At 73.8% G+C, this 49,264-nt stretch carries 43 protein-coding genes and 2 pseudogenes; 22 read left to right on the plus strand and 23 right to left on the minus strand.

The features are described 5' to 3' along the window. Positions 1 to 449: 449 nt before the first annotated feature. The 4 genes and pseudogenes from B5D80_RS24790 (at position 450) to B5D80_RS24800 (ending at position 4,403) form a co-directional block, all read left to right on the plus strand. Positions 450 to 1,679 (plus strand): glycosyltransferase family 2 protein, encoded by a 1,230-nt coding sequence (locus tag B5D80_RS24790; protein ID WP_088646349.1) that lies wholly within the window; start codon positions 450 to 452, stop codon positions 1,677 to 1,679. An 11-nt stretch (positions 1,680 to 1,690) separates the two neighbouring features. After that, the gene (locus B5D80_RS33745; protein WP_169733101.1) at positions 1,691 to 1,831 is read left to right on the plus strand and encodes a hypothetical protein; all 141 of its coding nucleotides are present in this window, start codon (positions 1,691 to 1,693) and stop codon (positions 1,829 to 1,831) included. Positions 1,832 to 2,144: 313 nt separating this feature from the next. After that, positions 2,145 to 3,673: pseudogene (locus B5D80_RS24795) on the plus strand (DivIVA domain-containing protein). Beyond that, positions 3,657 to 4,403, plus strand: a complete 747-nt coding sequence (locus B5D80_RS24800) for an SAM-dependent methyltransferase (protein ID WP_088646351.1) — start codon at positions 3,657 to 3,659, stop codon at positions 4,401 to 4,403. The pseudogene B5D80_RS24795 and the gene B5D80_RS24800 overlap by 17 nt, the downstream one beginning before the upstream one ends. A 160-nt stretch (positions 4,404 to 4,563) precedes the next feature. Here the strand turns inward: B5D80_RS24800 and B5D80_RS24805 are convergent, their stop codons facing one another. Then, positions 4,564 to 5,334, minus strand: a complete 771-nt coding sequence (locus tag B5D80_RS24805) for a nucleotidyltransferase (RefSeq protein WP_088646352.1) — start codon at positions 5,332 to 5,334, stop codon at positions 4,564 to 4,566. A 143-nt stretch (positions 5,335 to 5,477) separates the two neighbouring features. Here B5D80_RS24805 and B5D80_RS24810 point away from each other — a divergent pair, with 143 nt between their 5' ends. Continuing rightward, positions 5,478 to 6,449: a helix-turn-helix domain-containing protein gene (locus B5D80_RS24810; protein ID WP_088646353.1), complete on the plus strand. Its 972-nt coding sequence runs from the start codon at positions 5,478 to 5,480 to the stop codon at positions 6,447 to 6,449. Positions 6,450 to 6,658: 209 nt separating this feature from the next. Beyond that, a complete protein-coding gene (locus tag B5D80_RS24815) occupies positions 6,659 to 7,609 on the plus strand; it encodes an alpha/beta fold hydrolase (RefSeq protein ID WP_088646354.1) in 951 nt (316 codons plus the stop codon). On the opposite strand, the gene fxsT is transcribed toward B5D80_RS24815, so the two are convergent. The 7 genes from fxsT to B5D80_RS24845 all read right to left on the minus strand — a co-directional run bounded on the left by fxsT (position 7,603) and on the right by B5D80_RS24845 (position 17,658). Next, a complete protein-coding gene (gene fxsT / locus B5D80_RS24820; protein ID WP_088646355.1) occupies positions 7,603 to 11,502 on the minus strand; it encodes an FxSxx-COOH system tetratricopeptide repeat protein in 3,900 nt (1,299 codons plus the stop codon). The two genes, B5D80_RS24815 and fxsT, sit on opposite strands and share 7 nt — an antisense overlap. Continuing rightward, positions 11,499 to 12,662 (minus strand): TIR-like protein FxsC, encoded by a 1,164-nt coding sequence (locus tag B5D80_RS24825; protein ID WP_088646356.1) that lies wholly within the window; start codon positions 12,660 to 12,662, stop codon positions 11,499 to 11,501. Before B5D80_RS24825 ends, fxsT begins: the two co-directional genes overlap by 4 nt. Beyond that, complete coding sequence (locus tag B5D80_RS24830) at positions 12,649 to 13,329, minus strand: TIR-like protein FxsC (protein ID WP_088646357.1); 681 nt, start codon at positions 13,327 to 13,329, stop codon at positions 12,649 to 12,651. The genes B5D80_RS24825 and B5D80_RS24830 overlap by 14 nt, the downstream gene beginning before the upstream one ends. Before the next feature lie 74 nt (positions 13,330 to 13,403). After that, the gene (locus B5D80_RS24835; protein ID WP_088646385.1) at positions 13,404 to 14,192 is read right to left on the minus strand and encodes an AAC(3) family N-acetyltransferase; all 789 of its coding nucleotides are present in this window, start codon (positions 14,190 to 14,192) and stop codon (positions 13,404 to 13,406) included. After that, positions 14,189 to 16,513, minus strand: coding sequence for an FxsB family cyclophane-forming radical SAM/SPASM peptide maturase (locus tag B5D80_RS24840; RefSeq protein WP_088646358.1), 2,325 nt, complete (start codon positions 16,511 to 16,513; stop codon positions 14,189 to 14,191). The genes B5D80_RS24835 and B5D80_RS24840 overlap by 4 nt, the downstream gene beginning before the upstream one ends. Next, on the minus strand, positions 16,485 to 16,607 hold the full coding sequence (locus B5D80_RS34905) for a hypothetical protein (RefSeq protein WP_281253497.1): 123 nt from the start codon (positions 16,605 to 16,607) through the stop codon (positions 16,485 to 16,487). The genes B5D80_RS24840 and B5D80_RS34905 overlap by 29 nt, the downstream gene beginning before the upstream one ends. Before the next feature lie 148 nt (positions 16,608 to 16,755). After that, a complete protein-coding gene (locus tag B5D80_RS24845) occupies positions 16,756 to 17,658 on the minus strand; it encodes a DUF4231 domain-containing protein (protein ID WP_088646359.1) in 903 nt (300 codons plus the stop codon). A 451-nt stretch (positions 17,659 to 18,109) separates the two neighbouring features. Between B5D80_RS24845 and B5D80_RS24850 the strand changes: the two genes are divergently transcribed. From B5D80_RS24850 to B5D80_RS24870, 5 genes are all read left to right on the plus strand, one after another. Then, a complete protein-coding gene (locus tag B5D80_RS24850; protein ID WP_088646360.1) occupies positions 18,110 to 20,173 on the plus strand; it encodes a M4 family metallopeptidase in 2,064 nt (687 codons plus the stop codon). 281 nt (positions 20,174 to 20,454) lie between these two features. Further along, a complete protein-coding gene (locus B5D80_RS24855) occupies positions 20,455 to 20,880 on the plus strand; it encodes a TOBE domain-containing protein (protein ID WP_088646361.1) in 426 nt (141 codons plus the stop codon). After that, positions 20,877 to 21,659: a molybdate ABC transporter substrate-binding protein gene (gene modA / locus B5D80_RS24860; protein ID WP_088646362.1), complete on the plus strand. Its 783-nt coding sequence runs from the start codon at positions 20,877 to 20,879 to the stop codon at positions 21,657 to 21,659. Before B5D80_RS24855 ends, modA begins: the two co-directional genes overlap by 4 nt. Beyond that, complete coding sequence (gene modB, locus B5D80_RS24865) at positions 21,635 to 22,465, plus strand: molybdate ABC transporter permease subunit (protein WP_088646363.1); 831 nt, start codon at positions 21,635 to 21,637, stop codon at positions 22,463 to 22,465. The genes modA and modB overlap by 25 nt, the downstream gene beginning before the upstream one ends. After that, a complete protein-coding gene (locus B5D80_RS24870) occupies positions 22,462 to 23,529 on the plus strand; it encodes an ABC transporter ATP-binding protein (protein WP_088646364.1) in 1,068 nt (355 codons plus the stop codon). Before modB ends, B5D80_RS24870 begins: the two co-directional genes overlap by 4 nt. A gap of 3 nt (positions 23,530 to 23,532) precedes the next feature. On the opposite strand, the gene nhaA is transcribed toward B5D80_RS24870, so the two are convergent. The 4 genes from nhaA to B5D80_RS24890 all read right to left on the minus strand — a co-directional run bounded on the left by nhaA (position 23,533) and on the right by B5D80_RS24890 (position 28,259). After that, the gene (nhaA, locus tag B5D80_RS24875) at positions 23,533 to 24,885 is read right to left on the minus strand and encodes a Na+/H+ antiporter NhaA (RefSeq protein WP_088646365.1); all 1,353 of its coding nucleotides are present in this window, start codon (positions 24,883 to 24,885) and stop codon (positions 23,533 to 23,535) included. Between the two features lie 160 nt (positions 24,886 to 25,045). Continuing rightward, positions 25,046 to 26,947 (minus strand): molecular chaperone HtpG, encoded by a 1,902-nt coding sequence (htpG, locus tag B5D80_RS24880; protein ID WP_088646366.1) that lies wholly within the window; start codon positions 26,945 to 26,947, stop codon positions 25,046 to 25,048. Positions 26,948 to 27,012: 65 nt separating this feature from the next. After that, entirely contained in the window at positions 27,013 to 27,681 is a 669-nt protein-coding gene (locus B5D80_RS24885) for a class I SAM-dependent DNA methyltransferase (RefSeq protein WP_088646367.1), read from the minus strand. A gap of 38 nt (positions 27,682 to 27,719) precedes the next feature. Next, the gene (locus B5D80_RS24890) at positions 27,720 to 28,259 is read right to left on the minus strand and encodes a DinB family protein (RefSeq protein ID WP_088646368.1); all 540 of its coding nucleotides are present in this window, start codon (positions 28,257 to 28,259) and stop codon (positions 27,720 to 27,722) included. An 84-nt stretch (positions 28,260 to 28,343) separates the two neighbouring features. Between B5D80_RS24890 and smpB the strand changes: the two genes are divergently transcribed. Then, a complete protein-coding gene (gene smpB, locus B5D80_RS24895; RefSeq protein ID WP_088646386.1) occupies positions 28,344 to 28,847 on the plus strand; it encodes an SsrA-binding protein SmpB in 504 nt (167 codons plus the stop codon). 24 nt (positions 28,848 to 28,871) lie between these two features. Here the strand turns inward: smpB and B5D80_RS24900 are convergent, their stop codons facing one another. Beyond that, positions 28,872 to 29,726 carry a DMT family protein gene (locus tag B5D80_RS24900; RefSeq protein ID WP_088646369.1) on the minus strand — a complete coding sequence of 285 codons (855 nt, stop codon included), beginning with the start codon at positions 29,724 to 29,726 and terminating at the stop codon, positions 28,872 to 28,874. A gap of 235 nt (positions 29,727 to 29,961) precedes the next feature. On the opposite strand from B5D80_RS24900, the gene B5D80_RS24905 reads away from it, so the two are divergent. Both B5D80_RS24905 and B5D80_RS24910 read left to right on the plus strand, forming a co-directional pair. Beyond that, complete coding sequence (locus tag B5D80_RS24905) at positions 29,962 to 30,534, plus strand: winged helix-turn-helix domain-containing protein (RefSeq protein WP_088646370.1); 573 nt, start codon at positions 29,962 to 29,964, stop codon at positions 30,532 to 30,534. After that, positions 30,531 to 31,796 carry an MFS transporter gene (locus tag B5D80_RS24910; protein WP_245854968.1) on the plus strand — a complete coding sequence of 422 codons (1,266 nt, stop codon included), beginning with the start codon at positions 30,531 to 30,533 and terminating at the stop codon, positions 31,794 to 31,796. The genes B5D80_RS24905 and B5D80_RS24910 overlap by 4 nt, the downstream gene beginning before the upstream one ends. Positions 31,797 to 32,098: 302 nt before the next feature. Here the strand turns inward: B5D80_RS24910 and B5D80_RS24915 are convergent, their stop codons facing one another. Then, a complete protein-coding gene (locus B5D80_RS24915) occupies positions 32,099 to 32,512 on the minus strand; it encodes a hypothetical protein (protein WP_088646371.1) in 414 nt (137 codons plus the stop codon). 81 nt (positions 32,513 to 32,593) lie between these two features. Beyond that, positions 32,594 to 34,333 carry a M28 family peptidase gene (locus B5D80_RS24920; protein ID WP_088646372.1) on the minus strand — a complete coding sequence of 580 codons (1,740 nt, stop codon included), beginning with the start codon at positions 34,331 to 34,333 and terminating at the stop codon, positions 32,594 to 32,596. A gap of 276 nt (positions 34,334 to 34,609) precedes the next feature. Here B5D80_RS24920 and B5D80_RS24925 point away from each other — a divergent pair, with 276 nt between their 5' ends. From B5D80_RS24925 to B5D80_RS24935, 3 genes are read left to right on the plus strand one after another with little or no spacing between them, the layout of a single operon-like run. Beyond that, positions 34,610 to 35,134 (plus strand): PadR family transcriptional regulator, encoded by a 525-nt coding sequence (locus B5D80_RS24925; RefSeq protein ID WP_088646373.1) that lies wholly within the window; start codon positions 34,610 to 34,612, stop codon positions 35,132 to 35,134. Beyond that, entirely contained in the window at positions 35,131 to 35,811 is a 681-nt protein-coding gene (locus B5D80_RS24930; RefSeq protein ID WP_088646374.1) for an ABC transporter ATP-binding protein, read from the plus strand. The genes B5D80_RS24925 and B5D80_RS24930 overlap by 4 nt, the downstream gene beginning before the upstream one ends. Beyond that, complete coding sequence (locus B5D80_RS24935; RefSeq protein ID WP_211291642.1) at positions 35,808 to 38,087, plus strand: FtsX-like permease family protein; 2,280 nt, start codon at positions 35,808 to 35,810, stop codon at positions 38,085 to 38,087. Before B5D80_RS24930 ends, B5D80_RS24935 begins: the two co-directional genes overlap by 4 nt. Before the next feature lie 45 nt (positions 38,088 to 38,132). On the opposite strand, the gene B5D80_RS24940 is transcribed toward B5D80_RS24935, so the two are convergent. Next, the gene (locus tag B5D80_RS24940; RefSeq protein ID WP_088646375.1) at positions 38,133 to 38,594 is read right to left on the minus strand and encodes a VOC family protein; all 462 of its coding nucleotides are present in this window, start codon (positions 38,592 to 38,594) and stop codon (positions 38,133 to 38,135) included. 109 nt (positions 38,595 to 38,703) lie between these two features. On the opposite strand from B5D80_RS24940, the gene B5D80_RS24945 reads away from it, so the two are divergent. Then, positions 38,704 to 39,771 carry a helix-turn-helix transcriptional regulator gene (locus tag B5D80_RS24945; protein ID WP_088646376.1) on the plus strand — a complete coding sequence of 356 codons (1,068 nt, stop codon included), beginning with the start codon at positions 38,704 to 38,706 and terminating at the stop codon, positions 39,769 to 39,771. Here B5D80_RS24945 and B5D80_RS24950 read toward each other — a convergent pair. From B5D80_RS24950 to B5D80_RS24970, 5 genes and pseudogenes are all read right to left on the minus strand, one after another. Continuing rightward, positions 39,718 to 41,220 carry a carboxylesterase/lipase family protein gene (locus B5D80_RS24950; RefSeq protein ID WP_088646377.1) on the minus strand — a complete coding sequence of 501 codons (1,503 nt, stop codon included), beginning with the start codon at positions 41,218 to 41,220 and terminating at the stop codon, positions 39,718 to 39,720. The genes B5D80_RS24945 and B5D80_RS24950 overlap by 54 nt on opposite strands. A 101-nt stretch (positions 41,221 to 41,321) precedes the next feature. Then, positions 41,322 to 41,735, minus strand: coding sequence for an arsenate reductase ArsC (locus B5D80_RS24955; protein ID WP_088646378.1), 414 nt, complete (start codon positions 41,733 to 41,735; stop codon positions 41,322 to 41,324). A gap of 28 nt (positions 41,736 to 41,763) precedes the next feature. After that, entirely contained in the window at positions 41,764 to 42,243 is a 480-nt protein-coding gene (locus B5D80_RS24960; protein WP_088646389.1) for a GNAT family N-acetyltransferase, read from the minus strand. Positions 42,244 to 42,296: 53 nt separating this feature from the next. Beyond that, positions 42,297 to 43,031 (minus strand): annotated as a pseudogene (locus B5D80_RS24965) (aquaporin); the annotation flags it as partial. Continuing rightward, entirely contained in the window at positions 43,028 to 43,408 is a 381-nt protein-coding gene (locus tag B5D80_RS24970) for an ArsR/SmtB family transcription factor (RefSeq protein ID WP_425437252.1), read from the minus strand. The gene B5D80_RS24970 and the pseudogene B5D80_RS24965, both read right to left, overlap by 4 nt. Before the next feature lie 76 nt (positions 43,409 to 43,484). Here B5D80_RS24970 and B5D80_RS24975 point away from each other — a divergent pair, with 76 nt between their 5' ends. After that, a complete protein-coding gene (locus B5D80_RS24975; RefSeq protein WP_088646380.1) occupies positions 43,485 to 43,931 on the plus strand; it encodes an ArsI/CadI family heavy metal resistance metalloenzyme in 447 nt (148 codons plus the stop codon). A 10-nt stretch (positions 43,932 to 43,941) separates the two neighbouring features. On the opposite strand, the gene B5D80_RS24980 is transcribed toward B5D80_RS24975, so the two are convergent. Next, entirely contained in the window at positions 43,942 to 44,517 is a 576-nt protein-coding gene (locus B5D80_RS24980) for an HD domain-containing protein (protein WP_088646381.1), read from the minus strand. Between the two features lie 310 nt (positions 44,518 to 44,827). On the opposite strand from B5D80_RS24980, the gene B5D80_RS24985 reads away from it, so the two are divergent. Beyond that, on the plus strand, positions 44,828 to 45,997 hold the full coding sequence (locus tag B5D80_RS24985) for a helix-turn-helix domain-containing protein (RefSeq protein WP_088646382.1): 1,170 nt from the start codon (positions 44,828 to 44,830) through the stop codon (positions 45,995 to 45,997). 442 nt (positions 45,998 to 46,439) lie between these two features. Here B5D80_RS24985 and B5D80_RS33475 read toward each other — a convergent pair whose 3' ends face one another. Continuing rightward, positions 46,440 to 47,822: an NsdA family TPR-like regulatory protein gene (locus B5D80_RS33475; RefSeq protein WP_483869382.1), complete on the minus strand. Its 1,383-nt coding sequence runs from the start codon at positions 47,820 to 47,822 to the stop codon at positions 46,440 to 46,442. 174 nt (positions 47,823 to 47,996) lie between these two features. Here B5D80_RS33475 and B5D80_RS33750 point away from each other — a divergent pair, with 174 nt between their 5' ends. Both B5D80_RS33750 and B5D80_RS24995 read left to right on the plus strand, forming a co-directional pair. Continuing rightward, the gene (locus B5D80_RS33750; RefSeq protein WP_169733102.1) at positions 47,997 to 48,143 is read left to right on the plus strand and encodes a hypothetical protein; all 147 of its coding nucleotides are present in this window, start codon (positions 47,997 to 47,999) and stop codon (positions 48,141 to 48,143) included. Beyond that, on the plus strand, positions 48,140 to 49,264 hold a 1,125-nt coding region (locus B5D80_RS24995; RefSeq protein ID WP_088646384.1), incomplete at its 3' end, for a helix-turn-helix domain-containing protein. The genes B5D80_RS33750 and B5D80_RS24995, both read left to right, overlap by 4 nt.

A 49,264-nucleotide genomic window follows, 5' to 3' on the forward strand; every position in this document is an offset into this window, starting at 1 on the left:
CCGGCCGGTGCGGTCACCCGCACGCTTGCCCGGTTCCCTGCCGGCGTCACACACTACCCGGTCGGTTTCGCCCCACCGCATCGACCCCCGGCCGATTCGGAAGCACCACCCGAGATCAGAAACCGCGCTCCGGCCTTCGAGGCATTCGCCCCGGTTCGTCCGTTCCGCGCTGGCAGAGAGAAAGTTACGCGGTCGCCGAGTTGATCGTCAAATCACGGGCAGGCGTCCCCGGTCACATGTCGCGGCAGGAAGCCCCTCACCCGGCCGCAGCAGCTACCCGGCACCCACGCCTGAGCTGCGCAAAGACCACTGAGACGAGGGTCGGGTGGGCCGAACGGCCAGAACCTGCGGCCGGGATTTGGTGAGCGGGATTCATATACGTAGCGTTACCTCGGCACCGCAGCGCAGCGGCCCCTCAACCCCTCTCTGACTGCGTAAAGGGGCTCTTCGTGGGAGAGGCTGTCCTCACCGTTGCCGTCACTCTCGGTGCCTTGGTCCTGTTCCTGCTGGTCGTCGCCTTCGGGTACGGATTCCTGCGGCCGGAACGCGCGGCCCGCCTGCGCCGGCGGCCACCGAGATTCCCCCGCCACGCCCCGGTCCGCCCGGACGAGGTGGCCGTCCTGATCGCCTGCCGCAACGGCTCGACGACGATCGGGAGCACCGTGCGGTCGGCCCGCGCCACCGGTGCCCAGGTCTTCGTGGTGTCGGACGCCTCGACCGACACCACCGCCGCCACGGCGACCGCCGCCGGCGCCCGGGTGCTCGAACTCGCGACCAACGTCGGCAAGCCGGCCGCGCTGCACGCCGCCTACACCGCCTTCGACCTCGGGGGGACGTACCGGGCGGTGGCGATCCTCGACGACGACGTCCTGGTCGAACCGGACTTCGTCACGGCCGCCCTGGCGCTGCTGGCCGACGAGGTGGCGATCGTGGTGGGCCACAACGTCACCTGGTGGCCGGCGGAGCACCGGTGGAACCCGTGGTTGGCCAAGCGGGCCTACAGCTACTGGAACTACCAGGCGGTCGTCCGCCGGATCCAGAGCCACTTCAACGTCATGAACTGCATCTCCGGCTCGAACTCGGTGTACCGCACCGAACTGCTGGACGTCCTGCTGCCGCAGCAGCCGCCGTACATCGTCGACGACACCTACTGGGTGCTGGAGACCCACCGCCGGCAACTCGGGAAGGTCGTCTACGCCCCGCGGGCCGTCGCGCAGCTCCAGGACCCGACCACCGGGCGGGACTGGTACCGGCAGAACCTGCGCTGGCTGTGGGGCACCTTCCAGGGCGTCATCGGGCACCGGGTCGGTCGGCGTCACAGCCGGTTCGACTACGCCTACCTGCTGCTGATGCTGCACTGGGCGCTCTACGTCGCCGGTGCCCCGGCCACCCTGTGGCTGTTGGCCACCGCCGGGCCCGGTTTCGTCGGCGGGCTGCTGCTGATGCTCGCCGGCCAGGCGTTCTGGGTCGCGCTCGCGGCCTGGCGGTTGGGTCGGCCCCGCCTGCTGCTCTTCCTGCCGGCGATCGTCCTGACCGACCTGCTCTACCGGGTCGTCCTGGTGCACGCGCTGGTCAAGGCGATCCGCCAACCCACCGTCGACCGCTGCGTCTGGTCCTCTCCGGGGCGCATCGCCCACCCCGGAGCAGGCGCGGTCGCCCCGATCCGTACCGACGCCTGAGGGAGGTGAACATGTCCGCGAGTCAGGATCTGCCGGTCACCGGCGCTCCGACGGCCGCCGTCGGTCTGATCGGCGCGCTCGTCCTGGGGCTCGGTGCCCTACTGGTGACCGTCGCCCAGTGGGGTGCCAGGGCCCGTCGTCAGGACCGCTGAGCGGGGAACTGCGGGAAGCCTCCCCGGTGCCGGGGTGCGGGCCTTCCGCGCCCCGGCACCGCAGCCCGCCGCGGACCGTACCGCCAATTCCGCCGGAACGGTCGACGCCGGGAGCCGGACCGGCGACCAGACTGACACGCACCGATCCGGGACCGCGTGCGGCGGACCCGCCGGCCGGCCCGGATCGCTGCGTGGACCCCACCGGGGCCCGGTCACCCGGAACATCGGTCGCCGGTAGTGTTTCGCCCCATCGCGGGCCGTGGGGTCGCCCGCGCGGACCTGGATCACCGAGGAGTACGGAGGCTGACGCCATATGTCCACCGGGGAGGAGTCGTACGCGTCGCGTGACGACGGGTCGGCACGGCCGAGCTTCGAGCTCGCGCTGCGGGGCTACGACAAGCGGCAGGTGGACCGGTACGTCGAGCAGATGGACGGCGCGCTGTCGACGTTGACCGCCGAGCGGGCCCAGGCGGCCGGCCAGATCCAGGGCCTGACCGCGCACATCCAGCGGTTGCAGGCGGAGCTGACCGAGTTGCGCCAGCGTCCCGCCCAGGTGGACCGGGCGTCCTTCCGTGACCTCGGTCCGATGGTGGACCAGATCCTCGCCCTGGCCGAGAAGCAGGCTGCGGTGATCACCGACACGGCCACCCAGCGGGCGAACCAGCTCCAGGGTGAGGCGGAGAAGACGCTGGTCGAGGCCCGGGAGCGGACCGCGCAGGCGCTGCGGGACCTGGACGAGGAGCTGGTCGCCCGCCGTGACGAGCAGGAGAAGGCGTACGAGGAGCGCCGGTCGGCCGCCGACGCCGAGCTGGCCGAGATCAGGGATCGGGCCGAGAAGCTGCGGGCCGAGGGGGAGGCCGCCCACGAGCGGGCCCAGCAGGAGGCCAAGCGGATCAGCGAGCAGACCGCGAAGCAGATCACCCAGACCAGGGCCGCCGCGGAGGCGTTGACCAAGGCGGCCCGGACCCAGATCCAGCAGGAGATCCAGGCGGCCCGGACGCAGAGCCAGCAGGAGCTGGCCCAGTGGCAGGCCACGGTGGAGCGGGAGGTCGGCGAGCGGCGGGCCGCGGCCGAGCAGGAGCTGGCCGAGCAGCGGGCGGCGGCGGAACGGGAGCTGACCAACCAGCACAGCGCCGCCGAGCAGCAGATCGCCGCGTTGATCGCCGAGGCGCAGCAGTACGCCACCGAGGTCCGCCAACGGGCCGACGAGCAGACCAGCAGCCACCAGGAGCAGCTCGCCACGGTGCAGCGGGAGATCGCCGACCGGCAGAAGGCCCTCGCCGAGGTGCAGGGTGAGCTGGAGACGGCCCGCGCGCAGTTGGCCGAGATCCAGCAGGAGGGTGACACCACCGAGCGGGAGCTGGCGCGTTCCCGGCAGCGGTTGGAGGAGGTGCGTCGCGACCTGACCGCCGAGAACCGACGGTTGGAGGAGGCCCGGCAGGCCGCCGAGAGTGTGGAACGGCACGCCAAGGACGTCCGGGCCCGGGTGCAGCGGGAGGCGAAGCGGGTCGCCGACCTGGCCGCCGCCGCCGTGATGGCGGCTGCCGCCGGGGGCGGGGAGACCGCCGAGTACCCGACGGTGGCGGCCCGGCCGGCCACCGAGCTGCCGGTCGAGGCGTCGACCGAACCACCCGCCGGCAAGGTGCCGACCAACGTCTGACGGGCGTGGACGGCCCGGGGCGAATTCGCTGTGCCCCGGGCCGCCGGGGACGTAGCCTGGCGGCCCCGTCTCCACGACCAGCGAACGAGGTGTCTCCCGTGCCCGTGCTCCGTGTGCCGACAGTCCGCTTCCCGCGTCCGTCCACGCACCTCCGGAGTCATCGACATGGATCTCGACCGTAGTTTCGTCATCCGCGAAGGCGACCTTCGCATCCTCAACCCGTTCGACGCCGACAAGCTGGCCACCCTGGGCCGGGTGATCCGGCTGCGCCCCGACGACACCCTGCTCGACCTGTGCAGCGGCAAGGGTGAGCTGCTCTGCACCTGGGCCCGCGCGCACGGGGTCCGGGGCACCGGTGTCGACATCAGCACCGCGTTCACCACCGCCGCCCGACGGCGGGCCGCCGCGCTCGGCGTGGCCGACCGGGTCCGTTTCGTCCACGACGACGCCGCCGGGTACGTCCACCCGGCGCCGGTCGACGTGGCGGCCTGTATCGGTGCGACCTGGATCGGCGGGGGTGTCACCGGCACCATCGACCTGCTGGCGCGGGCGCTGCGGCCGGGCGGGATGCTGCTGGTCGGAGAGCCGTACTGGCGGCGGGAGCCGCCCGACCGGGAGACCGTCGCCGCGTGCCACGCCACCGTACGGGACGACTTCGACGATCTTCCCGGGCTGGTCGGCCGGATACAGGGGCACGGCTGGGACGTGGTCGAGATGGTGCTGGCCGACCAGGACAGTTGGGACCGGTACGCCGCGGCGCACTGGCTGACCCTGCGCCGTTGGTTGGACGCCCATCCCGACGACGCGCTCGCCGGGTCGTTCCGGCGGGAGCTCACCGAGGACCCGCTGCGGCACGTCCGGTACCGGCGGGAGTACCTGGGCTGGGGTGTCTTCGCCCTGCTGCGGCGCTGACCCGGCCGGGGGCGGTCCGGCCGGGCCGCCCCCGGCACGGCCGGACCGCCGCGACGCGGACCGGCGGGCCGGCCGGCTCGTGGCGGCTCGCGCCACGGACCGTGCAGACCCGGCGGCTGGTCGCGGTGGACGCGAAGCGGCACCGGCGGCCGTCGCGCGGTCAGCCGGCGGTGATCTCGTCGAGCACCCGCTGTTGGAAGGCACGGGCCGCCGCGGCGGTCGGCGGGGGGCCGCCGGCGCGGGCGTCGACGCAGCGACGCACCAGTTCAGGGTCGCGGCCGAGGGCGATCGCCCGGTGGCCGGCGGCGACCTTGGACAGCCAGTCGCCGTCACGGAGCCGGACCAGCGCACGGCAGGCGTTCAGCACCGCGTCCTCCGCGCCGGGGGCGGGGGCGTCCCCGGGTGGGGCGGGCCGGGCCAGCCACCAGCGCAGCGCCGCCACCGTCAGCGTGCGCAGGTCGTCCGGGGACAGGTCGGCGAAGACCTGACCGGCCGGCGGACCGGTGAGCGGGCGGCCCCGCTGGTGCAGGATGCTGCGGTCCAGGCCGTACCAGAACCGGCCGTCGGCGGCGGGCCGCTCGGCCGGGTCGAGGGTGGCCCGCAACGGCATCGCCGCCCCGGTGTTGAGTTCCACCTCGAAACCCGGTTCGCCGGTGCCGGAGGCGGCCACCCGGCGGGTGTAGACGACCAGTTCGAGGCCGCGTGCCGGGCAGGGCAGCGCCTCGCGCCGCAGCCGGGTGACCAGTTCCTGCCGGGTCCGTCGGGGTAGCGCGTCCCGGCAGACCAGCGCCACGTCCACGTCGCTGCGGCCCGGCTGGTACGCGTCCAGCGCCACCGACCCGGCGGCGTAGGCGCCCACCAGGTCCGGCCCGAGCACGTCCCGGGCGGTGCCGACCAGGTCGGCGAGGTAGCGGCACACGGCGGTGTCCATGCCGGTCATCCTGCCGCCTGCGCCGGCGGACGCCGCGGCGCGGGTCCGGCGGACCGGGGTCCGGGTGGAGTCGGGTGGGTGGCACCCCTGGCGCGGACGCCACGGGTGGGACAGACTTGAGGCCCGACAGCGAGGACGGGGGCATGGGCAGCTCCACACAGGACGATGCGGCGGCGGAATTCGTGCGGGAACTGACCCACTGGCGTCACCAGCGGGGAATGTCCAAGAAGGAGCTGGCCGAACGCACCGGTTTCGACCCGTCGTACGTCAGTCACATCGAGAACGGCCGGCACCAGCCCACCGAGGAGTTCGCCCGGCGGGTCGAGCTGGTGTTGGACAGCGGCAACCGGATCTGGCAGCAGTACGTCGCCTTCGCCGACAGCCGTGGCCCCGGGGGACGCCGCTCCCCGCTCGGCCCGACCGCGGTTCCGCCCCCGGCCGGGTCGCATCTGGTGATCGAGGACGAGCAGGCCAGCCTCTCCCTCGTCGACGGGGTGTACGAGTGCCGGTTCCGGCGGGTGCTGCACAGCGTGGGCACCGAGCCGATCACCAGGCACACGGTGCAGATCGACATCGACCGGTTCCCCGACGATCCGGCCCGCTCGACGGTCTTCCACGGTCGCCATCCGCTCACCATCGACGAGGTCGACTTCCGGGCGACCATCGGCGTCGACCAGCCGGAGCCGATGCGGTGGCGGGTCGGGCGCAGCCGGGACGCCTTCCTCAAGATCGTGCTGTTGCTCGACGGCGGGGGCACCCCGGTGCCGCTCTATCCCGGCCAGCGCACCGTGGTGGACTACTCCTATCGGGTGCCGGCGTGGAAGTTCGGCGACTGGCTGCAACGCGACATCCGGCTGCCCACCCGCAACCTGGTGATCCGGCTCGACTTCCCCGCCGAGTCGGGTCCCACCGTCTGGGGCAACGAGACCTCGTTCACCGCGGAGAGCAGCGCCGAGGTCCGCCCGGACGGTCGGGAGCGGCAGGGGCGGATCGCGTACGAGTGGGTGGTGTCGCGGCCCCGGTTGCGGGCGCAGTACCGGGTGGAGTGGCGCTACGCCGATCCGCGCGCCGCCCTGGTCGACGCGCCGTCGGATATCCGACCCCTGGCCTGCTGAACGCCGCCGTCCATTCGGCCGGACGTTCCCACCCGACGGGCCGACAGGTGTCGTTTCCGACAGATCCGGCCGGTTGTTCGGGCTCGGCATAGCGGTGCGGCGGGCCCGACCGTTAGGCTCAAAGGCTGAACGGGGACGACGAAAACATCGTCTTCGCTCAATGCGGGTTGCGAGTATCGGCTGGTAGTGGCACCGGAAGGCAGGCTGGAGTGACCCGAGAAGGTGAGCCTGGGCCGCGATACGCCCACCGCGCGGACAACAAGCGGGTGGCGTACGAGGAGACCGGTGCTCCCGACGGGTTCCCCGTCTTCCTGATGCACGGCACACCCGGCAGCCGCCGGGGGCCGAAACCCCGGGGCATCGTGCTCTACCGGATGGGCATCCGGTTGATCGCCTACGACCGCCCCGGTTACGGCGACTCCGACCGGTTCGAGGGCCGGGACGTGGCCGACGCCGCGCGCGACGTGGAGGCCATCGCCGACCAGCTCGACCTGGACCGGTTCGCGGTCGCCGGCCGCTCCGGTGGCGGTCCGCACGCGCTGGCCTGCGCCGCCGACGAACGCCTGCGCGGCCGGGTGAGCCGGGTCGCGGTGCTGGTGAGCTTCGCGCCCTCGGAGGCCATCGGCCTGGACTGGTTCGAGGGCATGAACGGTGACAACCAGCGCGGCTTCGGCAACGGCCGCCCGGACACCGAGATCGTGGTCGAGGAGATCCGACAGCGGGCCGCCCGGGCCGCCGAGGACCCCCGGTTCCTGCTGCGGGACCTGATGACGCAGATGGGCCCCCCCGACCGTCGGGCGATCAACGACGCGGCACTGCGCGGGATCATCTTCGACACCTACCAGGAGGCGCTGCGGGCCGGCCCGTACGGCTGGATCGACGACGTCCTGGCGTTGCGCCGCGACTGGAAGTTCGACCTCGACGCGATCGACACGATGGCCACCCCGGTACGGCTGTGGCACGGCGCGGACGACACGTTCGCCCCCGCCAGTCACGGCCGTTGGCTGGCCGCCCGGATCCCCGGCGCGGAGATCGAGGTGCAGCCCGGCGCGGCCCACTTCGACGCCATGGGGCAGCTCCCCCGCATCCTGCGGTGGCTCGGCGACGGGCAGGTGCCGACGGGCGCCGACGTGCTCATCGGCGCCCGGCACGGTCAGTAGGGGTGCGGGTCGAGGACCCGCCGCACGTACCGCCCGTCGCGCAGCACCACGACACTCGGGTGTTCCTGCCCGATCCGGTCGGCGAGCCGGTCCGCCAGCCGCATCCGCCCGATGCTGACCACTCCCCCGCTCGCCGCCTGCCGGGCCGTCTCCATGTTGCCGAGGCTGCGCAGCGTGTCCGGGTGGTCGGCCCCCATCACCGCGGTCAGCCGGGCCACCACGGCCTGCAACCGGGTGAAGCCCTCCTCTGCCTGCCCGGTGAGGAGGGTGAAGACGGCGACGTTGTTGTCCGCGCCCATGCTGAACGGATGCTCGGGCCCCAGCACCTCCCGTAGCCTGTCGGCCGCGGCCACGGTGACCGCGTACGCCTCCTCCTGCACCCCGGCGTCCCACAGGGCCACCCCCCGGTTGAGTTCACACACCAGCGTGTAGGGGTGCTGTGCCCCGAACACCTGGGTGAGGGTCTGCTGCACCTCCTCCAACTCCGAGCGGGCCTGCGCCGCCTCGCCCTGGAGCATCAGGTTGGCCGTCCGGCTCAACCGGCACAGCAGGGTGTCCGGGTTGGTCGGCCCGACGGTGGAGCGCAGCCGGGTGTAGGCGTCGTCGAGCAGTCGGCCCGCCTCGGCGATCCGGCCGGTGCTGCGCAGCGACGTGGCCAGGTTGGCCTGGCTGACCAGCAGCTCGCGGAACTGGTCGCCGAAGATCCGGCGGTACCCCTCGATCACGTCCTCCAGCAACGCCACCGAGCCCTGGTAGTCGCCGGTCTCCCGCAGGTCGCGGGCGTAGTTGCTGGCCGAGAGCAGGGTCCGCGGGTGGTCGGTGCCGAGCACGACCCGCAGCCGGCGGTAGGTGGTCTGGTCGGTGTCGAGCGCCCGGGGGAAGTCCCCGGAGAGCCGGTAGGAGGCGGCGAGGTTGTTGGCCGCGTTCAGGGTCCGCCGGTGGTCCTCCCCGAACACCTCCACGGACGCACCGTGGGTCCGCAGGTCCCGCTCCAGCGCCTCCCGGTAGCGGCCGAGGGCCCGCAGGTCCGCCGCGTACCCGCCGGCGGTCATCAGGGTGTACGGGTGACTCTCGCCGATCAGGTCCTCCTGCTGGCGCAGGGTCTCCTCGTCGAGGGTCCGGGCCTGGTCGAACCGGCCGAGGCTGCGCAACAGGTTGGCCCGGTTGAAGCGCAGGTTGAGCAGTTGCACGCGCAGCGACCGGTGGGCGCCGGTGTCCGGGGACAGCCCCTCCAGCATCGTCGTCCAGGTCTTGTCCGCCTCCTGGGCGTACTGCGCGCCCTGCTCGAAACCGCCGTTGAGGAAGATGTACCGGACCCGGTCGATGACCAACTGCCGGACCGTGTCGTCGTGGCAGGACACCGCCTCGGAACCGTCCAGGTGCGGCCACAGGTGCCGGTAGCCGGACTGGAAGGCCGGGTCGTCCACCTCGCCGGAGGGGCGGGAACCGGCGAGGATGCGGTGCACGTCGTGCTTGACCTCGGCCAGCTCCTGCTCGGACATCCGGGACCGCAACGCCGCCTGGAGCAGCCGGTGGATCTGCACCCGCTGGGCGTGCAGGTCCACCTTGATCAGGGCGAGCCGGTTGATCCGCTGGACCAGGGCGGCGGCGATGTCCCGCTCGGAGACCCGGTCGGCGACCTGAGCGGCGACCAGCGGGTCGTGCGGGGCGATGACCTTCGCCACCTGGTCGCCGTAGAGCAGGTCGAGGGCGATGTCGGGGGCGAGCACCGAACCGAGCTGGAGCAGCCGGTAGGCGCCCGGGGACTGCTGCCGCAGGCCGGCCAGCGAGCGGCCCCACACGTCGCTGTCCGGGCCGGTGCGGGCCAGCCCGGCCAGGTAGGTGGCGACCGAGTCGGGGCTCTCCGCCAGCCACGCGCCGGCCAGCGCCACCAGGATCGGCACGTCCTCCACCGCCTCGGCGACCTGCTGCGCCTCGGCCACGGTCATGCCCCGGCGGCTGGTGCGGCCGATCAGGTGGCTGACGCTCTCACCACGCTGGAAGGCGTCCACGTCGACCGCGCGGGCCAGGTCACCCCAGTCCGGGTTGCGGGTGGTCACCAGCACGTGCCCCTCGCCCTGGGGGAGGTAGTCCCGGACGTGCTCGTACTGGTCGACGTTGTCGAAGACGATCAGCCAGCGCAGGGGCGGCCCGTCGACGCCCCGGCCGCCGCCGTGGCTGAGCCAGTCCCGGACCGCCCGGGTGTTGTCCGGCACGCTCTGCAGGTCGGGCAGGCTGAGCCGGCGACCCAGGTCGGCGAAGCGGACGTCGATGAACTGCACCGGGTCGGCGTCCACCCACCAGACCACGTCGTACGCGCCATGGAAGCGGTAGGCGTACTCGGTGGCGAGCTGGGTCTTGCCGATGCCGGCCCCGCCGCGCAGCGCCACCGGGACCCGTTCCCGCGCCGCCGCCTTCAGCTCCTCGCGCAGGGCCAGCAGCAGCCGGTCCCGGCCGGTGAACCGCACGTTGCGCGCCGGGGCGTAGAAGACCAGCGGCTCGACGCCCGGGTAGCGGGTCGCCGGCACCGGCCGGTCCCGCCCGTCGGTGGACCGGCCGACCAGCTCCCACACCTGCTCGGCGGCGGCCGCGGCGCCCCGCTCGTAGACGGTCGCCCAACTGCCCGGCGGGGTGTCCACCGACGGGGTGGTGTCGTCCAGGTGCAGCGCGAGCAGCGGGGCACCGGCGGCGCCGCCGAGGGCCCGGCGGGCGGCGAGGTAGTCGCGGGAGACCAGGTGCAGCTCGCGGGAGGCCGCGCCGACCGGCACCGTCGCCGGGACACCCAGCGGGACGGCCAGCACCCGCAGGTCGACGGCGTGCAGCGCGGACTGCACCCACTCCGCCCACGCCTGGTCCTCCGGCACGTACCGCAGCACGATCAGCTCGTCGACGATCACCGGCTTGCGTTCGAAGCGTTGGAAGGTCTGCCGGCGCAGCCCCTCGTCCATCCGGGGCAGCCCGGCGACCGTGCCGTTGGTGATGTGCCGGGTCAGCGCCTCGTACGCCGACAGCAGCCCCCGGCTGCCCGGCACGTCGCCGAACGTCGCCAGGGTCTCCTCGTAGGCGTAGTAGGCCCGGTAGGGCACCTCGACGGAGAGCCAGTAGTCCTGCCGTTCCAGCTCGGTCATGCCGCTGGGCAGCCCGGCGAAGCGTTGCATGGCCAACGCCCGGCCGGCGTCGGTCTTGGTCTTCTCCCCCTCGTCGACCCGCATCGGCACCGGCAGCACCCGGCGGGCGCGGCGGCCCTCGTAGCCGCGGACCCGGGTGGCGACCGAGGCGGCGCCGTCGATGCCCTGGTCGCTGAGGGTGAAGCAGTCGACCAGCACGTCGGGCAGGTGGATGGTGCAGATCTCGGCGACGTCGCTGATGCCGGTGCGGCTGTCGATCAGGGTGTAGTCGTAGTGCCGCTTCATGTCCGCCCGCAACGCGTCGAAGAACTGCGCGCCGCCGAGCCGGTTGTAGAAGTTGTCCCAGTTCAGCCCGGTGACACTGGTGGCGTAGTCGGGGTTGTGCCGGCCGGCGAGCAGCAGGTCCAGGGTGCCGCCGCCGGGGAACTCCCAGCTCACCGAGAAGGCGTACTTGTGGACCCGGGCGTACTGGCGGTGCCAGTCGCCGGGACGGGTGTCGTCGCCGGCCTGCCGGCGGCGGGCGTTCTCCCACTCGTACTCCAGGATCAGGTCCATCACGCCGCCGGTGGAGGCGACCTGCTCCGGGTCGAGGAACGGCGCGAAGAACCGGTGCAGGCCTGGGGATTCCAGGTCCCAGTCGGCGACGAGCACCCGGTGGCCGTTCGCGGCGAGGATCCAGGCGGTGTTCGCCAGCGCCATGGTGCGACCGGTGCCACCCTTGTACGAGTAGAAGGTGACGACCTGGCCGTCGCGGGGTGGAGTCATCGTTCTGCCTTCCCTCGCCGTACGTCGAACGGTCCGACCGGCCCCAGGCTCGGCTTCGGATCGTGCGGGCCCTCCGGCGGATCGACCGGCCCGTGCCGGAGGAACTGTTTGCGCGCCTCGGTGACCAGCAGCGGCGCGCAGCGCTCGAACTCGTCGATGGTGCGCACCGGCAGCACCCGGGGGAACCGGGCGTCCTGCAAGGTACCGGCGATCTCCTCGGGTGTCGGCTCGCCACGCGCATGGTCGGCGGCGATGACGAGCGGGACCACCCACTGCGGCAGCCCGTCGAGCGCGGCGCGGGCGGCGTCGACCCCGACCCCGGCGTCCACCAGCACCACCGCCGGGCTGTGCGGGGCCTGGTCGCGGGCCTCGGCCAGCCCGACCACCCGGGTGGGCAGGCCGAGCCGCTCGGCGGTCGCGGCCACGTAGTCGGCGACCGCCAACTGGTGCTGGTCGCCGTAGGGCCGCCAGCGGGCCCGGTCGGCGGCGAGGGTGGTGACCACCAGCGCGGCGCCCGGACCGTCGGGGACCGGCCGGCTGGTCAGCGTCGCCGCCCGGGACCGGGCGAGCGGTTGCTGCTCGGCCACCGTGACGATCCGGTCGGCCAGCGCGTCGCGCAGCCGCCGGTACTGCCGGCCGTAGGCGCTGAGCTTGCACAGCGCGCGCAGCCCGTTCTCGGCGTAGTCGGCGCGGTCGTCGGGGTCGTCGGTCAACGCCAGCGCCTGGACGATCTCGGGACGGTCCTCCCAGGACGGCAGCGGCATCCACAGCACCGGCAGCACGTGCCGGTCGGCGTGCCCGGCCGGCAGCCGGGCCAGCCGGCTGCGGAAGGAGTCCCGTTCGCCCAGCGCCCAGGCGTTGCGGAAGTAGTTCGGGGAGTAGAGCGGCACGAACACGTGCGCGAGGCTCAACGCGTCGGTGAGGGTACGGCGCAGGTCGGCGCCGGCGACGACCTGACCGTCGAAGAAGCCCGCCTCGATCTCGACGGTGCGCCGGGGATGGTCCCGGACCGCCGTGGCGAGGTCCTGGAAGAACTTGCCGACCCAGTAGTCGGTGTCCGGCCGGGCCGCGTCGGACAGCGGGACGGAGTGGGCGTAGCTGAGGAAGAAGTAGGTCTCCTGCCCGGCGACCCCGACCGGGGAGGTGTCAGACCAGGTCATGCCCGTCCTCCTCGAACCGGTCGCGCAGCTGCCGCAGGTCGGTCGGGACCGCCGGCTCGACCCAGTGCGTGCGGTACGCGCGGGCGATCCGCTGGGCCAGCCGCCAGACCACCGCGTCGTAGGCGTCCTTGCCGTTGCTGCCGAGGCTGAGCAGGCCGTAGATGCCCTCCTCGTGGTACTGCGGGGCGATGTCCGAGGGTAACCGGGTGGGGGTGAACATCTGCCGCCGCGACACGACCTCGGGCACCCGTCGCCGGTCCACCACCGACCAGTTGACCGGGATCACCGGCGTCTCCCCCATCGACGGTTCGGCGTCCGGGCGGGGTACGGCCCGCCGCCTGGTGAACGCGTCCCACTCCCGGGCGCACCACTGGCTGCGCAGGTACTGCGGGGAGACGAGCGGGATGAAGACCTGGCAGTGGCCGGCGGCGAAGGCGAGATCGTCGGTCCACAGCTGCCCTCCGTCGAGCATCCGGTCCATGAAGCCGGCCGTCCGCCCCGGGCCGAGGCCGAGCAGTTCGACGACGTGGTCGGAGAGGTCGACGAAGAGCTGGAAGACCTTCTGGTTGGTGTCCCGTGGGGGCGCCGCCACCCGGGTGCGGGTGCGGGCGTAGCTGAGAAAGAACACGGGGGCGCTCTCGTCCTCCCAGAACTGTTCCTCCGCCACCTACCGCTCCCGCCCGGCGTCGCCGCTCCCGGCCGCCCACAGTATCGACAGGGGCCAACCCCGCGCTGTCCCGTTCACGCCAGTCGGTGCGCATCCATCCACCCGAGGGCGAGGTCGACGGCGCGGCGCAGCCGCACGCAGTGGCTGTCGGCGGCACCCACCGGCCCGGAGCGGACCGCCCCGTCGGCCACCAGGGCCGCCCCGATCCGCGGGAAGTCGCCGTCGTGAAGGTGCGGGGCGCGGAAGTCCCGACGGACCCGGCGGCCCCGCGGGTCGCGCAGGTAGCAGCGGTACGCCCGGTGCGGGCCAGGCCGGGCGCACCGGTACTCGGCGAGGTGGAACGCGGTGCACACCGACCAGTCGACGCCGAGCAGCAGGACCAGGGCGTCGGCGGCGTACAGCGCGCCCAGGGGGGACCGGTCGCCGAGGTGGCAGTCCAGGTCGTGCCGGGCGGTCAGGGTGGCGGCGGCCGGGCCGAGGGCGGCGAAGGAGGTCTGCGGGTGGGCGCTGCGCCGGGCGTCGGCCTGCCGGCGGACGTGTTCGGCGAACGCCCCCATCCCCTGCGCCGGGCTGTGCGCCGGATCGAACGGCGCGATGGCCGCCTCGACGGCGGCGGCCTGGGCCGGGGTCATCCCCGCCGTGGCGGCGCGGAACGCCGGTAAGGTCACCGAGTTGCCGGCGGTCTGCGTCGGCACGACCACCGTGCCGTCGTCGCCGAGGGTGTCGCGCAGCGCGGCGAGGAGGGTGGCCGGCCCCGCCGGGTCGGGCCGGACCCGGGACAGCGCGCAGTGCACCAGCACGGTCGCGCCGGTGGGCAGGCCGAGCGCCCGCAGGTCGGCGGCGAGGGTGGACCTGTCGTTCACCGCCACCCGTCCAGGGTGGCACGCATCCGGCGGACGAACCGCTCGCCGTCGGCGGTGAGGCTGCCGAGGTCGAGCAGCGCGTCGACCGTGGCGTCGGTCCACTCCCGGTAGCGCCGGTGGTGCGCCGCCGCCTCGGCCCCCGGGCGGTGCCGCCACACGTCGGCGACGGCGAGGTGGGCGTAGACGCCGTGCAGCGCGCCCTCCACCGGGCGCGGGTCGTCGCGCCAGGGCACCCGCAACCGCCGGGCGTCGGCGGGGTCGAACAGCTCGCAGACGTCGAGCACCGCGTCCAGTTTGAGGTGTTGCACCTCGTGCACGAGCAGCACCGCCAGCGCGGCGTCGTCGGCGACGGGGGTGACGGCGACCGCGCCGAACGCGGACCGGGCGGCGGCGCTGCGGGAGCGGCCCGACGGGTCAGGTCGCAGCGGCACCACGGCGCGCAGCAGGGCGCGTACCCCGGCGGCGTATCCGGCGGCCTCGGTGTCGAGGCGGTCGACCGCCCGCCGGACCTGCCGCGTCCAACGGTCGGCGACCGCCGGGGTGAGCCGGGCCGCCACCGGCAGGTCGAAGCAGTCGCGGTACGGGTCGGTGTCCTCCAGCAGGACGGTCCCGTCGCCGGTGTGGGCCGCCCGGGTGGGCCACCACCGGTCCGGGTGGGGTCCGCCGGCCGGCCGGACCAGGACCCGACGCCGGCCGGCCCGCAGCGCGACGCCGCCGGCGGAGATCGTGACGGGCACCGTGGCGGCGTCGGTGTCCACCATGATCGCGCCGAGGGTCGGCAGGTGCACCGCGCCGGCCCGCACCGGCAGCACGAGGTCGGCGTCGACGCCGGCCCGGACCGCCGCGGCGGCGGCGACGGCGGCGAGGTGGGGCAGGTCGCCGGTCGCCCCGGCCCGGCACCGCTGCGCCCACCGCCTGACGAACGGGTGGGTGAGCACGTGGTCGACGGCGTCGGGCGCGGACACGTCCAGCGCCACCAGCAGGTGCCAGCCGGCCGCCGCGACCGGGTCGGCGGTGGCGGCGGGGCTGAGCGCGACCGTCAGCGCGCGGGCGATGCCGTGGTGGACGGCGGCGAGCTGACCCACCGAAGCCGGGCCGCCCCGGCCGGAGCCGAGGTCGGCCAGGACGGTGGGGGGCAACGTGTCGGCCGGCCGCTGCTGCGGCGACCCGGCGGGGACGGCGGTGGCCCGGATCAACGCGGCCAGGTCCGCGCAGTAGGCCGACGGGTTGTCGAAGCCGGTGCCCGAGCGGTACCGGTGGGCGAACAGGCCACCGCCGCAGCGGCGTACCAGCGGGCAGGAGCGGCAGGTGGCGCACAGGCCGGCCAGGCCGGTCTGGCGGACGGCGATGCCCGGATGGGCCGCCGCCTCGTCGACGGCGTGCCGGAACACGTCCAGGCCGGTGGCGGCGGCGCCGTGGAAGGCGGACTTGAGCGAGTCGACCTGCTCGAAGCTGCCGTCGGTCTCCACCACGACCAGGTCCGCCGGGGCGAGCCCGACCGCCTCGGTGCCGGTGCTGCCGCCGGTGGCCGTGGCCAGCAGGGACTCCAGCAGCCGGATCGGCACCGGCCGCCCGTCGGCCAGCCAGCGCCGGTGGATGGTCAGCAGCCAGTCCGCGTACGGGGTGGTGGCCCCGTCGGGACGGGCGGGTGGCCGGTCCCAGTTGGCGTGCGGCAGCAGGAAGTCGATCCGGGGCGGTTCCTCGGCGAGCAGCGCCTGGTAGACCCGCAGCGGGTCGTTGGCCAGGTCGACGGTGCACAGCAGCCCGGCGTAGGAGCTGCGGTACGCCGGGCGGCGCAGCAGGGCCAGTGCCCGGCGCACCTGGTCGTGGCTGCTCGCGCCGTTGGCGTACCGGCGGTGCCGGTCGTTGGCCGACCGGTCGCCGTCCAGGGAGACGCCCACCTTGACGTCGTGGGCGACGAGGACGTCGGCGATCTCGGGGGTGAGCAGCACGCCGTTGGTCTGCATCCGCAGGTCGAGCCGGGTCACCGGGTCGATCACCCGATGCAGGGTGGTGGCGGTGGTGGCGAGCCGGGCCGCGCCGGCGAGCAGGGGTTCCCCGCCGTGCAGGACCACCCGGACCGCGGTGAGCCGGTGGGTGGCGGCGTGTTCGGCGATCCGCCGGGCGGTAGCCTCGACCGTGTCGGGCGTCATCAGCCGGGGTTGACGACGCCACGACTGGTCGGGGTGTTCGTAGACGTAGCAGTGGTCACACGCCAGGTCGCACCGGCTGGTCAGCTTGAGGACGTACTGGCTGAGCGGGGCGACCGGGGCGCGGGGCGCGGTGGCCGGGTCAGACGTGCGAGCCGAAGGACGCGACATCGACCCGGGTCGGGTGGGTGGCCCGGCGGTCGTCGACACGGGCGACGGCGACGGCCCGCTCGACCGGGATCTGACCGAGCGGGGTGCGTCGCACGTCGCTCAGCGGAGTCGGGAACGGATCGGACGGGCGTTGGGTGCGGTCCACGTCGGGCCCCCATCTTGTGTCGGAGGTGGACGGCTGTCCGTCCACGTCGACGGCCAATCACAGATGTCGATGATGCTATCCGCCACAGCCCGTCATGTCACTGCTGCGCAGCGCCATCGTCCTCGATCATCTTGGCCATCCAGGCCGCGTTGGACTGGGCGATGATCCGCTCGGCCTCGGCGACGAACGCCTCGTCGTCGGTCCAGCCCACCCCGGCCGCCCGGGTCAGTCGTAGCCGGGTCAACTGGTCGGCCGTCCGGGCGTACTCCAGGTGCTGCTGTTCGTGGCGTTCGGCCGCGCCGTAGCCGACCAGCGCGGTGGTGACCGCCGCGACCACCGGCACCCACGCGGTCAGGCCGAGCACGTCGCCGAACACCCCGGCGACGGCGGAGAGCACGGCGGCCAGGACGGTCAACGCGGTCGCCGCCCGGCCGATCCGGGCGGCGGCGCGGCCGGCCTGCCGGGCCGCCGGCAGGTAGTAGCCGTCCACCTGCCGTTGCACCCGTTCGGCCAGGTAGCTCGGCAGGTCGGTGACCGGGGGCAGCGGACGGTCGGCCGGCCGGTCGTCGAGGGTGTGCCCGACCAGGTCGCCGACGCCGTCGACGAGCAGTCCGTAGCGGTGCAGCAGGACGGCGTCGGCATCGGTGCCGGCGTAGGGGGCGACGCGGGCGAGGTAGCGGTACAGCTCCGCCTTGGACGCCTCGGAGACGGCCCGGAGCCGGGTCCAGACGGCCACCGCGTCGCGGGACGCACGGCGACCGAACACCGGCACCAGCAGCAGCGACACGGCGGCGACGAGCGCCAGCACCCGCCCGGCGGTGGGTGCGGACGTGGCCAGCCGGGCCGCCGCGGTGCCGGCGACGGCAGCGGCGGCGGTCAGCGCGGCGACCGCCCGCCGCCCGGTGGTGATCCGTCGCTTGGCCCGTCGGGCGGCCTGCGACCAGTCGCCCTGCCCCCGCCAGACCTGCCCGGCGGCCAGCGATCCGTCGATGTCCGGCACAGCCGCATGGTAGGCGACCGACGCCCATCCGACTCGTGCCCGACGGGCCGAGCACGACGGACATGACGACGTTGTCGTACTGCTGGTCGACCGCGTGTATGCGCATCCGGCGCGGGTTCCGGCGAAAACCCGCAACTGGGGCGGCCGGCGGAATCGAGATCGACGGGGATCACCTGTTCAGACCGGGGTGACCGACGGTCGTTCATCACCTGGCAACAGGGGTTTCGGCAGCCCGGAACACATGGTTGCCCGGGTCAACCCATTGATATGGGTGCCTGCCCGTGTGATCGTGCCTCCAGCAGTCGCCAACCCCCGGCGACACGCGACGGACAGTCACCCCACCGGGCCCGCCGGCAGCCCGGAGACCACCCGTCGCGGCACTGCCTCACGCAGCACCGGCGCGCGACCCCACCGGGCACCGCGACGCCGCCCCGAGAACAGGAGCATCCCCTTGACGCTCTCACCCCGCCTCGTCGCGCTCTCCGGCGCGGTCGCGGCCGGCCTGATCGCCGCGGGCACCGCCGCAGCGGTCCAGGCCGCGCCGTCCCAGCCCACCCCCGACCCGGCCCGGGCCCGGGCCGCCGCCGTCGGCGCGGCCAGCGCGCTGGTCGCCAGCCGCCCCGCCTACCTGCACGCCAGCGCCGACGACGCGTTCGTGCAGCGGCCGGTCATCGCCTCCGAGGGCATCCAGTACGTCCCCTACGAACGCACCTACAAGGGCCTGCGCGTGGTCGGCGGCGACTTCGTCCTGGCGACCACCGCCACCGGCGAGGTCACCTACGCCTCCGTCGCCCAGCAGCAGAGCATCGGGAACCTGTCCACCACGCCGAAGCTCACCGCCGCCGCCGCCGAGCGGACCGCCCGCGCCCAACTGCGCAAGGTCACCGGCGTCGAGGGCACCACGCTGGTCGTGCACACCCTCGGCGCCCGGCCCGCACTGGCCTGGGAGACCACCGTCACCGGCACCGGCGCGGACGGCCCCAGCCGGCTGACCGTCGACGTGGACGCCGCCACCGGCGCGGTGCTGGACACCCAGGAGCACGTGGTACGGGGCACCGGCACCGGCGTGTGGAACGGCCCGGTCACCCTGAACACCACCCAGTCGGGCAGCACCTACTCGCTGAAGGACCCGAGCATCACCAACCTGAGCTGCCAGGACGCCGCGAACAACACCACCTTCTCCGGCCCGGACGACGTCTGGGGCAACGGCACCGGCACCAACAAGGAGACCGGCTGCGTCGACGCCCTGTTCTCGGCGCAGACCGAGCACAAGATGTTGACGCAGTGGCTGGGCCGCAACGGCGCGAACGGCAGCGGTGGCGCGTGGCCCATCCGGGTCGGCCTCAACGACCAGAACGCCTACTACGACGGCTCCCAGGTGCAGATCGGCAAGAACACCGCCGGGCAGTGGATCGGCTCGCTCGACGTGGTGGCCCACGAGATCGGCCACGGCATCGACGACACCACCCCCGGCGGCATCTCCCGGGGCAACACCCAGGAGTTCGTCGCCGACACGTTCGGCGCGGCCACCGAGTGGTTCGCCAACGAGCCGTCCACGTACGACGCGCCGGACTTCCTCGTCGGCGAGAAGATCAACCTGGTCGGCAGCGGCCCGATCCGCAACATGTACAACCCGTCCGCGCTCGGCGACGCGAACTGCTACTCCAGCAGCATCCCGAGCCAGGAGGTGCACGCCGCGGCCGGTCCGGGCAACCACTGGTTCTACCTGCTGGCCATGGGCAGCAACCCGACCAACGGGCAGCCGACCAGCCCCACCTGCAACAGCAGCACCGTGACCGGCCTCGGCATCCAGAAGGCCATCAAGATCATGTACAACGCGATGCTGCTCAAGACGACGACCTCGTCGTACCTGAAGTACCGCACCTGGACGTTGCAGGCCGCCAAGACCCTCTACCCGGGTAGCTGCACCGAGTTCAACACGGTCAAGGCCGCCTGGGACGCGGTGAGCGTGCCGGCCCAGTCCGCCGACCCGACCTGCACCGGCGGCACCCCGACGCCCACCCCGACGGCGACCTCCACCCCGACGCCCACCCCGACCTCGGGCGGCTGCTCGGGCCAGAAGCTGACCAACCCCGGCTTCGAGTCCGGCAGCACCGGCTGGACCGCCACCTCGGGCGTGATCACCTCGTCGGCCAGCCAGGCCGCGCACGGTGGCTCGTACAAGGCGTGGCTCAACGGGTACGGCTCGACCCACACCGACACCGTCACCCAGTCGGTGACGATCCCGGCCGGTTGCCGGGCCACCCTGTCCTTCTGGCTGCACATCGACACGGCCGAGTCGGGCAGCACGGCGTACGACAGGCTGACCGTCAAGGCCGGCAGCACCACCCTGGCGACGTACTCCAACGTCAACGCCGCCAGCGGCTACGTGCAGCGCAGCTTCGACGTGTCCGCGCTGGCGGGCAGCACCGTCACCATCTCGTTCAGCGGGGTGGAGGACAGCAGCCTCCAGACGTCCTTCGTGGTGGACGACACCGCGCTCACCCTGAGCTGACCCTCGCACCGCCGGCAGCGGCCGGTCGTCGCCACCCGCGACGGCCGGCCGTCGGCGTGTCCGCCCCACCCGCTCCCCCGGTCGCCCAGGGCCGGCCCGGCTCCACCCGCCGACCCGACTGCGGCCCGGACCGACGACCGCCGCTCCGACTGCGACCCGGACCGATGGCGGCCGACAGTCGCGGGTACCCGCGACTGCGAGCTGGGGGAAACGACAATGCTCGCTTCTGCGAGGGCTACACCTCCCTTTGCTCGGCAGGTGCGGGTCGCTAGAGTGACCGGGTGAGCGTGTTCCGGATCAGCGAGGCCGCCGAGTTGCTCGGGGTCAGCGCCGACACCGTGCGGCGCTGGGTGGACGCCGGCCGGCTGGCCGCCCGGCGGGACGCCCACGGCCACCGGATCGTCGACGGCGTGGACCTGGCCGGCTTCGTCCGCGCCCAGTCCGCCGCCCCCGACGAGGGGGCCGAGTTCTCCTCGGCCCGCAACCGGCTGCGCGGGATCGTCACCGCCGTCGCCCGGGACACCGTGATGGCCCAGGTCGACATCCAGGCCGGGCCGTTCCGGATCGTCTCGCTGATGAGCCGCGAGGCCGTCGACGAACTGGACCTGCGGGTCGGCTCGGTGGCCGTCGCCGTGATCAAGTCGACCACCGTCGTGGTGGAGCGGCCCGCGCCCACCGGCCCCACCAGGGCAAGGACCGAGCCGTGACCCGCCGCGCCGTCGTCGTCCCGCTCGTCGCGGCCGTCCTCGCCCTGGCCGGATGCGGGGGCGGGACCACCGCACCGGCCGCCGACGGTGCACCGCGCGGCACGCTGACCGTCTTCGCCGCCGCGTCGCTGACCGAGTCGTTCACCACCCTCGGCCGGCGGTTCGAGGCCGAACACCCGGGCACGACGGTCACCTTCAACTTCGCCGGCAGCTCCGCCCTGGCCACCCAGATCACCCAGGGCGCGCCCGCCGACGTCTTCGCCTCGGCCGCCCCGAGGAACATGGCCACCGTCACCGACGCCGGGCTCGCCGCCGACGCCCCCGCCGTCTTCGCCCGCAACCAGCTCGTCATCGCCGTGCCGCAGGGCAACCCGCAGCGCCTCACCGGCCTGGCCGACCTGACCCGGCCCGGGTTGAAGGTAGCGCTGTGCGCCGCCCAGGTGCCGTGCGGGGCGGCGGCGACCACCGCCCTGGACGCGGCCGGCGTACGGGTCACCCCGGTCACCCTCGAACAGGACGTCAGGGGCGCACTGGCCAAGGTGAAACTCGGCGAGGTCGACGCGGCGCTGGTCTACCGCACCGACGCCCGCGCGGCTGACCGGGAGGTCGACGGCGTCGAGTTCCCCGAGTCCGCCCGCGCCGGCAACGACTACCCGATCGTGGTGCTCACCGACGCGCCGAACCCCACCGCCGCCCGCGCCTTCGTCGCCCTGGTCCGTTCCGCACCCGGCCGGGCCGTCCTCACCGACGCCGGATTCCAGCCACCGGCAGGCCCGTGACCGCGTCCACCCGCCGACGCGGCACCGGTCAACGGGTGCCGGTCGCGCTGCTCGTACCGGCCGCCCTGGGGTTGCTGTTCCTGGTGCTGCCGCTGGGCGGGCTGCTGCTGCGCACCCCGTGGACGTCGCTGGGACCGCGCCTCACCGCGCCCGGGGTGCTCACCGCGCTGCGGCTGTCGGTGCAGTGCGCCACCCTCGCCACGCTGCTCTGCCTGACGCTGGGCGTACCCCTGGCGTGGCTGTTGGCCCGGGTGGAGTTCCCCGGCCGACGGCTGGTCCGGGCGCTGGTCACCGTGCCGCTGGTGCTGCCACCGGTGGTCGGCGGGGTGGCGCTGCTGCTGGTCTTCGGCCGACGCGGGCCGATCGGCGGCTGGCTGGACGCCACCTTCGGCGTCACGCTGCCGTTCACCACCACCGGCGTGGTGCTCGCCGAGGCGTTCGTGGCGATGCCGTTCCTGATCATCGCGGTGGAGGGGGCGCTGCGCGGCGTCGACCACCGCTACGAGGAGGCCGCCGCCACCCTGGGCGCGAACCGGTGGACCACCTTCACCCGGGTCACCCTGCCGCTGGTCGCCCCCGGCGTCGCCGCCGGGGCGGTGCTGTGCTGGGCCCGCGCGCTCGGCGAGTTCGGCGCGACCATCACCTTCGCCGGCAACTACCCGGGCCGTACCCAGACCATGCCGCTCGCCGTCTACCTGGCCCTGGAGACCGACCTGGAGGCCGCCGTGGTGCTCAGCCTGGTGCTGCTCACCGTCTCGGTGGTGATCCTCGCCGGGCTGCGCGACCGGTGGATCGGCGGCCCGTGACGCCGCCGCTGCTCGACGGGCACCTGGTCGTCGACCGGGCCGGGTTCCGGCTGGACGTCCGGCTGCGGGTCGCCGCCGGGGAGGTGGTCGCGCTGCTCGGCCCGAACGGCGCCGGCAAGACCACCGCGCTGCGCGCCCTCGCCGGGCTGCACCCGCTCACCGCCGGGTGGCTGCGCCTCGGCGGGGTGGAACTGGACCGCCCGGACGCCCGCCGGTTCGTGCCACCCGAGCGGCGACCGGTCGGCGTGGTGTTCCAGGACTACCTGCTCTTCCCGCACCTCAGCGCCCGGGACAACGTGGCCTTCGGCCCCCGGCGGCAGGGCCTGTCCCGGCGGGCCGCCCGGCAGCGGGCCGCCGACTGGCTGGACCGGCTCGGTCTGGCCGAGCAGGCCGGGCGGCGGCCCGGGCAGCTCTCCGGCGGGCAGGCCCAGCGGGTCGCCCTGGCCCGCGCCCTCGCCGTCCACCCGACCCTGCTGCTGCTCGACGAGCCGCTGGCCGCGCTCGACGCCGGCACCCGGCTGGACGTCCGGGCCCAACTGCACCACCACCTCACCGACCACGCCGGGGCCGCCGTGCTGGTCACCCACGATCCGCTGGACGCCCTGGCGCTGGCCGACCGGCTGGTCGTCGTGGAGGACGGCCGGGTGGTCCAGGAGGGCGACGCGGCCACGGTCACCACCCGGCCGCGCACCGACTACGTCGCCCGGCTGGTCGGGCTGAACCTGCACCGGGGCCGGGCCGACGGGCGGCGGGTCCGGCTCGCCGACGGGTTCGCCGTGCCGACCGCCGACCGGCTCGACGGCGACGCCTTCGTGGTCTTCCCACCGACCGCCGTCACCCTGCACCCGGACCGACCCGGCGGCGACGCTCCGCACACCTGGCCGGCCACCGTCGCCGGGGTGCACCGGCACGGCGACCACCTGCGGGTACGGCTCACCGGCCTGCTCGACACCGCCGCCGACGTCACCCCCGCCGTCGCCGCCGGCCTGCGGCTGCTCCCCGGGCAGCAGGTCTGGGCGAGCGTCGCGGCCGGCGACGTCGGGGCGTACCCGGTCGGGCCCTGACGGTCATCGCGGGCCGGATTGGCCGTCGCCGGTGCCGGCGGCCGGGGACGGCGTCGGTTGGAAGACGTCAGGCACGCCGTCGCGGTCCAGGTCGACGTTCTCGGCTTCGTGCACCCGCCGGTAGACCCGGCTGCGGGCGCGCAGGACGACGCTGGCCAGCAGGGCCGACAGCAGCGAACCGGCGAGCACCGCCACCTTGGCGTGGTCGTCGCGGGCGCTGCCCAGCCCGAAGGCCAACTCCCCGATCAGCAGCGAGACGGTGAAGCCGATCCCGCCGAGCAGTGCGAGCCCGAGCGCGTCGAGCCAGTTGAGACCCTCGTCGGGGTCGGCCCGGGTGAACCGGGACACCAGCCAGGTCGCGGTCAGGATGCCGATCGGCTTGCCGACGACCAGGCCGACGGCGATGCCCACCGCGACCCGGTCGGTCAACGCGGTGGCCAGCCCGGCGAGCCCGCCGACGGTGACCCCGGCGGAGAGGAACGCGAACACCGGCACGGCGATGCCGGCGGAGATCGGCCGGACCCGGTGCTCGAAGTGCTCGGCCAGGCCGGGTCCGGCGTCCGGGCCACCCGCCGCGTCGCCGCGGACCACCGGCACGGTGAAGGCGAGCAGGACGCCGGCCACGGTGGCGTGCACCCCCGACTCGTGCACCAGCACCCAGGTGAGGGCGGCCAGCGGCAGCAGCAGCCACCACGACCGGATGCGGCGCTGTACCAGCAGCCCGAACGCGGCGAGCGGCAGCAGCGCGCCCAGCAGCGGGACGACCGACAGGTCCGCGGTGTAGAAGACCGCGATGATCATGATGGCGAGCAGGTCGTCGACCACCGCCAGGGTGAGCAGGAAGGTCCGCAGCGCCGACGGCAGGAAACGGCCCACCACGGCGAGCACCGCCAGGGCGAACGCGATGTCCGTGGCGGTCGGGATGGCCCAGCCCCGGCCCGCGTCACCCCCGGCCCCGGCGGCGATCAGGGCGTACAGGACGGCGGGCACGATCACCCCGCCGACGGCCGCCGCCACCGGCACCGCCGCCCGCCGGGGGTCGCGCAGGTCACCGGCGACGAACTCCCGTTTGAGTTCCAGGCCGGCGACGAAGAAGAACACCGCCAGCAGGCCGTCGGCGGCCCAGGTCGCCACGCTCAGGTCGAGGTGCAGCGAGGCCGGGCCGACGGTGGTGTCCCGCAGCGTCTGGTACGCGCCCGACCAGGGGGAATTCGACCAGACGAGGGCGATGAGCGCCCCGGCGAGCAGGAGCGCCCCGCCGACGGTCTCCCGGCGCAGGATGGCCGAGATCCGGCTGGTCTCGCCCCAGGAACGGCGGGCGAACAGGCTGGAGCGTCGCCGGGTGGCGTTGGTCACGGAAACTCCTCGTCGGCAGGGGTCGCGTCATCCACCGCCGACCAGACTTCCCGGCACACCTGGGGCAACCCTATCCGGTGCGGCCGTCGAACGCCGGGCGACCGCGCGTCGCCCCCGTCGCCCCCGGCCGGGTGGGTGCCCGGCCGGGAGCGGAGGCGGATCAGAGGGTACGGGCCAGCCGGTCGGCGAGCAGCCGGGCGAACCGGGCCGGGTCGGCCAGGTCGCCCCCCTCGGCGAGCAGCGCCGTGCCGTAGAGCAGCTCGGCGGTCTCGGTGAGCGCCGCGCTGTCGTCGCCCCGCTGGTGGGCGACGCGCAGGCCGGTGACCAGCGGGTGGGTCGGGTTGAGTTCGAGGATGCGCTTGACCGGGGGCAGTTCCTGCCCCATCGCCCGGTACATCTTCTCCAGGGTCGGGGTGATGTCGTGCGCGTCGCCGACGATGCAGGCGGGCGAGGTGGTCAGCCGGGAGGAGAGCCGGACCTCCTTGACCGTGTCGGCGAGCGCCCCGCCGAGGAAGGTGAGCAGCTCGGCGTACTCCTTGTTCTGCTGTTCCCGGGCGACCTCGGTGTCCTTGCGCTCCTGCTCGGTCTCCAGGTCGACCTGGCCCTTGGCGATGGAGCGCAGCGGCTTGCCGTCGAACTGGCCGACCCGCTCCACCCACACCTCGTCGACCGGGTCGGTGAGCAGCAGCACCTCGAAGCCCTTGGCCCGGAACGCCTCCAGGTGCGGCGAGTTCTCCAGCATGGTGCGGTTCTCGCCGGTGGCGTAGTAGATCTCGGTCTGGCCGTCCTTCATCCGCTCGACGTACCCGCCCAGGGTGGTGGGCTCGGTGTCGTGGTGGGTGGAGGCCACCGACAGCAGGTCGAGGAGGGTCTCGGTGTTGTCCGGGTCCTCCAGCAGACCCTCCTTGACCACCCGGCCGAACTCGCCCCAGAAGGTGGCGAACTTCTTCGGGTCGGCGGTGCGCATCTCCTTGACCGTGGCGAGCACCTTGCGGACCAGCCGGCGGCGCACGATCTGGATCTGCCGGTCCTGCTGGAGGATCTCCCGGGAGATGTTCAGCGACAGGTCGTGCGCGTCCACCACGCCCTTGACGAAGCGCAGGTAGTTCGGCATCAGCGCGGCGCAGTCGTCCATCACGAACACCCGCTTGACGTAGAGCTGCACCCCGCGCCGCCCGTCGGCCTGGTACAGGTCGTACGGCGCGTGCGCGGGCAGGAACAGCAGCGCCTCGTACTCGAAGGTGCCCTCCCCGCGCATGTGGATGGTCTCCAGCGGGTCGGTCCAGTCGTGGCTGACGTGCCGGTAGAAGTCCCGGTACTCCTCCTCGGCGACCTCGTCGCGCGGGCGCGCCCAGAGCGCCTTGCGGGAGTTGAGGGTCTCCTCGGTGGGTTCGCCGCCGTCGACGCCCGGCACGGTGGTACGGATCGGCCAGGCGATGAAGTCCGAGTACCGCTTGACGATCTGCCGGATCGTGGCGAGGTCGGCGTAGTCGTGCAGGTTGTCCTCGTCGTCGGCGGGCTTGAGGTGCACGGTGACCGAGGTGCCCTGCGGGGCGTCGTCGACGGTCTCCACCACGTACGTGCCCTCGCCGCTGGACTCCCAGCGGGTGCCCTCGGCCTCCCCGGCCCGGCGGGTGAGCAGGGTGACCTTGTCGGCGACCATGAACGTCGAGTAGAACCCGACACCGAACTGGCCGATCAGCTCGCCGCCGGCGGTCTCCTTGGACTCCTTGAGCTTGCGCAGCAGTTCCGCGGTGCCGGAGCGGGCGATGGTGCCGATCAGCGAGACGACGTCCTCGCGGGACATGCCGATGCCGTTGTCCCGCACGGTCAGGGTCCGGGCCTGCGGGTCGGTCACCAGCTCGATGTGCAGGTCAGAGGTGTCGACGTCGAGGTCGGAGTCGACCAGCGACTCCAGCCGGAGCTTGTCCAACGCGTCGGAGGCGTTGGAGATCAGCTCGCGCAGGAAGACGTCCTTGTGCGAGTAGATGGAATGCACCATCAGTTGCAGCAGCTGGCGTGTCTCCGCCTGGAACTCCAGCGTCTCGGTCCGACTGCTCACACCAACCTCCTCGTACGGGTGGGCCAGATCCGCGCAACAGGATACGAGGTGCCGTGGCGGCCCAGTCACGCCCGGTCGTCGTCGCGACGAACCAGCAGGCAGGCCTGCGGGGTGCGTTCGGTGGCGCCGTCGAACTCCTGCGCGGCCCGGCACATCCGGGCCCGCTCCGCCAGCCCGGCGGCGTGCAGCAGCGCCGCGACGTGGTCGGGTCGGCGGCGACGGAACGCCAGCGATACCGGCTCGCCCCACGCCTCGGTGTAGCGCACCGTCTCGTCGCCGACCTGGAAGGCGAGCAGGGCGTGCCCGCCGGGGGCGAGGACCCGGTGGAACTCGGCGAACACCCGGGGCAGCCACGCGTCGGGCACGTGGATGACGCTGTACCAGGCGACCAGCCCGGCCAGCACGCCGTCGGCCACCGGCAGGTCCAGCATGGACGCCTCGACCAGGCGCAGGTCGGGGTGGGCCAGCCGGCCCTGCGCCAGCATCCCCGGGGACAGGTCGAGCCCGGTGACGGCCAGCCCGAGGTCGCGCAGGTGACCGGTGATCCGGCCGGGGCCGCAGCCGACCTCCAGCACCGGGCCGCCCCCGCCGGTCAGCACGGTCTCGGCGAACGCGGCGAGCATGGCCCGGTCGACCGGGCGGGCGGCGAGCTCGGCCCGGAACCGGGTGGCGTACCCGGCGGCCATGGTGTCGTAGGAGGCGCGGGTCTCGGCGAGGAAGTCGGCGTCGGTCACGGCCGGCGACCCTACCGGCCGGACGGCTACGCGCAGGGTCAGCGGGTGGTCGTCGGGCGGGTGACGTCGTGCACGTGGTGCACCACGTCGTGCAGGAAGTAGACGGCGAACCGGCCCACGGTGAACACCGAACCGTTGCTGCGCCGGCCCGGCCGGGCCCACTGCTCGGGCGTGACGGCGTCGAAGGCGGCGGCGGTCGCCTCGGCCTGCGCGGCGAGTTCCCCGGCCACCCGGGCCGGGGACTGGTGGAAGTAGTCGTCCTCGACGGCGGTGGCGTCCTGGTCCCAGTTGGGGAAGACCGGGTCGTCCTCGTCGAGCATCAGGGCCAGCCGGCCCCGGAAGATCCGGCAGGTGTCCCGCACGTGGCAGGCGTACTCCACCGGAGACCAGACGGTCGGCGCGGGCCGCCGGGCCGCGTCGGGCCGGGACAGCACCTCCCGCCAGACCGGGACGGTGGCGCGCAGCCGGGTCCCGGTGGCGTCGGCCCGCTGCGGTACGAAGCCGCACTCGGCGCAACCGTCGTCGATGACGCCGGTCCAGTCCCGGTCCTCCGGCGTGATCGCCGCCCACTCCGACATGCGGCGATCCTGCCACGCCGGTGCCGGGCCGGCGTCGGCGGTAGGGTGTACGCCGCTGGCAGATCCGGGCGGGGGGTGGTCGTGGTGGCGCGGGACGCGGAGCGTAGGCCCATCGCCGTCAACAGGAAGGCGCGGCACGACTACACCGTCCTGAAGACGTACGAGGCGGGCATCGTGCTGGCCGGCACCGAGGTGAAGTCGCTGCGCGAGGGGCGGGTGTCGCTGGTCGACGCGTTCGCCCAGGAACGCGACGGCGAGATCATGCTGTACGGCCTGCACATCGCCGAGTACGGCTTCGGCACATGGACCAACCACCAGCCCCGGCGGACCCGCAAGCTGCTGCTGCACCGGGTGGAGATCGCCCGCATCCTGGACAAGTTGCGCGACCCCGGGGTGGCCCTGGTGCCGCTGTCGATGTACTTCAGCAACGGCTGGGCCAAGGTCGAGGTGGGGCTGGCCCGGGGCCGCCGCTCGTACGACAAGCGGCAGGTGCTCGCCGAACGCGACGCGAACCGGGAGATCGCCCGGGAACTGGGCCGGCGGCTCAAGGGCCGACGGCCGGCCGGCGAGGGCCGCCGGCCGGGCTGACCGCGGTCGACCTGTGGTGGAGGCTCAGCCGGGGGTGTGGTCGTCCGCCGCGGCGGTGTCGGCGGTGCCCGGGGCACCGGCCAGCACGATCGCGGCGGCCACGGTGGTCAGGGTCGCCAGGACCGCCCAGGGCAGCCAGCCGGCGCGGACGCCGTCGCCGAGCAGCAGCACCCCGGCGACCGACGGGACGACGATCTCGACCGCCCAGAGCACGGCGGTGACCGGCCCGACCTGCCCGTGGCGCAGCGCGTGCGCGTAGAGGACCGTCCCGGCCACCCCGGAGACGACCAGACCCCAGGTGACCGGCTCCTTCAGCAGTTCCCAGGCCGCCACGCCGGGGTGGCCCAGCGGGTCGGGTGGCGCGGTGAGCGCCCGCGCACACAGCGCGGTGATCCCCCAGGCGAGACCGGCCAGGGTGGCGGCGACGATCGGCCGGGCGACCCGCAGGGCGGCGAGCCCGGCGATCGCGGTCAGCACCGCCGCGCCGGCCAGGCCGACCCGGAGCGCCGTCGACGCGGTGACCGGCGGTTCGGGGCCGGCGGCAAGCGAGATGACGGTGAGGGCGGCGACGGTGAGCAGGATCGCCCCGGTGTCCCGGCGGCGTAGTCGCGCGCCGAGCACGATCCGGGCGACGACCACGGTGACGGCCAGCGAGCCGGCGGTGACCGACTGGACCGCGTACACGGGCAGTTTCTGGAGGGCGACCAGGGAGGCGAGCCAGGCCAGCGTGTCGCAGGCCAGGCCGGCGAGGTAGAGCGGGTGGCCGAGGGCACGCAGGGTGCTGGCCCCGCGCCGCGCCCCGACGGCCTGCAGCACCGAGCCGACGCCGTAGCCGAACGCCGCACCGAGGGCGAAGGTCAGCGCAAGCCCGGACGTCACGGCCCGCCCCCGGCCCCCGGCCCGGTGGACGCCACCGGCCCGGCCGCACTGGTCACCGCCGGCTCGGTCATCGGCACCGCCTCTGTTCCTGGTCCCGGCCGGGTCCGCGTCAGCCGTCGCTCCGTCGCATTCTCCCCGTCGCGTCCGCGCCCCGCAGCGCGGCGACACCACGGCGCGCCAGCCCAGTTCCACAAGAGTTCTTGTACTTCATGTCTTGTGCTTCTAGGGTGAGCGCATGACTGAGGAACCCGCCCGGCACCTCACCGACCCCCGGGCGATGCGCGCGCTGGCCCACCCGACCCGGTTACGACTGCTCGGCGAGCTGCGGGTGCGGGGCCCCCGCACCGTCGGCATGCTCAGCGACGCCATCGACGAGGCGGTCGGCTCGGTCAGCTACCACCTGGGCAAGCTGGCCGAGCACGGCTTCGTCGAGGAGGCCCCCGAGCACGCCCGCGACCGCCGGGAACGCTGGTGGCGGGCGACCCACGCCCGGACGTCCTGGGAGCCGGTCGAGATGCTCGCCGACCCGGAACGCCGGGCCGCCTCCGACCTGCTGCGCCGCGCCGTCCTCGACCGGTACGCCGAACGCCTCGGCCACTACCTGGAGGTCGAGGCGACCCTCGACCCGCAGTGGGTGCGCGGCACCGCCAGCGCCGACTCGTGGCTGCACCTGACCAGCGACGAGCTGATCGAGCTGCGGGCCGACCTGGAGGCGCTGGCCGCCCGCTGGCAGGGCCGCAGCGACCCGGACCGGCCGGGTGCCGGCTCCGTGTCGCTGATCTACCACGCCTTCCGGGACCCGCGGTGACGCCGCCGCGCCGCCGCGCTCCCCTGGTCGGCCTGCTGCTCGGTCACGCCGTCTCGCTCACCGGCAACATGCTCACCCTGATCGCGCTGCCGCTCTACGTGCTCGCCGAGACCGGCTCGCCCGCCGCCACCGGCCTCACCGGCGCGGTCGCCGCCGTGCCGGTGGTGCTCGGCGGCGCGCTCGGCGGGGTGCTGGTGGACCGGATCGGCTATCGCCGGGCCAGCGTCCTGGCCGACGTGGTCTCCGGACTGACGGTCGCGGCCGTGCCGCTGCTCGACGCCACCGTCGGCCTGCCGTTCTGGGCACTGCTCGGGCTGGTCTTCGCCAGCGGCCTGCTCGACACCCCGGGGCAGACCGCCCGCAACGCGCTGCTGCCGGAGGCGGCCACCGCCGCCGGGGTGCCGCTGGAGCGGGCCGTCGGCTGGTACGAGGCGACCGAACGCAGCGCCCGGCTGGTCGGCGCACCGGTGGCCGGGCTGCTCGTGACCGCCCTCGGCGCACTGCCGGTGCTGGCCGTGGACGCCGCCACCTTCGCGGTCTCGGCGCTGGTCGTGGCGCTGCTGGTGCCCCGGTCGCTGCGCCCGGCCGCGCCGGCCGACCCGGCCGGTGGCGGCTACTGGCGGGACTTCGCCGTCGGGGTGCGGTTCCTGACCCGGGAGCCGCTGCTGCGGGCGGTGGTGCTGCTGGTGCTGGTGACCAACTTCTTCGACGCGACCAAGAGCAGCGTGCTGCTGCCGGTGGTGGCCGACCGGGACCTCGGCGGGGCCACCGCGTTCGGGCTGCTGGTCGGCGCGATGGGTGGCGGCGCGCTGGTCGGGTCGCTGCTGTTCAGCGCGGTCGGTCACCGGCTGCCCCGCCGGGCCACCTTCGTCACCGCCTTCGCCGTCGCCGGTGGGCCACCCTTCTGGGCGCTGGCCGCCGCGCCGCCGTTGCCCTGGGTCCTCGCGGTCTTCGCCCTGTCCGGATTCGCCGCCGGGGCGATCAACCCGCTGCTCGGCGCGGTGGAGCTGGAACGGGTGCCGGCCCACCTGCGGGCCCGGGTGTTCGGGGTGATCGGGGCGGGCTGCTGGGCCGGCATCCCGCTGGGCGCGCTCGCCGCCGGGGTGGCCGTCGACGGCTTCGGCACCACGCCCGTCCTGCTCACCGTGGGCTGCTGCTACCTGCTGGTGGTGCTCACCCCGCTACTCGGCGGCCCCTGGCGCACGATGTCCCGCCCGACAGCCCCCGACCACCAGGCCCAGACCCCCACCCCGGTCAGCTGACCGACCCCCACCCCTGTTCCCCCTGCCCCGGCTCGCCGCTCCCGGTGATCAAGAGGTTTGCGTCAACTTGAAGATCGAAGTTGACGCAAACCTCTTGATCACTTGACGCAAACCTCTTGATCACCGGGGCGAGGTGGACCGGGGTGGGGCCAGGATGGGATGGGCGGGGCCGGGCGCGGTGAGGCGGGGCGCGATGCGTCTGGCGGGGGGCGTGCCGGCGCGGTGCGGGTGGGGACCGACCCGGGCGTCGGGCCGGAGGCAGGCCGGAGCCACGGCAGGCCGGAGGCGGGTCGGCCCGGGGGTCAGTCGCGGCGCAGGTCGGCGTGGGCGGCGCGGAGCCGGTCGACGGCCGGGTCGGTGCCGGGTGGGACGTGCCGGTCCAGCTCGGCCCAGACCTCGGCGAGGGCGTCGGTCACGGCCCGCAGCTCGGCGGCGTGCCGCAGGGCACCCTGCCGGTGCGACTCCTCCAGCCGGCGGGCCCAACCCGCCGTCACCGTGGCGAGGCGTTCACCGTCGGCGCGGGCCTGGGCGGCGCTGCGGGCGGCGGGGGCCGGCACGATCGCGGCGACCGGCCGGGGGTCGCCGTCGCGGGTGACCAGGGTGACCGTGTCGGTCAGCTCGGCCATCGCGATCAGCTGGGTCAGCCGGGTACGCAGCTCGCGCAGCGGCACGGAACGGGGTCGACCACTGTGGTGGGACAGCGCGGGGGCAGCCATGTCCCCATGGTCCGACCCGGGTACGACATTTACCGTCATGACGGTCCGGGTGGGGCGGACGGGCCGCCCCACCCGGGTCGGTCAGCTCGCCTGCAACGTCACGTCGTCAATGACGAAGCTGGTCTGCAACGAGGCGTCCTCGGTGCCGGTGAACTTCAGGGTCACCGTCTGCCCGGCGTACGCGCCCACGTCGAACGAGCGCAGCGTGTAGCCGCTGGCCTTGTTGAGGTTCGAGTACGTCGCCAGCGTGGTACTGCCGACCTGGACCACCAGCTTGTCGTACGCGACGGTGGTGGTCCGCTCGGTGGAGTCGATGTGCAGGTAGAAGGCGAGGGTGTACGTCGAGCAGCCGGCCGGCACGGTCACCGACTGGGACAGCGTGTCGGTGCTGGTGCTGCCGTTGCCGTTCAGCCACGCCTTGTAGGAACCGGTGCGGGCCGGCTGGCTGGACGAGTTGGTGATGACGCCGGAGGTGGCCGTCCACGGGCTGGTGCCGGACTCGAAGCCGCCGTTGCCGACGACCTGCCCGCCGGTGCAGCTCCCGGTGCCGCCGGTGACGGTCAGGGTGTAGCTGGCCGTGCGGGTGGCCGAGCCGGTGCCGGTGACGGTCAGGGTGAAGGTGCCGAGGCTGGCGCTCGACGAGGCGCTGACCGTCATGGTGGACGAGCCGCCGGAGGTCACCGACGACGGGCTGAACGAGACGCTCACGCCGCTGGGCGCGCCGGTGGCCGACAGCGCGACGGTCTGGGCGCTGCCGCTGGTGGTGGCGGTGCTGACCGTGGCGGTGGTGGAGCCGCCCCGGGCGACGCCGCCGGCGGTGGGGCTGACCGCGACGGAGAAGTCGTTGGTCGGGGTGCCACCGCCGACCGCGAGGTCCCAGATGGCGTACGCGACACCGTCGGCGCTGCGGTTGAGCCCGGTGGCGTTGATGTTGCTGGTGGTGTCGCAGGACGAGTGGTAGCACGGGTCGTACGCGGCGTTGGCGGTGCCGCCCCACTTGCTGGCCTGGGAGCTGGTCTTGCGGGCGCTGGCCCCCATCGCGTAGCCGGAGGTGGGGATGCCGGCCTGCTGGAACGAGTAGTCGTCGGAGCGGCCCTGGCCCTCGGTGTTCTCCTCCGGCGACAGCCCGAGGGAGTCCCAGTACGCCTTGAGCGGCGCGGCGGTGGTGGAGGTGACCCGGTTGATGAAGTAGCCGCCGTTGGTCGAGGCGACCATGTCGAAGTTGTAGTAGCCCTTGATGTAGCCCTTCTGGGCGGTGGTCAGCGAGTTGACGTAGAACTTGGAGCCCTGCAGGCCCTGCTCCTCGCCGTTCCACCAGGCGAACCGGACCCGCTTGGTCATGGTCGGGTTCTGCTGGGCCAGCACCAGGGCGTTCTCCAGCAGCACCGACGAGCCGGAGCCGTTGTCGTTGATGCCCGGCCCGGCAGCGACGCCGTCGAGGTGCGCGCCGAACATGACCACGTCGGTGGTCGGGCCCTGCGGCCATTCGGCGATCACGTTGTTGCCCTGGTAGGTGCAGCTGGTGCAGGTCTGCTCGGTGACGGTGTAGCCGGCGGCCTGGAGCTTGGACTTCACGTAGGCGACCGAGGCGGTGTAGCCGGCCGAGCCGGCCCGCCGGTTGCCGCCGTTGCTGGTGGCGATGCTCTGGAACTGGGCCAGGTGCGCCTGGACGTTGGCGACCTGGACGTCCGGCGCGGCGAGCGCGGCGACGGCCGGCGCGGCGGTGGCCGGCCGGGCGGTCGGGGTGGCCGAGGCCGGTGGCGCGGCCAGGGCGAGCGTCACCGCGGTGACGGCGGCGAGCGCCAGGGTTCTGCGCTTCATGCGAGCTCCTCATGGGGGTCGGCGGGGCGTCCGCCCAGGCGTCACCGTCCCGCCTGTCGGAGGTGACCGGGGGTGGACGGGAGACCCGCGATCCGGGGGTGGGACCGCGGCGGAAACGCCGGGGAAGCAAACACTGACATGTATCAATCTGCGGGTCAATGCGTCGGACGGTGTCACATTCCCGGGGGCCGGAGGTGGCGTCACCGGAAACCGGTCGGGACGAGGTCGGCGCGGGGTGTAGACAACGCGCGTATACGCGGTGTGTATAGTCGCCGCATGTCCATCGGCCAGACCTTCCTCGGCCTGCTGGAGGCGACCCCCCGGCACGGCTACGACATCAAACGGCGCTACGACGAACACTTCGGCCACTCCCGCCCGGTCGCCTACGGCCAGGTCTACGCGACCCTGTCCCGGCTGCTGCGCGGCGGCCTGGTGGAGGTGGAGGCGGTCGAGCCCGGCGAGGGCCCCGACCGCAAGCGGTACGCCATCACCGAGGCGGGCGTCGCCGACGTGGCGCAGTGGCTGGCCCGCCCGGAACAGCCCGAGCCCTACCTGCAGAGCGTCCTCTACACCAAGGTGGTGCTCGCCCTGCTCACCGGCCGCGAGGCGGCCGAACTGCTCGACGTGCAGCGCGCCGAGCACCTGCGCCTGATGCGGGAGCTGACCCGGCGCAAGCGCGGCGGCGACCTCGCCGAGCAGTTGATCTGCGACCACGCGCTCTTCCACCTGGAGGCCGATCTGCGCTGGCTGGAACTGACCACCGCCCGGCTCGACGAGCTGGCCGCGCGGGTGCGCGCATGAGCGCCCCGCTGCTGGTCGCCGAGGGCCTGCACCGCAGCTTCGGCGAGACGGTCGCGCTGGTCGACGCCGCGTTGCGCATCGACGAGGGCGAGGTGGTCGCGGTGCTCGGGTCGTCCGGCTCCGGCAAGTCCACCCTGCTGCACTGCCTGGCCGGGATCGTCCGCCCCGACCGGGGCCGGGTCGTCTTCGACGGCCGGGACCTGGTGACGATGAGCGACGCCCAGCGCAGCGCCCTGCGCCGGGAGCAGTTCGGCTTCGTCTTCCAGTTCGGCCAGTTGGTGCCCGAGCTGACCTGCCTGGAGAACGTCGCCCTGCCGCTGCGGCTGGCCCGCGTCCCCCGCCGCGAGGCCGAACAGCGGGCCGGGCAGTGGCTGGAGCGGCTGGAGGTCACCGAGGTGGCCGACAAGCGCCCCGGCGAGGTCTCCGGCGGCCAGGGCCAGCGTGTCGCGGTGGCCCGCGCGCTGGTCACCCGCCCCCGGGTGATCTTCGCCGACGAACCGACGGGCGCGCTGGACTCGCTCAACGGCGAACGGGTCATGCGGCTGCTCACCGAGGCCGCCCGGGACAGCGGGGCCGCGGTGGTGCTGGTCACCCACGAGGCACGGGTGGCGGCGTACTCCGACCGGGAGGTCGTGGTGCGCGACGGGCGGACCCGGAACCTGGAGGTCGCGGCGTGACCGGCCGGGGCGCGCTCGCGGACCTGGCGATGGGTGCCCGGATGGCGGTCACCGGTGGCCGGGAGGGTTGGACCCGGGCGCTGCTCACCGCCGTCGGCGTCGGCATCGGGGTGGCCATGCTGCTGCTGGCCACCGCCGTGCCCGGGGCGCTCGACGCCCGGCAGGCGCGCGGCGACGCCCGCGACGACCTGCGGCTGGGCGAGCAGGTCGCGGCCGGGCCCGGCACCCTGCTGGTCCACCCGGTGGACAACGAGTTCCGGGGCACGCCGGTCCGGGGTCGGCTGCTGCGGCCGGAGGGACCGGCCGCGCCCGTCCCGCCGGGGCTGACCGCCCTGCCGGCCCCCGGCGAGGTGGTCGTCTCCCCCGCCCTGCGCCGGCTGCTCGACTCCCCCGACGGCCCGCTGTTCGCCCCCCGGCTGGGTGGCGCGCGGGTCACCGGCACCATCGCCGACGAGGGTCTCGCCGGCCCCAACGAGCTGGCCTACTACCAGGGCGACGACCGGCTGACCGACACGTCCGGGGCGACCCGGCTGGACAGCTTCGGCGGCGGGCTGCCCGGCGAGGGCCTGGGCCCGGTGCTGATGCTGCTGGTGGCGGTCATCTTCGTGGTGCTGCTGCTGCCCATCGCGGTGTTCCTCGGTTCCGCCGTGCGCTACGGCGGGGAACGACGCGACCGGCGGCTCGCCGCGCTGCGCCTGGTCGGCGCGGACACCACCATGGTCCGGCGGATCGCCGCCGGGGAGGCCGCCGCCGGGGCCCTGCTCGGGGTCGCCGTCGGCATCGGGTTCCTGCTCGCCGGCCGCCAACTGGTCCCGCTGGTCACCCTCTACGACATCAGCGTGTACGCCTCCGACATCCGGCCGCCCACCGCGCTGCTGCTGGCCGTCGTGCTGGCGGTGCCGGCGCTGGCGGTGCTGGTGGCGATGCTGGCGCTGCGCGCGGTGGTGGTGGAGCCGCTCGGGGTGACCCGGCGCGGCACCCCGGTCCGCCGTCGGCTCTGGTGGCGGCTGCTGCTGCCCGCCGCCGGCCTGGCCCTGCTCCTGCCCGTGGCCGGTCTGCGCGAGGGCGACGGCGGGGTCACCCGCTGGCTGGTGCCGGCCGGAGCGGTGCTGCTGCTGATCGGCACGGTCACCGTGCTGCCCTGGCTGACCGACCTGCTGGTACGGCGGCTGCGCGGCGGCCCGGTGTCCTGGCAGCTCGCGGTCCGCCGGGTGCAGTTGGACAGCGCCACCTCCGCCCGGCTGGTCAACGGCATCGCGGTCGCCGTCGCCGGCACCATCGGCCTGCAGATGCTCTTCGCCGGGATCGCCGGGGACTTCACCACCGCCAGCGGGCAGGACACCTCCCGGGCGCAGGTGCAGGTGCAGTTCCGCGACCAGCCGGACCTGGCCGGGGTGCTGCGGCAGTTCGGCGGGGCCGACGGGGTGACCGCCGTGACCGGCACCCTCAGCGCCGGGGCCAACGCCGGCTCGCCGGACGGCCCACCGGTGGACGTCCGGGTCGGCGACTGCGCCGCGCTGGCCGAGTTCGCCCACCTCGACCGGTGCGTGGACGGGGACACCTTCCTGGTGTCCGATCCGCGTGACCCGGCAGTCGTCCCCGCCGGCACGATGCTGACCGTCGAGGACGGGTCGCGGTGGCGGGTGCCGACGACGGCGCGGCCCGCGCAGGCCCGGCCCGACCCGGCCGGCTGGATGCAGAACGCCGTGCTGGTCACTCCCGGCGCGGTCGGCCCACGGGTCCTCGGTCCGCTGCGCACGACCGTCTACCTCCAGCTCGACCCGGCCGACCCCGACGCGGTCGAACACGTCCGCAACGCCGCCGCCGCGATCGACCTGACCACCCCGGTCTCCGTGCTCTCCTCGACCATCGAGTCGCCCCGGTTCGCCGACATCCGGCGTGGCCTGGCCATCGGCACGGTCGTCACGCTGCTGCTGATCGCCACCAGCATGCTGGTCGGCACGCTGGAGCAACTGCGGGAACGCCGCCGCCTGCTGGCCATGCTGGTGGCGGTGGGCACCCGACGCAGCACCCTCGGCTGGTCGGTGCTGTGGCAGACCGCCCTGCCGGTCGGGGTCGGGCTGGTGCTGGCCGCCGGCTTCGGGCTGGGCCTCGGCGCGGCCCTGCTGCGGATGGTGCAGGCCCCGATCACGGTCGCCTGGCCGGTGGTCGCTTTCTCGGTCGGACTCGGCGCGTTGACCGTCCTGGCGATCACCGGGCTGAGCCTGCCCCTGCTGTGGCGGCTCACCCGCGCCGACGGGCTGCGTACCGAATGACCCGCCGGTCCGGGTCGGCGGCGGGTGCCGACCCGGACCGGGCGGTCAGCCGGCGTACGGGGTGGCGACGTCGAGGACCCAGGTGACGCCGAACCGGTCGGTGAGCATCCCGAACCCGGGGGCCCACGGCGACGGGCCGTACTCCTCGATCAGGTCCGCGCCCTCGGCGAGCCGGTGCCAGAGCGCGCCGACCTCCTCCGCGTTGTCACCCCGGACGGAGACGAAGAACCGTTCGCCGGTCAGCGTCATCCCGTTCTCGCGGGTGGTGGCGGTCGGCGCGGCTGCGGCGGGGGCCCCGCCGGGCACGTCGTAGGCCATGATGGCGAAGCCGTTGTCGGCGGTGACCTGGCCGAAGACGACCCGGTCGGCGTCCGGCAGGTCCTTCGGCATGCCCAGGTCGCCGTAGCTGACGACGGTGCTGCGGCCACCGAACACGGACCGGTAGAACTCCAACGCCGCGCGGGCGTCACCCCGGAAGTTGAGGTGCGTGGTGGCGGAGATGCCCATGGTCGACTCCTTGCTGTTGGTGCCCGACGCCCGAAGTAGGCGGGTCGGGAGCAAGATTCGCAGCGGTAGGTGACAGGGTGTGTCACCTACGGCGGGCAGAATCAGTCGCATGCCGACCGCGTCCGCCCGACTGCTCGCCCTGCTGTCGCTGTTGCAGAGCCGTCGGAGCTGGCCCGGCGGGGTGCTGGCCGAACGCCTCGGCATCAGCCTGCGTACCGTGCGCCGCGACGTCGACCGGCTGCGGGACCTCGGCTACCCCGTCGCCGCCGTCAAGGGCCCCGACGGCGGGTACCGGCTCGCCGCCGGCACCGTGCTGCCGCCACTGCTGTTCGACGACGACCAGGCCGTCGCCCTCACCGTCGCGCTCCAGGTCGCGGCGACCGGCGCGGACGGCGGGCTCGCCGACGACGCGGCGCGGGCGCTGCACACCGTCGGGCAGGTGCTGCCCACCCGGCTGCGGCAGCGGGTCGGGGCGCTCAGCGTCACCGCCGTCGCCCGGCCCACCACCGCGGCGGCCGAACCGGTCGACGGCGGGGTGCTGCTGACGCTCAGCGCCGCCGTGCGGAACCGCGAGATCCTGCGCTTCGACTACGGGCCCGCCCACACCGACGGGCCGGCCCGGCACGCCGAACCGCACCACGTCGTCACCTGGGACGGCCGGTGGTACCTCGTCGCCTGGGACCTCGACCGGGCCGACTGGCGGACCTTCCGCGTCGACCGGATCACCCTGCGCCCGCCCCACGGGCCGCGCTTCACCCCGAGGCCGCTGCCCGGCGGGGACGTCGCGACGTACCTCACCGGAGTCTTCCGCGGGGCGGGCGGCGGGTCGGCGGACTGGCCGTGCCGGGGCACGGTGCTCCTCGACCTGCCCGCCACGACCGTCGCCCGGCACACCCGCGACGGCCTCGTCGAGGAGGTCTCCCCCGGCCGGTGCCGGCTCACCCTCGGGTCGTGGTCGTGGGTGGGCCTCGCCGCCGCCGTCGCCCGCTACGACGCCGAGATCACCGTCGTCGGCCCGCAACCCCTCACCGACGCGTTCGCGCTGCTGGCGGGCCGGTTCACCCGCACCGCCACCGGTCACGTCGCCGCCGGGACGCAGCCGGGTTCCGCCGCTCCGGCGCGGTCAGGCCAGCAGCGGGAGCGCGGCGAAGGTGTGGTCCCGCCACAGCAGCCGTGAGGTCTCCTCCGGGTACGCGACGACCGCCGGCCGCTCGTCGAAGACGCGCGTGCCGCGTCCCGCGTCGTACGCCGGCCACCCGGGGTCGCCGGTCGCGGCGAACGCCGTCCACGCCCCGCGGAGCTGCCCGGACAGCTCGTGCGCCGCCGCCGGAGGCGGATCACCGATCAGCATGGCGGGCTGCCCGCTGGTCAGGTTGCCGAAGACCAGCGGCACGTCCAGGCCGTGACAGGCACCGAGGGCACCGCCCAGGCCCGGCGCCGCCCAGGTCAGCTCGTAGAGGTGCGCCCGGCCGCAACCGGCGAGCTGCGCCTCGGCCAGGTGCAGGCTCGGCATCCGGAACAGCCAGTCCGCGTTGACCAGCTCGTACAGTTGCTCGTCGGTCGCGTCGGGGAACGCCTCCCGGTAGCGGCGGGCACCGTCCGGGCCCGGGGCCAGCATCCGCAGCGCCGTCCCGGTCTGCTCCGGCGTGACCTGGCCGAGCACCCCGTCGAGCAGGCTGAACAGCCGGTGCTCGTCGCGGGTGTGCCCGACGAGCAGGTCGACGTCGCGGGCGGCACCGTCGACCAGCGCCCGCCACGGGGTCGCCGGCAGCACGTCGCCGTCGACGACCGGCGCGAACGGGATCGGCCGGTGGGTGATCGACCCCCACCGCTCCCGCCACCTGACGATCCCGGCCGAGATCGCCTGGCCCACGGCCGGCAGCCGGTCCGGCGGCACCGTCGACAGGTCGGCCAGGGTCGGTCGTACCCCCAGCTCGGCGGCGCAGGCGGCGGTGACGTCGGCGGCCAGCCCGGGTGAGAAGAACGTCCCCGGGACGCTCTGCGCGACCGCCCGCCGGAACAGCCCGGCGGCACGCGGCACGGCCAGCAGCGCGGCGACCGAGCCGCCGCCGGCCGACTGCCCGACGACCGTCACCCGGTCCGGGTCGCCGCCGAAGGCGCGGATGTTGTCCCGCACCCACTCCAGGGCGGCGACCTGGTCGAGCAGCCCCCGGTTGGCCGGCGCCCCGTCGAGCTGCCCGAATCCCTCGAAGCCGAGGCGGTAGTTGAGCGTCACCACCACGGTTCCGCCGGCGGCGAGGTGCCCGCCGTCGTACTCCGGGAGGCCGGAACAGCCGACGAGGTAGCCGCCGCCGGGAATCCACACCAGCACCGGCAGCCCCGCCGCCGGGTCCAGGTCCGGCGTCCAGACGTTGAGCGTCAGCCAGTCGTCGCCGGTCCCCCGCGGGGACGTCCCGAACGCGCCGGGCTGCGGGGGCGGCGGACCGAAGGCGAGCGCCTGACGTACGCCGTCCCAACCGCGCACCGGCTGCGGCGCGGCGAACCGGAGGTCACCGACCGGCGGTTCGGCGTACGAGATGCCCCGGAACACCGCCCGGCCGGCCTCCCGGCGGCCGCGCACGACACCTGACACGGTACGGACTTCCGGCTCGGACTCCGACGGCATGCTGGCCCCTTCCCGCTCCCGGTCGGCCGCAGCATCCCAACGCCCGCCGACCACCGGCAAACCATTTAGGGCCGGTGAACGAGGTCGATCAGGTTGAACACTCAGGTCAGGTCGTCGAGGAGCCGGACGACGTGCTGGCGGATCTCGTCGCGGACCTCGCGGACGACGGGTAGCGGCTGGCCGGCGGGGTCGGTGAGTTTCCAGTCCTCGTAGCGTGTGCCGGGGAAGACGGGGCAGGTGTCGCCGCAGCCCATCGTGATGATCACGTCGCTGGCCTCGGCGGTGTTCCAGTCGAGGATCTTCGGCTGTTCGCCCGCGATGTCGATGCCGACCTCGCGCATGGCTTCGACCGCGACGGGGTTGACGTGTTCGGCGGGTGCGGAGCCGGCGGAGCGGACCTCGACGGTGTCCCCGGCGAGGTGGCGCAGCCAGCCGGCGGCCATCTGGGAACGGCCGGCGTTGTGGACGCAGACGAACAGCACCGATGGCGTGGTGTGCCGGGTGGGGGTGCTCATGGGTGGACCTCTTCCGGTGCGGCGGCGGTCAGGTGATGGCGGGACTGCGGCGTTCGATGAGGACGACGTCGCGCCACCGGTCGTGGTGGCGGCCGAGGCGTTCGCGGACGCCGACGGTGCGGAAGCCGCAGGCGTGGTGCAGGGCGAGGCTGGCGGTGTTCTCGGGGAAGACCCCGGACTGGATGGTCCAGATGCCGGCCTGTTCGGTGGAGTCGATGAGGCGGTGGAGCAGGAGCCGGCCGACGCCCCGGCCCCGCGCGTCGGGGTGGACGTAGACGGAGTGCTCCACGACCCCGGCGTAGACGCACCGGTTGGACACCGGGGTGCACGCGACCCAGCCGAGCACGCGGTCGGCAGCCGTGTGGTCGAGGGCGACCCAGCGGTGTCCGGGCAGGCGGGTGGCGGTGAACCGGGCCCAGGTGGGTGGTTCGGTCTCGAAGGTGGCGTCGCCGGTGGCGATCCCGTGCCGGTAGATGTCGAGCACCGCCGGGGCGTGCTCGTCGGTCATCGGCACGAGATCGGGTCGGGGCGACCGGACGCCGGTCATGAGGCGGCCCGTTCCGGCTGCGCCGGTGCCAGCTCGACCGCCGCCGCGTCCCGCCGTCGGACGGTCGGATACCACCAGGTGATCGCGGCGACCGCGACCCCGACGGCGGCGAGCTGCGCGGCGACGAACCCGGCCGCCGAGGTGGGGGCGATGCCGGCGAAGGTGTCGGTGAACATGCGGCCGATCGTGACGGCCGGGTTGGCGAACGAGGTGGAGGCGGTGAACCAGTACGCGCCGCCGATCCACGCCCCGACCGCCGCCGGGGCGAAGTCGGTCCGGCGGGCCCGGGTGAGGGCGGCGATCAGCAGTAGGAGCCCGGCGGTCGCGACGACCTCGGCCAACCACAGTCCGCCCCCGTCCCGCCGGTGGGTGGAGACCGTGACGGCGGGCAGCCCGAACATCAGGTGCGCGAGCACCGTGCCGCCGACCGCACCGATCACCTGCGCCACGACGTACGCGCCGAGGTCACGGGTCGACAGCCCGGTTCCCGTACGGCGGGCCTGCCACCAGTCGGCGAGTGACACGACGGGGTTGAGGTGGGCGCCGGACACCGGGCCGAAAATGAGGATCAGCGCGCCGAGGGCGAACGCGGTGGCGATGCTGTTCTCCAGCAGTTGCAGCCCCATGTCGCCCGGCGACAGGCGGGTGGCGGCGATCCCGGAGCCGACCACGGCGGTGACGAGCAGGCCGGTGCCGACCAGTTCCGCCGACGCCCGACGCAGCACGGCGTACGGCGGGTCGGGCGTCACCGGGTCGACCCGGTCGAGGCGGCGGCAGCCGAGACGTCCAGGAGCTGGGACAGGGCGGCGAGGCGGGCCGGGACGATCCAGTAGTAGACCCAGGTGCCCCGGCGCTGGCAGTCGATCAACCCGGCCTCGCGCAGCACCTTCAGGTGGTGGGAGATCGTCGGGCCGGTCAGGGTGAACGCGTCGGTCAGCTCGCACACGCACACCTCGCCGCCGGCCCGCGCGGCGATCAGGGACAGCAGCCGCAGCCTCACCGGGTCGCCGAGGGCCTTGAAGCCGCGCGCCAGACCGGCGGCGGCGTCCTCCGTCAGGGCCTCGGTGACCATCGGCACGCAGCAGGCCGACGGGTCGGCGAGGACCGGCAGTTCTTGTCTCGACACCCGTCTAGTTTGACAAGCATCAAACCAGAGTGCAATCTTCTGCCTAGACAGTTATCTAAACAACAGGAGGTGTGGGATGTCCCGCGTCCAGCTCGCCCTGCGCGTCTCCGACCTGGAAGGGTCGATCGCGTTCTACTCGAAGCTGTTCGGCACCGAGCCGGCCAAGCGGCGACCCGGCTACGCCAACTTCGCCATCGAGGAGCCCCCGCTGAAGCTGGTCCTGCTCGAAGGCGACCCGGACCAGGCCACCGCGCTCGACCACCTCGGGGTCGAGGTCTTCGACGGCGCGCAGGTCACCGCCGCCACCGACCGGCTCACCGAGGCCGGGCTGATCACCCTGACCGAGAACGACACCTCCTGCTGCTACGCCGTCCAGGACAAGGTCTGGGTCCGTGGACCCGGCGACGAGCGCTGGGAGGTGTACGTGGTCAAGGGCGACTCCGACCAGTACGGCACCTCCGCGCAGACCCCGCCCGCAGCCGACGACGAAAGCACGTGCTGCGCGACCACGTCCCGGAGCTGACGCCTGGGGGCTACACCGGGGGCGGGGTGAGCCAGCCGAGGGGTTCTCCGCTGAGGGCGGCTTCCGCCAGGCGGTGCGCGCTGGCGGTCTTCAGTGCCGCACGTGAGCTGTCGATCCAGCGTTGGACGTCGCCGATGCCCTGGTGGCGGTATTCGACCGCCTGGACGAGGCATTCCAGTTTGTCGGCGTCGCGGGCGACGATGGCCTCAGGTGTCTCGCCCGCTTCGTACTCGGCGACGGCGGCGTTGACGAGGTCGGCGACGGCCGGCGGGCAGGCGGCGACCTGGTCGGCGGTGACCGTGGCGTTGGGTGCGGCGGTGAGATAGCGCCTGGCGATGTGCGGGATGTCGGTGATCCGGGTTTCCTGGGTGTCGTGCAGGACGCACAGCATCGACACCCGGGCCGGGTCGACACCTTCCATGGCAGCGAGCATCATCCCGATCAGCGCGGTCCGGAACGAGTGGTCCGCGATGGATTCGGGGTGCTTGACGCCGGCGAACCACCAACCGGTGCGGGCGGCGCGCTTGAGGACGCCGGCCTCGAAGATGAAGCGCATGGCTCCGGCGGCGTCGTGGTCGTCGTTCATCTGCCCGTCCCTGTGCCGGTGACTCCGTCTGCCCGCAGGCTGTAGACGATAGAGGTAGGTTCTTCGGCTGCTCGCGCAGTTCTCTCGATCATCCAGATCATTCCTTCACCCCGAAGGGCCGAGTCGAGCAGGCCGAAGCCGGTTGACGACCGACCCACACCCAGCCTTGGGCGATGTGCCAGGACAACCCTCAACGAACACCCGGAGATTGCAGGCGAGGGGCGCTCCGGCGCGCGGCATGTCGGGGTACCGTCCGACGAGGTGGCGGCCGGTTGAGGTTGCCTGGGCCTCGTGATCTTGGAGTGGCGCTATGGCCTCGTCCGTCGATCCGCGCTTCGGCGCAGCTCTCCGTGAGTTTCGGCAGCGGCGAGGGTTGTCACTTCGGCTTCTGGGACAGCTTGCTCATCGGAGCAAGAGTCATCTGCACGAGTTGGAGGCGGGGCTCAAGGCTCCGACGGTCGACACTGCGCGTCACCTGGACCGGGTCCTTGACGCGGGGGGTGCGCTTGCTCGGTTGGCGGATGCGCCAGTCGACCACGCGGCCGAGGCCGGTGAGCTGCGGGCGAGGGTTGCCGCCAGCGATGTCAGCGGGGACGTGCTCGATCGGATCGAGCAGGGCGTCGACGATCTGGCCAGTTCCTATCCGACGATGGTCCCGGCGGATCTCCTGCCGTTGGTGCGGAGGCATCTTTCGTACGTGGGGCGGCTGCTGGACGGACGGGTGACGCTCGCGCAGCAGCGGCGGTTGTTGGTGGCCGGTGGCTGGCTGGCGGTGCTGCGGGCGACGGTTCACATCGACCTGCGGCAGCGGACCGCTGCGGTCGCTCACCTGCGAGCCGCTCGTGATCTTGCCGACCATGCTGAGCATGGCGAGATCCAGGCATGGTGCCTCGAAACCCGGGCCTGGGACGTGTTGACCCAAGGCGACTACCGGACAGCACTCGATCTCTCCCGACAAGCGCAGCGGATCGCCCCGAAGGGGAGTTCCGCCCGCATTCAGGCGACTGCTCAGGAGGCCCGCGCGTGGGCGCGGATCGGGGACGTCGGTGCGACCCGGCGGGCGTTGGACCGGGTGGAGCGGCTGACGGCGAATCTGCCCGTTCCGGAGCGGGCCGAGCACCACTATCGCTACGACCCCACCAAGGCCGTTGCCTATGCAGCCACGACTCTGGCATGGGCGGGTGACCCCGGCGCCGAGCAGGTGGCGCGGGCGGTGCTGACCGAGCTGGACCCGCACGGCGACGGTGGAGCACGGCCCCGCCGGTCCGCGTCGGCCCGCCTCGACCTCGGTCTCGCCCTGGTCGCCGCCGGCCAGTCGGACGAGGCGGCTGCGCTGGGGACGCAGGCGGTGACGTCCGGCCGGGTGGTGCCGTCGAACTGGTGGCGGGCTGCGGAGTTGTTGGCAAAGGTGGAGCAGTCGGGAGCGCCCGAGGCGGCAACATTGCGTGACGCGTGCCTGGAATACGCACCCAGGCGGTAGCCGCCAGCGGACAGAACACCCGGTTAGCGGACGCTCACCCTCTGGATCGGCGGCGAGCCGGGCGTAACGCTGAACCTCACTGAAGCCGGACGCGGGACGAGGCACATCAACAGATGTCCTCCGCGTCCTGACGACGGAGGGTCGGCCACATGACGATGAGTATCGGACTTCGGCGATGGCGGCGCATCTGCCGGTGTGGAGTCGACCTGCCCTGCCATGCCCGGCACCGGCTTCCGATCGGGCACGGCCACCGGCCCGGGGACGGTGAGCGGTGACCAGCAGTGCGGTGCAGATGGTCCTCCCGGTTCACCCTCACGGGCTCGACGGCTCGTGCGTCGGGTATCGGGTGCGCTGGGCGCGGTTGTCCCCGCACCCGTGCTGGCAGGTGGAGTGGGCGACCAGCCGGCAGGCCCGCGCGAGCGGATGGCCGAGCGGGGCGGTATCAAGGGGCGACGAGGATGGCTGCGGCCCGTTGGTCGAGTTGCTTCGCGAATGCAGGCAGGCGTGGGCCGAAGCTGCTGAGCCGGGTACGGATGTTCTTCACGGCCACGGTGGCTCGGCCGGACCGGACGCCGACCATCGAGTCCAGGGCGCTGTTCCAGCTCTCGGTCGCCTCGCGGAGCCGTCCACGTGCACACTGGACGTCGGCGAGGTTGGCCAACGTCAGGGTGTGGATCCGCCGGTACGCCTCGGTGTCGCGGGTGGCGACCGAGCGGCGCAGCTCGGTTTCCGCAGCGGGAAGGTCGCCCAGGTCGCGAAGCGCCTGGCCGGCCTGGCTCGCCAGCGAGGTCGTGGTGAAACCGCTGGTCTGGATCCAGGTCGGCTCGTCGCCCGGGGACGCCTTCGCGAGGTGGGCCTCGGCGGCCCTGAGCGCCGCCGACGTCTTGGCCCGGTCGCCCGTCGCGGCGTGCCCCCGGGCGGTGAGAACGGTGAACAGCGCGGTCGCCGCCGGGGTCGCCCTTCCCCTCGACCAGGCGAGGGCCGAGGTGGCGAGTCGCAATGCCTCCGCACCGTGTCCCAGGTCGACAGCCTGATGCGCCATCGCCCGCAGCGTGAAACCGGCCAACGCCCGATCGTCCGCCTCGTTGGCCAGCCGCAGCGACTGGAGGTAGTACCGCTGGGCCACCCCGTGCAGGGACGAATCGAACGCCTTCCAGCCCGCGAGATAGGTCAACTCGGCGGCGGCACTGAACATGGCCCGACGATCCTGGTCGGACGCGAAGGTGCCCTGGAGGTAGCCGGCCACGTCGGAGGTGAGGTACTGGACCACGGCGAGCCGTGCATGCCCGCCGCCGAACCGCTCGTCGGCCCTGCTGAACACCGCGAGCATGTCACGTACGGCGTCGATCTCGCGGCGACCCACCGCCGCACCCCCGCCCCGCGCGCGCCGACCCCGCTCCGCGACGTCCTCCCAGGAGTCCAGCGGGACGGCAAGCGCAGCCAGTGAGTACAGGGCGGTGAATCCGAACGCCCGTCGTTCCACGTCGGCTCTCCCGAGCGTCAGGAGATCAGTGGCCGGGTCGTGCCTCCACCAATCCAGGCCGGTCAGATCAGGTTCCAGGTTATCGCCGACGACAAGCCCGAGATCGGCCGGACCGACGACCCGGCCCAACCGACGGGAGAAGGCTTCGGCCAGATAGCGGGAGGTCGTCTCGGTGGGCTTCACTCCGGCTATCCAGTGCCCCACGTGGGAACGGTCGCAGGACGGGAGCGCGCCACCGTTCTCCGACGCGACGGCACGTACCGCTGCGGCACAGGCGTCGTACGACCACCGGCACTCGCGAACGAGGGCCAGCAGTTTTTCGTTGCGTCGCCGTACTGCCATCGGTGGCCTTCCCCGTTGCACTGCTTTCCACGCGTTCAACACCAACGCCGCCCGGCACGGCTTCCGAGCACCCCGGCATCACCGTTTACTGCGAGTAGACCCTAGGGGACAGCGAGTGACAGGCGCAATGGTCACCCCGCCTCCCGACCGACGTGGCAGAAGGCGAGAACGCAGATGATTTCCCAGGTCCTGTCGGTCCTGTTCGGGGGGTTGGTGCCGGGCTTCCTGCTCGGGCTGCTCGCGTTCCGGGTCAAGTCCCGGTGGTGTCCCCGCTGCGGCGGGTCCACCCACACCATGCCGGTGCCGGGGCACGACCGGTGAGCGGCCCCGGGCGGCAGCGCACCGGCAACGAGCCGGCGATCGGACGGCGGATGGCCGAGCTACGGGCCCGCCGGGGCATGAGCCAGCAGGTCTTCGCCGACCGGATCGGCAAGTCGAAGAGCTGGGTCGACAAGGTCGAACGCGGGGTGCGTCCCCTGGATCGGCTCTCCGTCATCGACACCGTGGCCGGCGCGCTCGGCGTCGCACCGCAACTCCTGCTCGCCGGGCGGAACCCGCCGGCACCGGTCACCGACGTCGGTGCCGGCGTGGAACGGGTCAGGGCGGCGCTGGCCCGCCACGACCCCCCGGCGTCCACCCCGGCCGGACCGCTGCTGCGGCAGCTCGACGACCAGGCCGGGTACGCCTGGGCGGCGTACCGCAACGGGCAGCACCCCCAGGTGCTGCGGATGCTGCCCGACCTGCTCGCCGACAGCCGTCACGCAGGTCACACCGGCCCGGTTGACCCGCCCGTCCTCGATCTGCTGGTGGGGGTGCACCGGCTCACCGCCCAGACGCTGGTCAAGCTCGGGGACGCCCACCTGGCCTGGCTGGCCGCCGACCGGGCCATGGTCACCGCCACCCGTGGCGACCCGGTGCGGATCGGCCGCGCGGCGGTGTCCCTGGCGCAGGTGCTCCGGGCGCTGCGGCGGGGCCGGCTGGCCCGGACCGCCGCGCTCACCGCCGTACGCCAGCTCGACCCGGCGGCGGCGCAGGGCGACCCGCCGGCGCTGGCCCTGACCGGGGCGCTGCTGATCGAGGCCGCCCTCGCCGCCGCCAGCTACGGCGACGCCGCCACCGCCCACGACCTGACCGAGCGTGCCGCCCCGCTCGCCACCGCCGACGAGCCGCCCGACCCGGACGGCATCATGTTCGGCCCGACCAGCGTCGAACTCGCCCGCGCCCTGGCCGCCAGCCACCTCGGCGACCACCACCGGGCTGTCGCCCTGCACCGCCGGGCCACCGGGCAGGACGGCTGGCGGCAGCTCCCCGCCGAGCACCGCGCCGCCCACCTCATCGACATCACCCGCAGCCACCTCGACCTGGGCGACCCCGACGCCGCCGGGCGGGCCCTGCTCACCGCCGACCGCACCGCCCCCGGCGAGACCCGCACCCGCCCCGCC

This window comes from Micromonospora wenchangensis, from assembly GCF_002210435.1.
Taxonomy (GTDB): domain Bacteria; phylum Actinomycetota; class Actinomycetes; order Mycobacteriales; family Micromonosporaceae; genus Micromonospora; species Micromonospora wenchangensis.

Coding starts and splice junctions, on each gene's coding strand:
- B5D80_RS33745 (WP_169733101.1), top strand. CDS start 1,691: ATGTCCGCGAGTCAGGATCTGCCGGTCACCGGCGCTCCGACGGCCGCC.
- B5D80_RS24800 (WP_088646351.1), top strand. CDS start 3,657: ATGGATCTCGACCGTAGTTTCGTCATCCGCGAAGGCGACCTTCGCATC.
- B5D80_RS24805 (WP_088646352.1), bottom strand. CDS start 5,334: ATGGACACCGCCGTGTGCCGCTACCTCGCCGACCTGGTCGGCACCGCC.
- B5D80_RS24810 (WP_088646353.1), top strand. CDS start 5,478: ATGGGCAGCTCCACACAGGACGATGCGGCGGCGGAATTCGTGCGGGAA.
- fxsT (WP_088646355.1), bottom strand. CDS start 11,502: ATGACTCCACCCCGCGACGGCCAGGTCGTCACCTTCTACTCGTACAAG.
- B5D80_RS24825 (WP_088646356.1), bottom strand. CDS start 12,662: ATGACCTGGTCTGACACCTCCCCGGTCGGGGTCGCCGGGCAGGAGACC.
- B5D80_RS24840 (WP_088646358.1), bottom strand. CDS start 16,513: ATGTCGCGTCCTTCGGCTCGCACGTCTGACCCGGCCACCGCGCCCCGC.
- B5D80_RS24890 (WP_088646368.1), bottom strand. CDS start 28,259: ATGTCGGAGTGGGCGGCGATCACGCCGGAGGACCGGGACTGGACCGGC.
- B5D80_RS24905 (WP_088646370.1), top strand. CDS start 29,962: ATGACTGAGGAACCCGCCCGGCACCTCACCGACCCCCGGGCGATGCGC.
- B5D80_RS24915 (WP_088646371.1), bottom strand. CDS start 32,512: ATGGCTGCCCCCGCGCTGTCCCACCACAGTGGTCGACCCCGTTCCGTG.
- B5D80_RS24920 (WP_088646372.1), bottom strand. CDS start 34,333: ATGAAGCGCAGAACCCTGGCGCTCGCCGCCGTCACCGCGGTGACGCTC.
- B5D80_RS24925 (WP_088646373.1), top strand. CDS start 34,610: ATGTCCATCGGCCAGACCTTCCTCGGCCTGCTGGAGGCGACCCCCCGG.
- B5D80_RS24930 (WP_088646374.1), top strand. CDS start 35,131: ATGAGCGCCCCGCTGCTGGTCGCCGAGGGCCTGCACCGCAGCTTCGGC.
- B5D80_RS24940 (WP_088646375.1), bottom strand. CDS start 38,594: ATGGGCATCTCCGCCACCACGCACCTCAACTTCCGGGGTGACGCCCGC.
- B5D80_RS24945 (WP_088646376.1), top strand. CDS start 38,704: ATGCCGACCGCGTCCGCCCGACTGCTCGCCCTGCTGTCGCTGTTGCAG.
- B5D80_RS24950 (WP_088646377.1), bottom strand. CDS start 41,220: ATGCCGTCGGAGTCCGAGCCGGAAGTCCGTACCGTGTCAGGTGTCGTG.
- B5D80_RS24955 (WP_088646378.1), bottom strand. CDS start 41,735: ATGAGCACCCCCACCCGGCACACCACGCCATCGGTGCTGTTCGTCTGC.
- B5D80_RS24960 (WP_088646389.1), bottom strand. CDS start 42,243: ATGACCGACGAGCACGCCCCGGCGGTGCTCGACATCTACCGGCACGGG.
- B5D80_RS24975 (WP_088646380.1), top strand. CDS start 43,485: ATGTCCCGCGTCCAGCTCGCCCTGCGCGTCTCCGACCTGGAAGGGTCG.
- B5D80_RS24980 (WP_088646381.1), bottom strand. CDS start 44,517: ATGAACGACGACCACGACGCCGCCGGAGCCATGCGCTTCATCTTCGAG.
- B5D80_RS24985 (WP_088646382.1), top strand. CDS start 44,828: ATGGCCTCGTCCGTCGATCCGCGCTTCGGCGCAGCTCTCCGTGAGTTT.
- B5D80_RS33475 (WP_483869382.1), bottom strand. CDS start 47,822: ATGGCAGTACGGCGACGCAACGAAAAACTGCTGGCCCTCGTTCGCGAG.
- B5D80_RS33750 (WP_169733102.1), top strand. CDS start 47,997: ATGATTTCCCAGGTCCTGTCGGTCCTGTTCGGGGGGTTGGTGCCGGGC.